The organism is Streptomyces sp. NPDC001002 (assembly GCF_053599215.1).
Map to the genome: position 1 here is coordinate 1 of NZ_JBSFLV010000061.1, position 54,501 is coordinate 54,501.

At 71.8% G+C, this 54,501-nt stretch carries 51 protein-coding genes; 26 read left to right on the plus strand and 25 right to left on the minus strand.

Annotated elements, in window-relative coordinates; translation table 11 throughout:
• The coding region (locus ACWDR3_RS26065; RefSeq protein ID WP_450354996.1) for a dioxygenase family protein at positions 1–1,244 on the plus strand (1,244 nt) is incomplete at its 5' end.
• A 49-nt stretch (positions 1,245–1,293) separates the two neighbouring features.
• The gene (locus ACWDR3_RS26070) at positions 1,294–3,057 is read left to right on the plus strand and encodes an FAD-dependent oxidoreductase (protein WP_450354997.1); all 1,764 of its coding nucleotides are present in this window, start codon (positions 1,294–1,296) and stop codon (positions 3,055–3,057) included.
• A 126-nt stretch (positions 3,058–3,183) separates the two neighbouring features.
• On the opposite strand, the gene katG is transcribed toward ACWDR3_RS26070, so the two are convergent.
• Positions 3,184–5,394, minus strand: coding sequence for a catalase/peroxidase HPI (katG, locus tag ACWDR3_RS26075; protein WP_450354998.1), 2,211 nt, complete (start codon positions 5,392–5,394; stop codon positions 3,184–3,186).
• A gap of 33 nt (positions 5,395–5,427) precedes the next feature.
• Positions 5,428–5,865, minus strand: coding sequence for a Fur family transcriptional regulator (locus ACWDR3_RS26080; protein ID WP_124001165.1), 438 nt, complete (start codon positions 5,863–5,865; stop codon positions 5,428–5,430).
• Between the two features lie 212 nt (positions 5,866–6,077).
• Here ACWDR3_RS26080 and ACWDR3_RS26085 point away from each other — a divergent pair, with 212 nt between their 5' ends.
• Positions 6,078–6,944 (plus strand): LysR family transcriptional regulator, encoded by an 867-nt coding sequence (locus ACWDR3_RS26085; protein WP_450354999.1) that lies wholly within the window; start codon positions 6,078–6,080, stop codon positions 6,942–6,944.
• A 42-nt stretch (positions 6,945–6,986) separates the two neighbouring features.
• Here the strand turns inward: ACWDR3_RS26085 and ACWDR3_RS26090 are convergent, their stop codons facing one another.
• Positions 6,987–7,625 carry an HD domain-containing protein gene (locus ACWDR3_RS26090; RefSeq protein WP_450355000.1) on the minus strand — a complete coding sequence of 213 codons (639 nt, stop codon included), beginning with the start codon at positions 7,623–7,625 and terminating at the stop codon, positions 6,987–6,989.
• 104 nt (positions 7,626–7,729) lie between these two features.
• Here ACWDR3_RS26090 and ACWDR3_RS26095 point away from each other — a divergent pair, with 104 nt between their 5' ends.
• On the plus strand, positions 7,730–8,692 hold the full coding sequence (locus ACWDR3_RS26095; RefSeq protein WP_450355001.1) for a GlxA family transcriptional regulator: 963 nt from the start codon (positions 7,730–7,732) through the stop codon (positions 8,690–8,692).
• A gap of 41 nt (positions 8,693–8,733) precedes the next feature.
• Here the strand turns inward: ACWDR3_RS26095 and ACWDR3_RS26100 are convergent, their stop codons facing one another.
• Together ACWDR3_RS26100 and lnt are read right to left on the minus strand one after the other, a co-directional pair.
• Complete coding sequence (locus ACWDR3_RS26100) at positions 8,734–9,213, minus strand: NUDIX hydrolase (RefSeq protein ID WP_450355002.1); 480 nt, start codon at positions 9,211–9,213, stop codon at positions 8,734–8,736.
• A gap of 68 nt (positions 9,214–9,281) precedes the next feature.
• On the minus strand, positions 9,282–10,892 hold the full coding sequence (lnt, locus tag ACWDR3_RS26105) for an apolipoprotein N-acyltransferase (RefSeq protein WP_450355003.1): 1,611 nt from the start codon (positions 10,890–10,892) through the stop codon (positions 9,282–9,284).
• 229 nt (positions 10,893–11,121) lie between these two features.
• On the opposite strand from lnt, the gene ACWDR3_RS26110 reads away from it, so the two are divergent.
• Entirely contained in the window at positions 11,122–12,192 is a 1,071-nt protein-coding gene (locus tag ACWDR3_RS26110) for an O-antigen ligase family protein (RefSeq protein ID WP_450355004.1), read from the plus strand.
• Between the two features lie 23 nt (positions 12,193–12,215).
• On the opposite strand, the gene ACWDR3_RS26115 is transcribed toward ACWDR3_RS26110, so the two are convergent.
• Together ACWDR3_RS26115 and ACWDR3_RS26120 are read right to left on the minus strand one after the other, a co-directional pair.
• Complete coding sequence (locus ACWDR3_RS26115) at positions 12,216–12,752, minus strand: hypothetical protein (RefSeq protein ID WP_402354507.1); 537 nt, start codon at positions 12,750–12,752, stop codon at positions 12,216–12,218.
• A gap of 128 nt (positions 12,753–12,880) precedes the next feature.
• A complete protein-coding gene (locus ACWDR3_RS26120) occupies positions 12,881–13,666 on the minus strand; it encodes a glutamate racemase (protein ID WP_450355005.1) in 786 nt (261 codons plus the stop codon).
• A gap of 57 nt (positions 13,667–13,723) precedes the next feature.
• Between ACWDR3_RS26120 and ACWDR3_RS26125 the strand changes: the two genes are divergently transcribed.
• Entirely contained in the window at positions 13,724–14,905 is a 1,182-nt protein-coding gene (locus ACWDR3_RS26125; protein WP_450355006.1) for a glycosyltransferase, read from the plus strand.
• Positions 14,906–14,921: 16 nt separating this feature from the next.
• Here the strand turns inward: ACWDR3_RS26125 and ACWDR3_RS26130 are convergent, their stop codons facing one another.
• Positions 14,922–16,232, minus strand: coding sequence for a TerD family protein (locus ACWDR3_RS26130; protein ID WP_450355040.1), 1,311 nt, complete (start codon positions 16,230–16,232; stop codon positions 14,922–14,924).
• Between the two features lie 301 nt (positions 16,233–16,533).
• On the opposite strand from ACWDR3_RS26130, the gene ACWDR3_RS26135 reads away from it, so the two are divergent.
• The 4 genes from ACWDR3_RS26135 to ACWDR3_RS26150 all read left to right on the plus strand — a co-directional run bounded on the left by ACWDR3_RS26135 (position 16,534) and on the right by ACWDR3_RS26150 (position 21,171).
• Positions 16,534–16,962: a DUF6643 family protein gene (locus tag ACWDR3_RS26135; RefSeq protein ID WP_124001155.1), complete on the plus strand. Its 429-nt coding sequence runs from the start codon at positions 16,534–16,536 to the stop codon at positions 16,960–16,962.
• A 42-nt stretch (positions 16,963–17,004) separates the two neighbouring features.
• A complete protein-coding gene (locus ACWDR3_RS26140) occupies positions 17,005–17,832 on the plus strand; it encodes an MOSC domain-containing protein (RefSeq protein WP_450355007.1) in 828 nt (275 codons plus the stop codon).
• Between the two features lie 198 nt (positions 17,833–18,030).
• On the plus strand, positions 18,031–18,636 hold the full coding sequence (locus tag ACWDR3_RS26145; RefSeq protein WP_450355008.1) for an Rv1733c family protein: 606 nt from the start codon (positions 18,031–18,033) through the stop codon (positions 18,634–18,636).
• 108 nt (positions 18,637–18,744) lie between these two features.
• Positions 18,745–21,171 (plus strand): right-handed parallel beta-helix repeat-containing protein, encoded by a 2,427-nt coding sequence (locus ACWDR3_RS26150; RefSeq protein ID WP_450355009.1) that lies wholly within the window; start codon positions 18,745–18,747, stop codon positions 21,169–21,171.
• Here ACWDR3_RS26150 and ACWDR3_RS26155 read toward each other — a convergent pair.
• Positions 21,141–23,519, minus strand: coding sequence for a hypothetical protein (locus ACWDR3_RS26155; protein ID WP_450355010.1), 2,379 nt, complete (start codon positions 23,517–23,519; stop codon positions 21,141–21,143). The genes ACWDR3_RS26150 and ACWDR3_RS26155 overlap by 31 nt on opposite strands.
• Before the next feature lie 289 nt (positions 23,520–23,808).
• Between ACWDR3_RS26155 and ACWDR3_RS26160 the strand changes: the two genes are divergently transcribed.
• Both ACWDR3_RS26160 and ACWDR3_RS26165 read left to right on the plus strand, forming a co-directional pair.
• Positions 23,809–24,627, plus strand: coding sequence for a DeoR/GlpR family DNA-binding transcription regulator (locus ACWDR3_RS26160; RefSeq protein WP_450355011.1), 819 nt, complete (start codon positions 23,809–23,811; stop codon positions 24,625–24,627).
• A gap of 131 nt (positions 24,628–24,758) precedes the next feature.
• The gene (locus ACWDR3_RS26165; protein ID WP_450355012.1) at positions 24,759–25,229 is read left to right on the plus strand and encodes an SRPBCC family protein; all 471 of its coding nucleotides are present in this window, start codon (positions 24,759–24,761) and stop codon (positions 25,227–25,229) included.
• On the opposite strand, the gene ACWDR3_RS26170 is transcribed toward ACWDR3_RS26165, so the two are convergent.
• On the minus strand, positions 25,203–26,357 hold the full coding sequence (locus tag ACWDR3_RS26170) for a PLP-dependent cysteine synthase family protein (RefSeq protein WP_450355013.1): 1,155 nt from the start codon (positions 26,355–26,357) through the stop codon (positions 25,203–25,205). The genes ACWDR3_RS26165 and ACWDR3_RS26170 overlap by 27 nt on opposite strands.
• A gap of 357 nt (positions 26,358–26,714) precedes the next feature.
• Between ACWDR3_RS26170 and ACWDR3_RS26175 the strand changes: the two genes are divergently transcribed.
• On the plus strand, positions 26,715–27,038 hold the full coding sequence (locus tag ACWDR3_RS26175) for a hypothetical protein (RefSeq protein WP_124001147.1): 324 nt from the start codon (positions 26,715–26,717) through the stop codon (positions 27,036–27,038).
• Positions 27,039–27,264: 226 nt separating this feature from the next.
• Positions 27,265–27,795 (plus strand): ATP-binding protein, encoded by a 531-nt coding sequence (locus tag ACWDR3_RS26180; protein WP_450355014.1) that lies wholly within the window; start codon positions 27,265–27,267, stop codon positions 27,793–27,795.
• Between the two features lie 152 nt (positions 27,796–27,947).
• On the opposite strand, the gene ACWDR3_RS26185 is transcribed toward ACWDR3_RS26180, so the two are convergent.
• Genes ACWDR3_RS26185 through ACWDR3_RS26195 form a run of 3 tightly spaced genes read right to left on the minus strand, consistent with a single transcriptional unit; the run spans position 27,948 to position 31,551 of the window.
• Positions 27,948–30,509 (minus strand): ABC transporter permease, encoded by a 2,562-nt coding sequence (locus ACWDR3_RS26185; protein WP_450355015.1) that lies wholly within the window; start codon positions 30,507–30,509, stop codon positions 27,948–27,950.
• Positions 30,506–31,258, minus strand: coding sequence for an ABC transporter ATP-binding protein (locus ACWDR3_RS26190; RefSeq protein ID WP_450355016.1), 753 nt, complete (start codon positions 31,256–31,258; stop codon positions 30,506–30,508). The genes ACWDR3_RS26185 and ACWDR3_RS26190 overlap by 4 nt, the downstream gene beginning before the upstream one ends.
• On the minus strand, positions 31,255–31,551 hold the full coding sequence (locus ACWDR3_RS26195; protein WP_450355017.1) for an SHOCT domain-containing protein: 297 nt from the start codon (positions 31,549–31,551) through the stop codon (positions 31,255–31,257). Before ACWDR3_RS26195 ends, ACWDR3_RS26190 begins: the two co-directional genes overlap by 4 nt.
• 218 nt (positions 31,552–31,769) lie before the next feature.
• Here ACWDR3_RS26195 and ACWDR3_RS26200 point away from each other — a divergent pair, with 218 nt between their 5' ends.
• From ACWDR3_RS26200 to ACWDR3_RS26210, 3 genes are read left to right on the plus strand one after another with little or no spacing between them, the layout of a single operon-like run.
• On the plus strand, positions 31,770–32,363 hold the full coding sequence (locus ACWDR3_RS26200; protein ID WP_450355018.1) for a TetR/AcrR family transcriptional regulator: 594 nt from the start codon (positions 31,770–31,772) through the stop codon (positions 32,361–32,363).
• Positions 32,339–32,923, plus strand: a complete 585-nt coding sequence (locus ACWDR3_RS26205; RefSeq protein WP_450355019.1) for a DUF4865 family protein — start codon at positions 32,339–32,341, stop codon at positions 32,921–32,923. Before ACWDR3_RS26200 ends, ACWDR3_RS26205 begins: the two co-directional genes overlap by 25 nt.
• 20 nt (positions 32,924–32,943) lie before the next feature.
• Entirely contained in the window at positions 32,944–33,852 is a 909-nt protein-coding gene (locus ACWDR3_RS26210; RefSeq protein ID WP_450355041.1) for a phosphotriesterase family protein, read from the plus strand.
• Between the two features lie 32 nt (positions 33,853–33,884).
• Here the strand turns inward: ACWDR3_RS26210 and ACWDR3_RS26215 are convergent, their stop codons facing one another.
• The 3 genes from ACWDR3_RS26215 to ACWDR3_RS26225 form a co-directional block, all read right to left on the minus strand.
• A complete protein-coding gene (locus ACWDR3_RS26215; protein WP_450355020.1) occupies positions 33,885–34,355 on the minus strand; it encodes a pyridoxamine 5'-phosphate oxidase family protein in 471 nt (156 codons plus the stop codon).
• A 1-nt stretch (position 34,356) separates the two neighbouring features.
• On the minus strand, positions 34,357–34,854 hold the full coding sequence (locus ACWDR3_RS26220; protein ID WP_450355021.1) for a hypothetical protein: 498 nt from the start codon (positions 34,852–34,854) through the stop codon (positions 34,357–34,359).
• A 69-nt stretch (positions 34,855–34,923) separates the two neighbouring features.
• Positions 34,924–36,393 (minus strand): ketol-acid reductoisomerase, encoded by a 1,470-nt coding sequence (locus tag ACWDR3_RS26225; protein WP_450355022.1) that lies wholly within the window; start codon positions 36,391–36,393, stop codon positions 34,924–34,926.
• A gap of 88 nt (positions 36,394–36,481) precedes the next feature.
• Here ACWDR3_RS26225 and ilvY point away from each other — a divergent pair, with 88 nt between their 5' ends.
• Complete coding sequence (gene ilvY, locus ACWDR3_RS26230) at positions 36,482–37,345, plus strand: HTH-type transcriptional activator IlvY (protein ID WP_450355023.1); 864 nt, start codon at positions 36,482–36,484, stop codon at positions 37,343–37,345.
• 91 nt (positions 37,346–37,436) lie between these two features.
• Here the strand turns inward: ilvY and ACWDR3_RS26235 are convergent, their stop codons facing one another.
• From ACWDR3_RS26235 to ACWDR3_RS26245, 3 genes are read right to left on the minus strand one after another with little or no spacing between them, the layout of a single operon-like run.
• Positions 37,437–37,892: an RpiB/LacA/LacB family sugar-phosphate isomerase gene (locus tag ACWDR3_RS26235; RefSeq protein WP_450355024.1), complete on the minus strand. Its 456-nt coding sequence runs from the start codon at positions 37,890–37,892 to the stop codon at positions 37,437–37,439.
• 24 nt (positions 37,893–37,916) lie between these two features.
• Entirely contained in the window at positions 37,917–39,155 is a 1,239-nt protein-coding gene (locus ACWDR3_RS26240; protein WP_450355025.1) for an ROK family protein, read from the minus strand.
• Between the two features lie 46 nt (positions 39,156–39,201).
• Positions 39,202–39,852 carry an alpha-ketoglutarate-dependent dioxygenase AlkB family protein gene (locus tag ACWDR3_RS26245; RefSeq protein WP_450355026.1) on the minus strand — a complete coding sequence of 217 codons (651 nt, stop codon included), beginning with the start codon at positions 39,850–39,852 and terminating at the stop codon, positions 39,202–39,204.
• Positions 39,853–39,919: 67 nt separating this feature from the next.
• On the opposite strand from ACWDR3_RS26245, the gene ACWDR3_RS26250 reads away from it, so the two are divergent.
• A complete protein-coding gene (locus ACWDR3_RS26250) occupies positions 39,920–41,053 on the plus strand; it encodes a methyltransferase (protein ID WP_450355027.1) in 1,134 nt (377 codons plus the stop codon).
• An 83-nt stretch (positions 41,054–41,136) separates the two neighbouring features.
• Here ACWDR3_RS26250 and ACWDR3_RS26255 read toward each other — a convergent pair whose 3' ends face one another.
• Positions 41,137–42,048 carry a LysR family transcriptional regulator gene (locus ACWDR3_RS26255; RefSeq protein WP_450355028.1) on the minus strand — a complete coding sequence of 304 codons (912 nt, stop codon included), beginning with the start codon at positions 42,046–42,048 and terminating at the stop codon, positions 41,137–41,139.
• 209 nt (positions 42,049–42,257) lie between these two features.
• Here ACWDR3_RS26255 and ACWDR3_RS26260 point away from each other — a divergent pair, with 209 nt between their 5' ends.
• Both ACWDR3_RS26260 and ACWDR3_RS26265 read left to right on the plus strand, forming a co-directional pair.
• Entirely contained in the window at positions 42,258–42,890 is a 633-nt protein-coding gene (locus ACWDR3_RS26260; RefSeq protein ID WP_450355029.1) for an NADPH-dependent F420 reductase, read from the plus strand.
• Between the two features lie 52 nt (positions 42,891–42,942).
• Complete coding sequence (locus tag ACWDR3_RS26265) at positions 42,943–43,878, plus strand: SDR family oxidoreductase (RefSeq protein ID WP_450355030.1); 936 nt, start codon at positions 42,943–42,945, stop codon at positions 43,876–43,878.
• A gap of 67 nt (positions 43,879–43,945) precedes the next feature.
• Here the strand turns inward: ACWDR3_RS26265 and ACWDR3_RS26270 are convergent, their stop codons facing one another.
• The 5 genes from ACWDR3_RS26270 to ACWDR3_RS26290 all read right to left on the minus strand — a co-directional run bounded on the left by ACWDR3_RS26270 (position 43,946) and on the right by ACWDR3_RS26290 (position 50,149).
• On the minus strand, positions 43,946–44,860 hold the full coding sequence (locus tag ACWDR3_RS26270) for an SGNH/GDSL hydrolase family protein (protein ID WP_450355031.1): 915 nt from the start codon (positions 44,858–44,860) through the stop codon (positions 43,946–43,948).
• 237 nt (positions 44,861–45,097) lie between these two features.
• Complete coding sequence (locus ACWDR3_RS26275) at positions 45,098–45,334, minus strand: chaplin (protein ID WP_124001133.1); 237 nt, start codon at positions 45,332–45,334, stop codon at positions 45,098–45,100.
• On the minus strand, positions 45,331–46,956 hold the full coding sequence (locus tag ACWDR3_RS26280) for an AMP-binding protein (protein WP_450355032.1): 1,626 nt from the start codon (positions 46,954–46,956) through the stop codon (positions 45,331–45,333). The genes ACWDR3_RS26275 and ACWDR3_RS26280 overlap by 4 nt, the downstream gene beginning before the upstream one ends.
• Positions 46,953–49,265, minus strand: coding sequence for a CoA transferase (locus tag ACWDR3_RS26285; RefSeq protein ID WP_450355033.1), 2,313 nt, complete (start codon positions 49,263–49,265; stop codon positions 46,953–46,955). Before ACWDR3_RS26285 ends, ACWDR3_RS26280 begins: the two co-directional genes overlap by 4 nt.
• 17 nt (positions 49,266–49,282) lie before the next feature.
• Positions 49,283–50,149 (minus strand): alpha/beta fold hydrolase, encoded by an 867-nt coding sequence (locus ACWDR3_RS26290; RefSeq protein ID WP_450355034.1) that lies wholly within the window; start codon positions 50,147–50,149, stop codon positions 49,283–49,285.
• Between the two features lie 138 nt (positions 50,150–50,287).
• On the opposite strand from ACWDR3_RS26290, the gene ACWDR3_RS26295 reads away from it, so the two are divergent.
• From ACWDR3_RS26295 to ACWDR3_RS26315, 5 genes are all read left to right on the plus strand, one after another.
• Entirely contained in the window at positions 50,288–50,773 is a 486-nt protein-coding gene (locus ACWDR3_RS26295; RefSeq protein WP_450355035.1) for an FAS1-like dehydratase domain-containing protein, read from the plus strand.
• Positions 50,770–51,204 (plus strand): acyl dehydratase, encoded by a 435-nt coding sequence (locus tag ACWDR3_RS26300; protein WP_450355036.1) that lies wholly within the window; start codon positions 50,770–50,772, stop codon positions 51,202–51,204. Before ACWDR3_RS26295 ends, ACWDR3_RS26300 begins: the two co-directional genes overlap by 4 nt.
• A 223-nt stretch (positions 51,205–51,427) precedes the next feature.
• Positions 51,428–53,125, plus strand: a complete 1,698-nt coding sequence (locus tag ACWDR3_RS26305) for a GH25 family lysozyme (protein WP_450355037.1) — start codon at positions 51,428–51,430, stop codon at positions 53,123–53,125.
• A 32-nt stretch (positions 53,126–53,157) separates the two neighbouring features.
• Entirely contained in the window at positions 53,158–53,574 is a 417-nt protein-coding gene (locus ACWDR3_RS26310) for a hypothetical protein (protein ID WP_450355038.1), read from the plus strand.
• 42 nt (positions 53,575–53,616) lie between these two features.
• Positions 53,617–54,366, plus strand: a complete 750-nt coding sequence (locus tag ACWDR3_RS26315) for a D-Ala-D-Ala carboxypeptidase family metallohydrolase (RefSeq protein WP_450355039.1) — start codon at positions 53,617–53,619, stop codon at positions 54,364–54,366.
• Positions 54,367–54,501: the final 135 nt, after the last annotated feature.

Below are 54,501 nucleotides of genomic sequence, written 5' to 3' on the forward strand. Positions count from 1 at the left end.
GCATGGGCCTGCACCACAAGCTGTGCCACACGCTCGGCGGCTCCTTCGGCCTGCCGCACGCCGACACGCACACCGTGGTGCTGCCGCACGCGATGGCGTACAACGCGCCCGCCGCCGAGGACGCGATGCGCCGGATCGCCCGCGCGCTGTCCGGCCCGGGCGCGGGTCCCGCCCCGGACGCGCCCATCGCCGTGTACGACCTCGTCACCTCGCTCGACGGCCCCCGCGCCCTGCGCGACCTGGGCATGGCGGCCGAGGACCTCCCGCGCACGGTCGAACTCGCCACCGCCACCCCGTACCCCAACCCGCGCCCGGTGACCGCGGACGGGATCGCCACCCTCCTCCAGGACGCCTGGTCCGGTCACCGCCCGCCGCCCGGCGACCCGCTCGCCGCCCAACTGCACACCCTGCTCGGCGAGGTCACCACCAGCTTCGACCGCGCACCCGACGCACGCACCCGGCAGCTGCTCACCGACCTGGTCCGCCACCTGCACGGCTTCGCCGCCGACAACGACCTGACCCAGGCGGAGTGGAACCTGGCGATCGAATTCCTCACCCGCACCGGCCACTTGAGCGGCCCCACCCGTCAGGAGTTCATCCTGCTCTCGGACACCTTGGGCGTGTCCAGCGCGGTGGACGTGCTCACCAACTCCCGTACCACCGAGGCCACTCCGTCCGCGGTGCTCGGCCCGTTCTACGTCGAGGGCCCGCCGCCGCGGGCGCACGGGGACGACATCGCCGCGGGACTGGACGGAGACCCGCTGTACGTGGACGTGCGGGTCACCGACATCGAGGGCGCGCCGATCGCGGACGCGGTCGTGGACGTCTGGCAGGCCAACGCCGACGGCTTCTACGACGTCCAACTACCGGACCAGGACGGGCCGGTGCTGCGCGCCCGCTTCCACACCGACACCGACGGCCGGCTCGTCTTCTGGTCGCTCGTGCCGGTTCCGTACCCCATCCCGGACGACGGCCCGGTGGGTCAACTCCTGGACGCCACCGCCCGGCATCCCTTCCGCGCACCGCACGTCCACTTCATGATCGGCGCTCCCGGCCGCAAGACCCTGATCACCCAACTCTTCGTCGCGGGCGGTCAGTACATCGACGACGACACGGTCTTCGGCGTGAAGGACGCGCTCGTCGTGGACTACCCCGAGCAGAAGGGCCCGACCCCCGACGGCCGTGCCGTGGACGGCCCTTGGCACCGCCTCACCTACACCTTCCGCCTGGCCCCGGGTGCCTGACCCGGCTTCGACCCCGCAGGATTCGACCTCGCAGGAGACGACGAACACCATGAGCCGCGCAACCACTTACGACACCGACGTCCTGGTCGTCGGCAGCGGCCCGGCCGGCGGGACGGCCGCGCTGCTGCTCGCCAGTTACGGCATACGGGTCACGATGATCAACAAGTACGGGTGGGTGGCCAACACCCCCCGCGCCCACATCACCAACCAGCGCACCCTGGAGGTGCTGCGCGACCTGGGCGTCGAGGAGGAGGCGCTCGCCGCCGGAACTCCTCAACACCTCATGGGCGACACGGTCTTCTGCACGTCGATCGCGGGCGAGGAGATCGCCCGGATCCGCACCTGGGGCACCGGCGACGACCGGCTCAGCGAGTACACGGCCGCCAGCCCGTCCCCCATGATCGACCTGCCCCAGACGTACATGGAACCGCTCCTGGTCTCGAACGCGGCGGCGCGCGGCGCCAAGGCCCGCTTCGACACCGAGTTCCTGCGCCTGGAACAGGACGAGGACGGTGTCACCGCGTATCTGCGCGACCGCGTGCGCGGCGACGAGTTCACCCTGCGAGCCCGCTATCTGATCGGCGCGGACGGCGGCCGGAGCCTCGTCGCCGAGCAGATCGGGCTGCCGATCGCCGGCCAGGAGGGCAAGGCCGGCAGCATGAACATCGTCTTCCGGGCCGACCTGTCCGCCCACGTGGCCCACCGCCCCAGCGTCCTGTACTGGGTGATGCAGCCCGGCGCCGAGACCGGCGGCATCGGCATGGGCCTGGTGCGCATGGTCCGCCCGTGGGACGAGTGGCTGCTGGTGTGGGGGTACGACATCGAGCGGCCACCGCCGGAGGTGGACGAGGCCGAGGCCCGCCGGATCGTGCGCGATCTCGTGGGCGCCCCCGACCTGGACGTGGAGATCACGTCGACGTCCCTGTGGACGGTCAACCACAGCTACGCCACCGCCTATTCGGCCGGCCGGGTCTTCTGCGCGGGCGACGCCGTGCACCGGCATCCGCCGTCCAACGGCCTCGGCTCCAACACCTCGATCCAGGACTCCTTCAACCTGGCCTGGAAGCTCGCGATGGTGATCCGCGGCGAGGCAGGACCCGCTCTGCTGGACACCTACAGCTCGGAACGGGCCCCGATCGGCAAGCAGATCGTCGACCGCGCCAATCTGAGCCGCGATCAATTCGGGCCGATCTTCGAGGCGTTGGGCATCGGCGGCGGCAGCGACGCGGACGGCATCGAGCGCGCGCTGGAGGCCTGCCGCACTCAGGACGCGGCGGGCGCCAAGCGCCGACGCGAGCTGGAGCGGGCGGTGGAGCTCAAGAACTACGAGTTCAACGCGCACGGCGTCGAGCTCAACCAGCGCTACGCCTCCACCGCCGTCCTCGACGACGGAGGACCGGAGGAACTGTGGCCGGACGACCGGGAGTTGTACCACCGGCCCACCACCCGCCCCGGTGCGAAGATCCCGCACAGCTGGCTGATCGACGCCTCCGGCCACCGCGTCTCCACCCTCGACCTGGTCGGCAAGGGCGCCTTCTCCCTGGTCACCGGAGTCTCCGGCGGCATCTGGCAGGACGCCGTGCGCAAGGTGGTGGCCGAACTGGGCGTGCCGCTGCGCCTGGTCCGCATCGGCGCCGAGGGCGCCCGGGACGCGTACGGCGACTGGTACCGGCTCAGCGAGATCGAGGAGGACGGCTGTCTGCTGGTACGCCCCGACGGGTACATCGCGTGGCGGCGTACGTCCCCGCCGGCGGACGCGGCCGACGCGGGTGCGGAGTTGACGCGGGCGCTGAAGTCGGTCCTGGACCGCTGACGGCGTAGGACCCTCTCCGCAGGAGACCCTCCCCCGGAACCGCCGCAACGCGAACGTCCGGGCCGGCCCCCGTGGGCCGGCCCGGACATCAGGCTGTCATGACCGCCGGAGCGGTCGGACGGGGTCTCAGACGAGGTCGAACCGGTCCAGGTCGGAGACCTTGGCCCAGGCGGCGACGAAGTCCTTCACGAACTTCTCCTTCGCGTCATCGCTCGCGTACACCTCGGCGAGCGCGCGGAGTTCGGAGTTCGAGCCGAAGACCAGGTCGGCACGGGTGCCGGTCCACTTGACGGCACCGGAGGCGTCGCGGCCCTCGAAGGTCTGCTGGTCCGAGGACGTCGACGACCACGTGGTGTCCATGTCGAGCAGGTTGACGAAGAAGTCGTTCGTCAGCGTGCCGACCTTGTCGGTGAGGACACCGTGCGTGGACTGGCCCTGGTTGGCGCCCAGGACACGCAGGCCGCCGACGAGGACGGTCAGCTCGGGGGCGGTCAGCGTGAGCAGGTTCGCCCGGTCGAGCAGCAGGTACTCGGCGGGGAGGCGGTTGCCCTTGCCGAGGTAGTTGCGGAAGCCGTCGGAGGTCGGCTCCAGCGCGGCGAACGACTCGACGTCGGTGTGCTCCTCCGTCGCGTCCACACGGCCCGGCGTGAAGGGGACCTCCACGTCGACGCCGCCGTCCTTGGCGGCCTTCTCGACCGCGGCGGCACCGCCGAGGACGATCAGGTCGGCCAGGGAGACCTTCTTGGCGCCGGAGTTGAACTCCTGCTGGATGCCTTCGAGGACCCGGAGCACCTGCGCGAGCTGGTCGGGGTCGTTGGCCTCCCAGCCGCGCTGCGGCTCCAGGCGGATGCGGGCACCGTTGGCGCCGCCGCGCTTGTCGCTGCCGCGGTGGGTGGAGGCGGACGCCCAGGCGACGGACACGAGCTGCGAGACGGTCAGGTCCGAGGCGAGGATCTTCGCCTTGAGGGCCGTCACGTCGGCCGCGTCGATGGCCTCGCCCTCGGCCTGCGGCAGCGGGTCCTGCCACAGCAGGGTCTCGGACGGGACCTCCGGGCCGAGGTACAGGGACTTCGGGCCCAGGTCGCGGTGGGTCAGCTTGTACCAGGCGCGGGCGAAGGCGTCCGCGAACTCCGCCGGGTTCTCGTGGAAGCGCTTCGAGATCTCACCGTAGATCGGGTCGAAGCGCAGCGAGAGGTCGGTGGTGAGCATCGTCGGAAGCTTCTTGGCGTCGCTGTGGGCGTCCGGGATGATCGCCTGCGCGTCCTTGGCCACCCACTGGTTGGCGCCGGCGGGGCTCTGGGTCAGCTCCCACTCGTAGCCGAAGAGGATGTCGAAGAAGTCGTTGCTCCACTGGGTGGGCTTGGTGGTCCAGGTGACCTCAAGGCCGGACGTGATCGCGTCGCCGCCCTTGCCGGTGCCGTAGGTGGACTTCCAGCCCAGGCCCTGCTGCTCGATGGAGGCGGCCTCGGGGTCGTCGCCGACGCTCTCCGCCGGGCCGGCACCGTGGGTCTTGCCGAAGGTGTGGCCACCGGCGATGAGGGCGACGGTCTCCTCGTCGTTCATCGCCATGCGGCGGAAGGTCTCACGGATGTCGCGGGCCGCGGCCAGCGGGTCCGGGTTGCCGTTCGGGCCCTCGGGGTTGACGTAGATGAGGCCCATCTGGACGGCGCCGAGCGGATTCTCCAGCTCGCGGTCGCCGGTGTAGCGCTGGTCGTCGAGCCAGGTGGTCTCGGGACCCCAGTACACGTCCTCGTCGGCCTCCCAGACGTCGGCGCGGCCGCCGCCGAAGCCGAAGGTCTCGAAGCCCATGGTCTCCAGCGCCACGTTGCCCGTGAGGATCAGCAGGTCGGCCCAGGAGATGGACTGGCCGTACTTCTTCTTCACCGGCCACAGCAGACGGCGGGCCTTGTCGAGGTTGCCGTTGTCCGGCCAGCTGTTCAGCGGCGCGAAGCGCTGCTGACCGCGGCCGCCACCGCCACGGCCGTCGCTGATGCGGTAGGTGCCGGCGCTGTGCCAGGCCATACGGATCATCAGCGGGCCATAGTTGCCGAAGTCCGCCGGCCACCAGTCCTGGGAGGTGGTCAGTACCTCGGCGATGTCCTGTTTGACGGCCGCGAGGTCGAGACCCTGGAACGCCTCGGCGTAGTCGAAGTCCGCACCGAGCGGGTTCGCGACCACCGGGTCCTTGGCGAGGATCTTCAGGTTGAGCCGCTCCGGCCACCACTGACGGTTTCCGCCGCCCTGGGTCGGGTGCGGGGCGCGCCCGTGCGCGACGGGGCAGCCCCCGGCGTCCTCCGACTTCGCGTCCGTGACGATTGCGTCGTGGTTCTCAGACATGGGAATCCTTCCGAACTGGGTGAATCACGTTGCTCAGGAGCTGGGGGCGTTGCTACAGGCGGGGCACAGGCCCCAGTAGATGACCTCGGCCTCGTCGATCGAGAAGCCGTGGTCGTCGGAGGCGGTCAGGCAGGGGGCGTCGCCGACGGCGCAGTCGACATCGGCGACGGCGCCGCAGGACCGGCACAGCACGTGGTGGTGGTTGTCTCCCACGCGCCCCTCGAACCGGGCGGGGCTGCCGGCCGGTTCGATACGGCGTATGAGTCCCGCCGAGGTGAGCGCGTGAAGTGCGTCGTACACGGCTTGTACGGAAATGTGGCCCACGCGCTCGCGCACCCCGGACGCGATCGCCTCGACCCCGAGGTGATCACCGCCCCGGACGGTCTCGAGCAGCGCGACGCGAGCGGCCGTCACCCGCAGGCCGGCACCGCGCAGCTCATCTGCGGTGGTCGGAGGCTGGGATGCGGTCATGGCGCCAACCTACCGGCACAAACACTAATGATTCAAGAAAACGAATCGCGCAAGTTAAGTGTCGTCGGGACGACGGTCAGGACTGTGCCACGCGGACCCCGGCGTTGCACGCACGAAGGTGGGCGTGGCGGGTCAGGTTTCGGCACAGATGGTTCAGGCTGGTGGTCATCTGCGGATGAGATGGCCGGACCGGGACAACCGAGGAGGACGCCATGGACCTTCGTCAGATGGAGGTGGTCGTCGCGGTCGCCGAGGAGGGCGGGTTCAGCGCGGCGGCCCGGCGGTTGCATGTCGTGCAGTCCGCGGTGTCCAGCACGGTCCGCGCCCTGGAGCGTGAGCTGGGCGCGACGCTGTTCCAGCGCTCCACCCACCGGGTGTCGCTGACCCCCGCGGGGCACGCCTTCCTGCCGGCCGCCCGCGCCACCCTGCGCGCCGCCGAGGAGGCCAGGACCGCGGTCGACCTCGCGCAGGGAGAGCTGCGCGGCGAGCTCACGATCGGCGTCATGCAGGGCCTGTACGGCGGCGCCGAGGCGCTGGCCGGTTTCCATCGGGAACACCCGGGCGTGGTGGTACGGCTGCGTCAGTCGCCGGCCGAGGACATCCCGCAGGCCCTGCGCGACGGCACCGTCGACCTGGCCGTGGCCGCGCTGGACGCTCCGCTGCAGCGCGGCCTCACGACCCGATTGCTCCTGCGGGAGGAGATGGTCCTGGTGACCGCCCCGGCGGCGGACGGCCTGCCCTCCGAGGGCCCGGTGACGCTCGCCGAGGCGGCTCGGCTGCCGCTGGTGGACTTCTCCCCCGGCTGGGCGGTCCGGCACGCGGTCGATCGGGCCTTCCGCACGGCGTCCCTGGAGCGCACGGTCACCTTCGAGGTGAACGACCTGCTGGCGGCCACCGACCTGGTCCGGCACCGCCTCGGGGTGTGCATCATGCCGCCGTCCCTGGCGGCCCGGTTCCCCGACCTCGCGGTACGCCCCTTCACCGGGCACGCACCCGCGTGGTCGGTACGCGTGGTCCACCCGCGCGGGGAACTGCCCCCGGCCGTGACCGCGCTCCTGCGCCACATCACGCAGCGGTGACCCGGCCGCGCCGACGACCGGGTCGACCATGTGACTCCCCCGCTACTCGGGCCAGTCCGAGCTCTTGATGACCTCGACGAAGTCGCCGCGCACGAACCCGGGCGAGAAGTGGGCCAGCACGTCCGCCTTGACGTTGCCGAAGGTCGTGTCGGGGCGGTCCTCGATGCCCTCGGTGAAGGCGGCGAGGATGCGGTTCTTGAAGTCCGGGCGGGGGTGGGCCGCGACGACGGCCGCGCGCTGCTCGTCGGACACGGCGTGGTAGCCGATGCCCAGGACGTCCAGTTCCACCCCGCGGGTGACCAGGGCCACCTCGGGCGCCATGTGCAGCGGGATCTCGGGGGTGGTGTGCAGGGCGATGGCCGTCCAGACCCGGTCGGCCGGGTCGCCGTCGATGCCGTGCGCGCGCAGGAAGCGGCGGGCCTCGTCGGCGCCGTCGATCTCGAACCGCTGGTCGGTACGGCGGAACCGCTCGGTCAGTCCCAGGTCGTGGAACATCGCGCCCACGTAGAGCAGTTCGGGGTCGAAGGTCAGCCCTTGTTCCCGGCCGCGCAGCGATCCGAAGAGGAACACCCGCCGCGAGTGGTCGAACAGCAGGGGTGAGGCGGCGTCCCGCACCAGTTCGGTCGCCTCCCGTGCCAGTGCGCTGTCCGGGATCCGTACATCCGCGATCGTTTCGCTCATGATGCTGCCTTCCTCGTTCTGTCGGTCGGTGACCTCCTTCAGGCTCGCGCGGTGACCTATCCTGGCGCCGTGTCCTCACTGCCGTACAACCCACAGATTCAGACATGACGCATCGGGTCGCCTTCCTCGTGTTCGACGGCGTGACCCTGCTGGACGTCAGCGGTCCGCTGGAGGTGCTGCTCAAGGCCGGACGGGCCGATCCCCGCTACGAGCCCGTACTGGTCTCACCGCGCGGGGGTGATGTCACGACGGCCTCGGGAGTGGTGCTGGCGCGGACGCTGGCGGCCGAGGATGCGGGACCGGTGGACACGCTCGTGGTCGCCGGAGCCGACCGGCTCGCGGTGCCGCCCGTCGAGGAGGAGCTGCTGGCCGCGGCCGCTGTCCTCGCCGAGCGGGCGTCGCGCGTGGCCTCGGTGTGCACCGGTGCCTTCGTTCTGGCCGAGCTGGGTCTGCTGGACGGGCGCAGGGCGACCACCCATTGGCGGCAGGCCGAGGCGCTGGCCCGGCGCCACCCCCGGGTGCGGGTCGAGCCGGACGCCCTCCATGTCCGGGACGGCCGCTACCTCACCTCCGCGGGCATCAGCGCGGGCATCGATCTGGCCCTCGCGCTGGTCGAGGACGACCACGGGGCGGACGCGGCCCGGGAGGCGGCGCGTGAGCTGGTCGTCTTCATGCAACGCCCGGGCGGGCAGTCGCAGTTCTCCACGGCGCTGATGACCCCGCCGGCCCGCAGCGACCTGCTGCGCACGCTGACCACGGCGGTGCTGGCCGACCCGGGCGCCAACCACAGCCTCCCGGCCATGGCCGCGGCCGCCGCCGTCAGCACCCGGCACCTGACCCGGCTGTTCCAGACCGAGCTGGACACCACGCCCGCCCGCTGGGTCGAGCGCGTCCGCCTCGACCGCGCCCGCCAACTCCTCCTCGACGGGCACAGCGTGACCTCGGCGGCCCAGCGCAGCGGACTCGGCAGCGACGAGACCCTCCGCCGCGCCTTCGCCCGCCACCTGGGCACCACCCCGACCGAGTACCGCAGGCGGTTCGCCACCACCCGCCCGCAGCCGACGTAGCCCGTAGCCGTCTCAGGGCGCCTGAGGGTGCCGCCCTCACGTCACTCGGAACTCGCGGGCTCGAACCAGGTGGGCTCGTCGGACAGCGCCTGCTTGATCCGGAAGTGGTGGTAGTCGGTCAGCTCGGGCAGGTCGTCCAGCGCGAACCAGCCGACCGCCAGGGACTCGTCGTCGTTCACCCGGGCCTCGCCGCCGAGTGCGCGGCAGCGGAAACAGAGGTCCATGAACTGGCAGTGGTCACCGTTGGGATAGGTCACCTGCCGCCCGGACCGCACGGCGATCATCCGCTCGACGACGACCCGGACGCCTGTCTCCTCCTCCACCTCCCGCGCGATGGCGACCGCGGGCTGCTCGCCCGGGTCGGGGATGCCGGAGATCAGCGCCCACCTGTGGTTGTCGGCGCGCTGCCCGAGCAGGACCCGGCCTTCGTCGTCGAAGACGACGGCGCTGACGCCGGGGAGCCACAGCAACTGGTGACCGGCCGAGGCACGGATCTCACGGATGAAGTCAGGAGTAGCCATGTCCCCGACCCTAACCGGGAGTTCGTGCCCTGCCCGCGCCCATCAGGGAGCGTGTGTCCGGCGTACGGCTACGCGTCACCGGCGCGTCGCCCGCGCACACCAGAGGCGATCGCCCAGCCCACTCCGCCCGCGGCGATCAGCACCAGCGCGATCTCGGGAAGGATGCCGAGCCGGGTGGCCGGGGTCTCGGAAGACCGCAGGGGCACCTTCTGTACGAGGTGGTCGGCGACGAACATGCCGGTCTTCTGCGTGATCTTCCCGTCCGGCATGATGATCGCGCTGACACCGCTGGTGACCGGCACGGTGACGGTCCGGCTGTGCTCGACCGCCCGCACCCGGGACATCGCGAGCTGCTGGTAGGTCATCTCGCTGCGGTCGAAGGTCGCGTTGTTGCTCGGTACGGAGATGATCTGGGCGCCGTCGGTGACCTCGGAGCGCACGGCCCAGTCGAAGGCGGCCTCGTAGCAGGTGACCAGGCCGACCTTGGTGCCGGCCATGTCGAACACGCCCGGCTTGGTGCCCCGGCTGAAGTCCTGGCGGACCATCGAGGTCCAGTTGCTGTTGATGGCCCCGATCAGGGAGCGCATCGGCAGGTACTCGCCGAAGGGCTGGATCTGCCGCTTGTCGTAGGTGTCCGTGGGACCCTTCACCGGGTCCCACAGGATCTGCTCGTTCCAGAGCTTGCCGTCGCGCTCGACGACCCCGCCGACCGAGATGGGGACGCCGATCGCCTTCGCCGCCTTGTCGATGACCGCGCGCGCGTCGGAGTTGGCGAACGGGTCGACGTCTGAGGAGTTCTCCGGCCACAGCACGAAGTCCGGCTTGGCGATCTTGCCGGCCTTGACCTCGGCGGCCAGGCGTTCCGTCTCGCGCGCGTGGTAGTCGAGCACGGCTCGCCGCTGGGCGTTGAACTCCAGTCCGGCGCGGGGCACATTGCCCTGGATGACCGCGACGGTCGCGTAGCCGTCCTCGGCCTTGTCGCTGACCAGCGTCCGGGCCGCCAGCGCGCCGACGACCGGGACGGCCACGCTCAGCAGGGCCACGGCCGCGGCAGACCGCCGTACGGTGCGGGTGCGGCGGCCGTCGATGCCGAGCCGGACCGCCTCGTAGAGGCCGAAGCCGCACAGGACGACCGCGAAGCCGAGCACCGGGGTGCCGCCGACCGCGGCGAGCGGCAGGAAGACACCGTCGGCCTGGCCGAACGCGATCTTGCCCCAGGGGAAGCCGTGGAAGGGCACACGCGCGCGTGCCGCCTCGCCCGCGATCCACAGGGCGGCCGCCCACAGCGGCCAGCCGGGCAGCTTCGACACGGCGGCGACGCCCACGCCGACCAGGGCGACGAAGACCGCCTCGGCGGCGACCAGCGCCAGCCACGGTCCGGGACCGACCTCCACACCGGTCCACACCAGCAGCGGCAGCAGGAAGCCGAGACCGAAGAGGTAGCCGAGACCGAACGCGGCCTTCAAGCCGCGCCCCCGCAGCACCCAGGCGAACCCCGCGAAGGCCGGCAGGGCCAGCCACCACAGGGTGCGTGGCGGGAAGCTGACGTAGAGCAGCACTCCGGAGAGCGCGGCGACGAGGGCCGGGACGAGGCGTAGGAGCCGTGCCACGCCGGACGCGGGCGAGGCCTCGGGCCCCGCCGTGTCCGACTCGTCCACGGAGGTTGCGGTGACGGTCACTCCGAGAGTGTACGGCGGGTGACCTTGGCGCCGACAGCGCGGTCCGGATGGCGGCACCGGGCGCCACCAGGCGTGACCGTCGCCTCGTTCGTGCACATCTCTGCCCAACTCATCCACAAAACGTCCATCAGCGGTTACGGTGTGCCGGAGCCTCCGTCAACCGCCGGATGACGGGCCGAGCGAGGTCCGGGGGCGCCGACCGGGTGGGGGCTGGGTGGGTTCCACTGGGATGACGTCTGTGGCCGGTCCTGGGGAGGACGGCGAGAGACGAAACGTTTCGGACGCGGCGGGCGTGGTGGTGCTCGGGGCCTGCGCCTCGTGGGCCCTGATCACGGCGGGTGCCCATGACGGTCGCCCCGAGGGCGTGCTGCTGGCGATCCTCGCCGTGGCCGCCGGCTATGCCGTGGGGCGGATCTGCGGAGCGCTCGTGCCCGTCGCCGCACCCTGCGCGGGAGCGCTGGCCGGGGTGGTGCTGCTGGTGGCCGTCCCCCATCTCGCACCGGGACCGCAGATCTACGCCCCGCTCGGGCACGCCGGTGCCACCGCGGGCCTGCTGACCCTGTGCACCGGCGCCGCGTGCTGCGCCGCCTGGGCGACCGAGGTGCCGGCCCTGCGGTTCGCCCTCGGCGCGCTCGGCGCCGGGATCACGGTGACCGCGGCCGTCGTCGGCTCGACCACCGGGCTCATCACCTGCGTCGGCGTCCTGCTCTGCTCGCTGGCCGCAGGGCGGATGCGCAGCCGGGGGCTCGGCATCGCGGGACTGGCCCTGACCGCCGCGCTGGTGACCGGTCTGGTCTGGGCGCTCGCCGGGAACGCGGTGCCCGAAGGCCTGGACGAGTCGCTCGCGGCCCAATTGACCGGGCATCGGATCGAGTTGTGGCACGACGCGTTGGAGCTGGCCCGCCACAACGCGGGCCTTGGCGTCGGCCCGGGCCGTTTCGGCGAGCTGAGCACGACGGCGACCCGGACGCTGCTCTCGGACGGCAAGCCGCACTCCGCGCCGCTGCAACAGGCCGCGGAGGAGGGCGTGGTGGGCGTCGCCCTGCTGGGGGCGGCCTTCTGCTGGGTGCTGTACGCGCTGTGGCGCTCGCCGCGCCCCACGCCGGTCGTGCTCACGGCGGGCGCGGCCCTGACCGGCCTCGCGGCGATCGCCTCCATCGGCAACGCCCTGAGCTTCACCGCCGTGTCGGTCGGCGCGGGTCTGCTGGCCGGCCTCGCCACCGCGAGACCTCTCGCCGACGACTCACCACCCCGCGAGACACATGTCCGAAGACACCGCGACCGGCTGACGCCTGACTGACCTTCGCCGTCAGCCCTCCGCGCTCAGCGCGTCGAACCGGGCCGCAGACTGTCCTTGATCGCCCGTACGGCCGCCTCCGCGTTGTCCACGGTGATCGTGAACGTATGACCGTCCCACAGGCTCAGGACCACGCCCTCGCCCCGGCGTACGACGACGGCGGTGCCCTTCTCGGGCCGCCAGCGATAACCCCAGCCGCCCCACTGACGCGGGGTGACGTGCGCGTCGAACTCGGCGCCGGCCACGTGCGAGAGCGGGATGCGGCGGCGCGGCACACCGATGTGGCCGCAGCGCACTTCGAGGGACTCCTTGTCGAGCTTCAGGTCGACGTGCACAAAGGCGAGGGTGCCGAAGATGACCAGCAGTCCGGCCGCGATGCAGCCGACGACGGCCATGGCGAGCGGGGCGACGCCGGACTTCCAGGCGGAGTCGACGGCGAGCTCGATGCCGAGCGCCAGGCAGGCCGCGCCGCCGAGTGCCAGCAGCCACTGGACCCGGTTGGTGGCGCGTCCGGTCCAGAGGTCGGGGTGCTGGGTCTTCTCGGGGTGGGGGTGGTCCCTCATGCCTACGAGATTACTCAGGTTTCGCCGCGCGGGTACCGGGTCGCGGAGAGTTGCTCCGCCGACCGGGCGGTTGCCGGACCCGAGCCGTCCGTTTCCTGCCAGTAGCCGGTGGCCCGGTGGCCGGTAGGTCAGCGTGCCGGGCTGACCGTCCGGAGCAGTCGGCCTTCCGCGTAGGCGAGGGCGGGTGCGGGCAGCGCGCCCTCGCGTCCGCTCAGCAGCACCGTCAGCGTGCCGGTGGCGGGAGCCTCGGGGGCGGGCTGCTCGCCGATGCGCCGCAGCGCCTGAGCGGCCACGGCACCCGCCGAGCCGTGCAGGACGAGCGGCGGGCGGTCGGGGCGCTGGACGGCGGCGCGGATGCGCTCGCCGACGAGTTCGTAATGGGTGCAGCCCAGGACGACGGTCGTTACCTCGGCCGGAGTGAGGGCGGCCGCAGCGGCCACGGCGGCGTCGATCGCCTCCTCGTCCGCGTGCTCCACGGCCTCGGCGAGCCCGTGGCAGGGGACCTCGGTGACCGGGACTCCGTCGGCGAAGTCCGCGATGAGGTTGCGCTGGTAGGGGCTGCCGGTGGTGGCGGGGGTGGCCCAGATCGCGAGGGGTCCGCCGCCGGCCGCGGCCGGCTTGATCGCCGGGACGGTGCCGATGACCGGGATCTCGGGTTCGAGGCGGGCGCGGAGGGCGGGCAGGGCGTGCACGGTCGCGGTGTTGCAGCCGACGATCAGGGCGGCGGGCCGGTGCGCGGCGGCGGCCTCGGCGACGGCCACGGCGCGCTCGGTGAGGTCCTCGGGGGTCCTGGGTCCCCAGGGCATGCCGTCGGGGTCCAGGGAGAGCACGAGATCGGCGTCGGGTCGCAGCCGCCGTACCGCGGCGGTGGCCGCCAGCAGACCGATTCCGGAGTCCATCAGCGCGATCTTCACCCGGCCACGATAGACGATGAGCCTTTTCCGGCCGGTGGGGTGGGGCAGACTGCGCGGGTGAGCGCCATCGCGTGGATTGCCGTCGTATCACTCGCCGCCTGGCTCTGGCTGCTGCTCTGTCAGGGCTTCTTCTGGCGCACGGATATCAGGCTGCCGCGCCGCGAGGAGCCGGACGTGTGGCCGTCGGTCTGCGTGGTCGTCCCCGCGCGCGACGAGGCGGCCGTACTGCCCGCGAGTCTGCCATCGCTGCTCGCGCAGAACTATCCCGGGCGGGCGGAGATCTTCCTGATCGACGACGGCAGTTCGGACGGCACGGGTGACCTGGCCCGCGAGCTCGCCCGCACGTACGGCGGGCTGCCGCTGACCGTCGACTCGCCCGGCGAACCCCCGGCGGGCTGGACCGGCAAGCTGTGGGCCGTACGTCACGGCATCGGTCTGGCACGCGCGCGTGGACCCGAGTACCTGCTGCTGACGGACGCGGACATCGCGCACGCGCCCGACAGCCTGCGGGAGTTGGTCGCCGCCGCCCGCACCGGCGGCTTCGACGTCGTCTCCCAGATGGCGCGGCTGCGGGTGGAGAGCGTGTGGGAGCGGCTGGTGGTGCCGGCCTTCGTCTACTTCTTCGCGCAGCTGTATCCGTTCCGCCGCATCGGTGGCGCACGCACGCGTACGGCAGCCGCGGCGGGCGGCTGTGTGCTGCTGCGCGCCGAGACCGCCGAGCGGGCGCGGATCCCCGACGCCATCCGGCACGCGGTCATCGACGACGTCGCGCTCGCGCGGGCGGTCAAAGGCGGGGGCGGCCGGATCTGGCTGGGCCTTGCCGAGCGGGTCGACAGCGTGCGGCCCTACCCGCGCCTGCACGACCTGTGGCGGATGGTCTCGCGCAGCGCGTACGCGCAGCTGCGCCACAACCCGCTGCTGCTGCTCGGTACGGTCCTGGGCCTGGCGCTGGTCTATCTGGTACCGCCGGTGACGTTGATCGCGGGCGCGGCCGTCGGGGACACCGCGGCCGCTCTCGCCGGCGGTCTGGCCTGGCTGGTGATGACGGGCACGTACGTCCCGATGCTCCGCTACTACCGCCAGCCGCTCTGGCTCGCTCCCCTGCTGCCGTTCACCGCGTTCCTCTACCTCCTCATGACGGTCGATTCCGCGGTGCAGCACTACCGGGGGCGCGGTGCGGCCTGGAAGGGCCGCACCTACGCGCGTCCGGACACCGTCCCCGACGAGCACGCCCTCTAGCGAGCCCTGGGGAGTGTCACTTCCGGCCGGGAGTCCAGTTCATGCCCCAGCCATAGGCGTAGTCGATGGTCCGCTGCGGGCTCACTCCACGCTCGGGCACCAGGTAGCGGGCCTCGCGCTGCACGACCAGGTCGTTGCCGGTGTTGGTGATCAGGGCGAGCGCGCACACCGTGGAGGGGACGGTGCACTCGTCGAGCGAGAAGTCGATCGGGGCGCCGTACTGGGGTTGCAGGGTGACCGTGGCGTGCAGGTCGGCGAACGAACGCGCGCCCTCATAGATGGTCACGAAGACGAGGATGCGCCGGAAGTCCTGCTTGTGGTCGAGGTTGATGGTGAGGTTCTCGCCGCTCTCGACGGCTCCGCTGCGGTCGTCCCCGTCGAGGTGCAGGTAGGGAGGACGGTGCAGGGACCCGAAGGCGTTGCCGAGGGCCTGGACGACTCCCTTGCTGCCGTCGGTGAGTTCGTACAGGGCGCACAGGTCCAGGTCGAGGTCCGAGTGGTTGGCGACCGCGCGGCCCCGCTTGCTGCCCCAGCCCGAGAACTGCTTGCGCGTCTGCCAGTTGAGGTTGACCCGCATGGCGCCCGAGGTGCCGCCCTGCTTGGTCAGCGAGACCGAGGGGGCGGACTTGGTGAGCGTCACCTTGGTGAGGCGCACGGGAGCGGCGGGCGGTGCCGCCGGGGGTGCCGCGGGCGGCGGCGGCATCGTCACGGGCGGCGCGACGGGCGGGTACGCGGTCACCGGCGGGGCGACGGGCGCGGGCGCCGGGGGTGTGACGAGCGTCGGGGTCGGTGTCGGTGCGGCCTGCTGCGGTTCGTCGACCGTGATACCGAAGTCCCTGGCGAGCCCTTCGAGTCCGCTGCTGTAGCCCTGGCCGACGGCGCGGAACTTCCAGGCACCCTGGCGGCGGTAGAACTCACCGAGCACGAAAGCGGTTTCGACGCTCGCGCCGGTGCTGTCGAAGCGGGCGGCCACGGTGTTCTGAGCGGCGTCGCGCACCTCGATGTACAGGTCCGGGACCTGTCCGAACGTACCGCCGTCGGCGGACGCGACGAGCACGACGGTCTCGATCGCGGGCTCCACGCGCGCGAGGTCGACGACGAGCGTGTCCGTGATGCTGCCGCCGCCGTCGCGCTTGCCCTCGTGCCGGACCGCGCCGGACGCGTGCGCGGGCTGGTTGTAGAACACGAAGTCGCCGTCCGACCTGACCTTGCCGCCCACCAGGAGGAGGGCCGAGGCGTCGGCGTCCGGTACGCCCGGACCTGAACGCCAGCCCAATTCGACGCGCAGGGCCGTCGTCGGCACCGGCACATTCGATCCTTTCGGCATTGACATGACCGCCCCCATCACGTGTCATCGCGCCAGGTCCATGTCCCGGCAGCCCTGTTCGGCTTCTCTACCCGACCAACCTATTCCCCGGGACAGCGAACTCCCATGAGGGGCACAGGATCACTCGTGGTCAACCCCTGGTAACCGGCTCGGAACTCGACCTTTACAGGATCCGAACGCAGGTCGGCGCCCTATTTTGCCGAGTTCGCTCGCATTGGGGGTCCCGCGTCACTGCCGACACGGAAAACAACCCTCTTATCGGTCTCCCCAACCAGCACATCGTGGGCTTAACTTATGTGCCATGACCTCCCCCCGCTCCACTTATGGCGGCGGTTACTACTCCGCCTTCCCGGACACTCCGATCTACGACAGGCTCGTCGCCGAGCGGGGCACCCCGCAGATCGCTCCGATCCGGGTTCCCGCCGCCTACGACGCACCAGGCAGTCACCTGCCCGCGTTGCCGTCGGCACTCCCCGCCCTCCCGGCGGGTCCCTCCCAGTACGGCTATCCGCAGGCCGCCCAGCCGTCCCCGCTCCAGCAGGCTCCCGCGGCGTACATCCCGCCGCAGTCGACCGCTCCGCGCGGTTACCCCGGTCCCCAGCAGCCGCAGCAACAGCGCCCGATGGCACCGGGTACGGGCTACGAGGCGATGCGCCCCGCGGCGCCCCGCCCCGCCCAGTACCAGGACCCGTACAACAACCAGCAGCAGTACCGCGGCGGCGGCTACTAGCGCGTCCTCCCCGATCGCCGTCGGCCCTGGCACGATGGCGTCATGGGGAGCGCGCGACTGCAGTCGATCCACGTCCATCCGGTCAAGGCGTTCCGGGGCCTCGCGCCCCGGCAGGCCGACGTGGAGCCCTGGGGTCTGGCCGGAGACCGGCGCTGGGTGCTGATCGACGCAGGGGGAAAGGTCGTCACACAACGTCAGCAGCCGCGACTCGCCCTGGCCGCCGCCGAGCTCGTGCCCGGCGGCGGCGTTCGTATGTCCGCGCCCGGCATGGAGCCGCTGACCGTGTCCGTGCCACGGCCGGTGGGCACGGTGCCGGTGGAGATCTTCCGCGACAAGGTCGAGGGCGTCCTCGCCGAGGACGAGGCCGCGCACGCCTGGTGCAGCGCCTACCTCGGCGCCGAGATCCGCCTGGTGCACATGGACGACCCGGCCATGCGCCGGCCCGTCGACCCGGAGTACGCCCGCCCGGGCGAGACCGTGTCCTTCGCCGACGGCTACCCGCTGCTGGCCACCGCGGCCGCCTCCCTCGACGCCCTCAACTCCCTGATCGCGCAGGGTGATCACCCGGCCGAGGGCCCCCTGCCGATGAACCGCTTCCGCCCGAACGTGGTCCTGTCCGGGACCGCCGCCTGGGCCGAGGACGACTGGTCCCGCATCGTCATCGGCGAGGTTCCCTTCCGCGTCACGAAGAACTGCGGGCGCTGTGTCGTGACCACCACCGACCAGCGCACCGCCGACCGGGGCCGGGAGCCGCTGCACACGCTGGGGCGGCACCGCCGCATCGGCGGCAAGCTGGTCTTCGGCCAGAATCTCGTGCCCCTCTCGCGCGGCACGATCCACGTCGGCGACCCGGTGACGATCGTCGAATAGCCGCCCTTCCGCGCCGTCGGCGGAAAGATCCGGACAAGGCCCGGGACGCGGGAACCGGGGCCGGGGCCCGGCGCGTTGAGGATGCGTAAGAAGTTCATGAGAGGTCCCGGTCCCAGGTGATTTCGCTCTCTCTTTGACCGGGTCCCCGCGTGAACGGCGGTCGGCGGAGTTATCACGGAGAGGGAGGGGGTGCGGACGGTGCGGACACTCGGTGGGCTCTGGCGCTGGCGGCGCAATCCGCTGCGCCGCACGACCGATCTGGTCGAGGCCTGGCTGGCTCTGACAGCGCTGCTGCTGATCCTTTTCGTCGCGCCGGTGGTCGGCGCCCTCGCCGGCGGTGTCGCCCAGGACGCCCTGCAGCAGGCCGTGCGGGACCAGCGCAAGGCCCGGCACCTGGTCACGGCCACCGTGGTCCGCAAGCTGGACAGCTCGCCGATGGACACCGACCCCGAGACCTCCTCCTCCCGCATGGTGCGCAGCCGTGTCATCGCCGACTGGACCGGCCCGGACGGCACCGCCCAGCACGGCCAGGCCCTGGCGAACCTCAAAGCCCCGCACCGCGGCGACCACTTCGGGATATGGACGGACGCGCACGGCCGGCCGACGGCCCGCCCGCTGGACTCCGCGACGGCGACGACCCACGCGGTCCTGGCCGGGTTCGGCGCCGCCCTGTTCACCGCGGGTCTGGTCGAGGCCGCCCGGCGGCTGGTCGTGTGGCGCATGGTCCGCCGCCGGTACGCCCGTTGGGACCAGGCCTGGGACCGGGCGGGTCCGGACTGGGGCCGGACCGGTACCGGCAGTTGACGGCATTCCGGCACTGGTCAACCCACCGGCCGCACGCACGCTACGGTGGACCGGCCGAACGTTGTCGGCATCAACCCGCGTACCACGAGGTGGGGGCACAGCAACGCCATGGCACAGGGCACGGTCCAGGTGACGCACACCGGTACATCGAGGTGGCGCCGCCGCACGGGTGAGTACGCGTCGCTCGCCGCCGCCCTGGAGGCCGCGGCCGACGGGGACGTGCTCACCGTCGCCCCCGGCACCTACCGGGAGAACCTCGTCGTCCAGCGGGCGGTGACCCTGCGCGGCCCCGAGGGCTCCCCTGGCTCCGTACGGATCGCGCCCCTGGACGGGGTGCCGCTCACCGTGCGCGCCTCGGCCGTGGTGCAGGACCTGCACGTGGAGGGCCAGGACGCGGCCTCCCCCGCCCTGCTCGTCGAGGAGGGCACGCCCGAGCTGACGGACGTACGGATCGTCACGCGCTCCGCGGCCGGTATCGAGGTGCGCGGCGGCGCCCGGCCGACGGTGCGGCGCTGCACGGTCGACAACCCGGCCGGCGTCGGTATCGCCGTACTCGACGGCGGGGGCGGGGTGTTCGAGGAGTGCGAGGTCGTCTCCGCCGGTCAGTCGGGCGTCTCGGTGCGCGGCGGCGGGCACCCGCGCCTGGAGCGCTGCCGGATCCATCACGCCTCGGGCTCGGGCCTGGCGGCGACCGGGGAGAACTCCGCGCTGGAAGCGGTGGGTTGTGAGATCTACGAGGTCCGGGGCAGCGGCGTCCAGGTCACCGGCCGCGCCACCGCGCACCTCACGGACTGCGATGTGCACCGCACCACCGGAGACGGCGTCACGCTCGACACGGACGCGGTGCTGACCCTGGCCGACTGCCGCATCCACGACATCCCGGAGAACGCGGTCGACCTGCGCTCCCGTTCGGTGCTCACGCTGACCCGCACAACGGTCCGTCAGTTCGGGCGTAACGGCCTGTCGGTGTGGGACCCGGGCACGCGCGTGGACGCCAACCAGTGCGAGATCTTCGACAGCACCGGCGACTACCCGGCCGTCTGGGTCAGCGACGGCGCCACCGCCGTACTGGACTCCTGCCGAGTGCACGACGTGCCGGACGCGCTGTTCGTCCTGGACCGCGGCTCGCGCGCGGACGTCGTCGACAGCGACATCTCGCAAGTGCGCAACACGGCCGTGTCGGTGAGCGACGGCGCCACCGCGCAGCTCGACGACTGCCGGATCCGGGACGCGGCGACGGGCGCCTGGTTCCGTGACCACGGCAGCGGCGGCACGCTCAACAACTGCACGGTGGACGGCACGCAGACCGGCGTGATCGTCACCAAGGGCGCCGACCCCACCATCGAGCGGTGCACGGTCGACGCGCCGGCCGAGGCGGGTTTCTACGTGTCGGCGGGCGGGCGCGGCAGCTTCCTCAACTGCCGGGTGACGGGCAGCGGCGGCTATGGCTTCCATGTCATAGACGGCTGCCGCGCGACCCTGCGCAAGTGCCGCACGGAGCGCTGCGCGCGCGGTGGGTACGAGTTCGCGGACGCGGGCCCGGACGCCGGCGCCGGCACGGGTCCCGTCGTGGAGGACTGCACCAGCGACGAGAGCGCGAGCCTGCGGGAGACGGCAGTCGAGGGCGCGGGCCAGTCCGCGGGTCTGCTGGGCGCGATCCCCGGGCAGCGCGCGGGCGAGCAGGAGCCCCTGGTCACCGCCGCCGCGGAGCCGGAGCAGCCGGCGCGGACCTCGCAGTCCGTGATGGGTGAACTGGACGCGCTGGTGGGCCTGGAGAGCGTCAAGCGCGAGGTGCGGGCGCTCACCGACATGATCGAGGTCGGCCGACGCCGCCAGCAGGCGGGCCTCAAGGCGGCCTCCGTCAAGCGCCACCTGGTCTTCACCGGTTCCCCCGGCACCGGCAAGACGACGGTCGCACGCCTCTACGGCGAGATCCTCGCCTCCCTCGGTGTGCTGGAGAAGGGGCATCTGGTCGAGGTGTCCCGCGTCGACCTCGTGGGCGAGCACATCGGCTCGACGGCGATCCGCACCCAGGAGGCCTTCGACCGGGCGCGCGGCGGTGTGCTGTTCATCGACGAGGCCTACGCACTCTCCCCGGAGGACTCGGGCCGGGACTTCGGCCGGGAGGCCATCGACACGCTCGTGAAGCTGATGGAGGACCACCGGGACGCCGTCGTGGTGATCGTCGCGGGCTACACCGCGGAGATGGAGCGGTTCCTGTCGGTCAACCCCGGTGTCGCGTCGCGGTTCTCACGGACCATCACCTTCGGCGACTACGGGCCCGAGGAGCTGCTGCGGATCGTGGAGCAGCAGACCGAGGAGCACGAGTACCGGCTGGCACCGGGCGCTCCGGAGGCGCTGTTGAAGTACTTCACGGCGATCCCGAAGGGCCCGGCGTTCGGCAACGGCCGGACCGCCCGCCAGACCTTCGAGGGCATGGTCGAGCGGCACGCGAGCCGGGTCGCCCAGCTCGCCGAGCCGAGCAAGGACGACCTGACCCTCCTCTACGCCGAGGACCTGCCCGAGTCCGCCTGAGCCGGCGCCCCGGCCTCGGGACGCGGGGCCGGCAGATCGGGCAGCAGCCGCGCCAGCAGCCGCTCCCGCTCCTCGGCGAAGGCCGGATCCGCCTGGTAGTCGGAGTGGCCGAGCACCGGCGCGGGCAGCGGGTGCAGCCCGGTGCGGCCGTAGGCGAGCGGGTCCTTCAGGGGGCCGCAGTCCACCTCCGGACCGCAGTCGCCGGGCAGGCCGACCGGGCCGCCGATCGGGTCGGTGAGCCGGTAGAGGTTGCGCCAGCAGTCGACGTCCTGGTGCAGGGAGCTGAGCGCGGCCGGCCCGAAGTGGGCCGGGAACCAGCGGCCGTACAGGCGCTCCAGCGGTGAGCCGTATGTCAGCAGGGCGACCCGTTTGCGAACGACGGGCTTGAGCTGCCAGGCGGCCGCGGCGGCGAGGACGCTGCCCTGCGAGTGCCCGGACAGGACGAGCCGGCCGCCGGTGGCGCGGGTCCAGGTCGCCATGCGCCAGGTCAGGTCGGGGACCGCGCGCTCGGCGTAGCAGGGCGGGGCAAAGGGGTGGGCGGCGCGCGGCCAGAAGGTACCGACGTCCCAGAGGATGCCGATGGTGCGCCGCGCGGAGGCGTCCTTGTAGGCGCGCCGGCCCCAGGTGACGAAGAGTATGAAGCCGAGTCCGATCAGCCAGGAGCCGAGCGCCTGGGCGGTCTGGGCGGCGCCGTGCACGAAGGCGTGCGCGGGCAGTGCGGCCTGGGCCGGTGCCTTGTCGGTGGTGAACGCCCCGAACAGAGCGCCCGCGCCGAGGAGCAGGGTCGTGGTGGAGACGACGGCGACGAGGAGGGGACCCCGGTCGGTGAGCGTGGCCATCGCGCGCGTGGTGGCGATCTTGTGGGTGCGCGCGGTGTCCTTGGGCTCGCCCGCGTAGTCGAGTTCGACAGTGCCCATCTCGGCGCGGCGCAGCAGCCAGGCCCGCCAGCCGAGTCCGCCGCAGAGCACCAGCAGGACGAGGATCAGTACGGGGATCGCGGACGCCTGCCAGGTCAGCAGGACCGGCGGCCCCGCGAGGGAGGTGCCGGTGCCGTCCAGCCAGTCGGAGACCCGCTGGGAGACCCCGCCGGACATCACGCCGCCGAGGGCGCAGGCGAGCATGGCGACGGCGGGTCCGCCCAGCCCGCGCATAGCGGCGCGCGGGTCCGGGCGCGTGCGGTGCAGCACGCGCGCGACGACGGCGAGCGCGATCACCAGGCCGCCTTGGACCAGCGTGACGGTGCCGAAGGCGGTGTCCCCGGGCAGACGCCCCGCGGAGACCCATCCGGGGCGCTCCCAGCCGGCGTAGACGGCGGCGAGCACGAGCAGGGCGAGCGCGCCGAGCGGCAGGCGTCGTACGAGGTGTTCGTCGAGGCGCCGGTCGATGAAGTTCTCGCTGCGGCCGCGGCGGCAGACCACCCACACCACCCCGAAGGCGGTGGCCAGGATGGCCGCGACGAGGAAGCGGCCCAGGGTGTCGAGGAGCGTGGAGCCGCCGGGCTCGCGGTCGAAGCGGGCCGCGGTCGTGGCCAGCGCGGCGGCGACCGTCAGCAGCCCGGCCGCGGTGTGCGCGGCGCGGAGCCGGGCCACCAGGCGGCGGCCGTACCAGAAGCCGGGCCGGCCCAGGGCCGTGCCGTCGGTGTCCTCCTCGGGCTCGGCCTTGCGGGAGATCGGCTGCTGGGACTCGTAGGCGCTCCAGGTGCGCCGGGAGAGGTACCAGAGCAGGCAGGTGAGCGCGGCGGGCACGACGGCCGCGAGGGCGAGCCGGCGGCCGGGGTCGCTCCACCAGCCGTGGTGCGAGGCCTCGGGCGACAGGAAGCCCAGCCAGGAGTGCTGCTCGGCGCACGCGTGCGTGCCCGCGCACTGCCAGGCGGCGAGGTCGAGCGCGACCTCGCATGCGGCGGCGACCAGCAGCACCGTCAGGGTCAGTCCGACCAGCCGCACCAGCAGCCCGTACAGGCGCACCGCCCGCCGGTGGCCCCGTGCGGCGGGGCGCATCCAGTGCGCGAGGTTGACCACCATGAACGGCAGCAGCAGGAGCCACAGGGCGCGGGCGCTGTTGCCGGAGGTGAGGTTGCACCAGACGTACGCCTCGCGCACCGGTTCGCCGCGCTGTTCGTCGGGTCGGTTCTCCGCGTCGACGTCGTCGGCGCGCCGGAAGACGGCCGCCGTGTCGTCGCCGCTGATCCGCACCGTGCGCGGATCGTCGAGCATCTTCTCGGGCGTGGTGCCGCCCACGCCGTGGACCAGGAGTTCCAGGGCCGTTCCGGCCTGTTCCGGCTGTGCGCCGGGGCGCTCGGGCCCACCGGTCGCAGGACGTTCCTGTACGCGTTCCTTCGCACGTTGCACTGTTCGCACTTCCCCCGTGACGCGCCATCCGCTGTTGTCGTGCGGGCAATAAGGATGGCCGTTTTCGGCACCCCCTACACCTCCTGTCACTGAATCTCCCCGATCCGTGTGACAAGCGCGGAACGCGTGCGCCGCAAGTGACATGTGCGCGGCGGGCGACCGGTGGCGCCGGTGACCGCGACCCGTGCGAGGATGGGACGCCCACGCACCGGGGCCGGGGAGAACGTCGTGGTCGGAGCGGGTGCGCGGGGCGTGTCGGACGGCTTGAGGCGAAAGGACCGGAGCGTACGTGAGTGAGAATCAGAACCTCCTCGCGGAGCAGCGGCGCGCCCTGATCCTGGACGAGGTTCGGCGTCGGGGCGGGGTTCGGGTCAACGAGCTGACGCGGAAGCTCGGTGTGTCGGACATGACGGTCCGCCGCGATCTCGACGCGCTCGCCCGCCAGGGTGTGCTGGAGAAGGTGCACGGCGGCGCGGTGCCCGTCGTGGAGGCGAGTACGCACGAACCCGGTTTCGAGGCCAAGTCCGGCCTGGAGCTGTCGGCCAAGGAGGACATCGCGCGCACGGCGGCCCAGTTGGTGGCGCCGGGCACGGCGATAGCGCTGTCGGGCGGTACGACGACGTACGCCCTGGCCCATCAGCTGCTGGACGTGCCGGACCTGACCGTGGTCACCAACTCGGTGCGGGTCGCCGATGTCTTCCACGCGGCGCAGCGCACCTCGGGCCCCCGGCAGGGCGCGGCCACGGTGGTGCTGACCGGTGGAGTGCGCACGCCCTCCGACTCGTTGGTGGGTCCGGTGGCCGATCAGGCGATCGCGGCGCTCCACTTCGACGTGCTGTTCCTCGGTGTGCACGGGATATCGGTCGAGGCCGGTCTGTCGACGCCGAACCTCGCGGAGGCGGAGACCAACCGGCGGCTCGTGCAGTCGGCGCGGCGGGTCGTGGTGGTCGCCGACCACACCAAGTGGGGTGTGGTGGGGCTGAGTTCGTTCGCGGCGCTGGAGCAGGTCGACACGCTGGTGACGGACGCCGGGCTGCCGGGTTCCGCGCGCGCGGAGATCTCCGAGCACCTGCGGCAGCTGATGGTGGCGGGCGAGCCGGAGGACTGATCCCGCCGGGGCCCACGGACGCCGGCGGGATCCGCCCGGTGGGCCCCGGGCGGTGCAGACATCTGACGAACCGCCAGCTATCGTGACGCTGCCCGGTCAACCACCCTCCGCCGCCAAGGGGGTTCTCGTCCATGGCTCGCCAACTGCGCCCCGAGGGGCTCGACTTCGTCGAGACCGCGCCCGTACGTCTCGTCTTCGCCCGGGAGCTCTCCGCCCCTCCCGAGGTGGTGCACCGCGCCCTCGCCGAGGACGTGCCGGGGTGGGCGGAGTGGTTCCCGGGCGTGAAGCGGGCCCGGCTGCTCGGCGACGGCACCCGGCGCGAGGTGTGGCTCAACGGTGGCGGGCACTTCGAGGAGACGATCATCGCGTCGAAGGAGCCGGAGGTGTACGCCTACCGCGTCGACGCGGGCAACATGCCGGGGCTGCGGGCCCTGGTCGAGGAGTGGCGGCTGCTGCCGTCCGGCACCGGTACGCGCGCGCAGTGGACCTTCGCCGCGGACGGGTCCGCTCCGCTCCGGCGGATCCTCAAGGGGTCGCGGTCGGGCCTCGGACGCGCTTTCCGGGGCGCGGTCACCTCATTGGACCGACGACTCTCCGCCTAGGCCCTCGGCGGGCCAGACGCCCGTCTTCAGGAGCGAGTCGATCGCGGTCGCGTACGGCTCGATGTCCATGCCCTGCTCGGCCAGCCACGCGTCCGAGTAGTACTTGTCCAGGTAGCGGTCGCCCGGGTCGCACAGCAGCGTCACCACGCTCCCCTGCCGGCCCTCGGCCACCATCTCGGCGACGATCTTCAGCGCGCTCCACAGTCCGGTGCCGGTCGAGCCGCCCGCCTTGCGGCCGATGGCCCGCTCCAGGGCACGCACGGCGGCGACGCTGGCCGCGTCCGGGACCTTCATCATCCGGTCGATCGCGCCCGGCACGAAGCTCGGCTCCATCCGGGGGCGGCCGATGCCCTCGATGCGGGAGCCGCAGTCGCAGGTGACGTCCGGATCGCCGGTGGTCCAGCCCTCGAAGAAACAGGAGTTCTCCGGGTCGGCCACACAGATGCGGGTGTCGCGCTGGGTGTAGTGGACGTACCGCGCGATGGTCGCGGAGGTGCCGCCCGTGCCGGCCGTGGCCACGATCCACGCGGGGTCCGGGAACCGCTCCAACTCCAGCTGGCGGAACATGGATTCGGCGATGTTGTTGTTGCCGCGCCAGTCCGTGGCCCGCTCCGCGTAGGTGAACTGGTCCATGTAGTGGCCGCCGGTCTCGGCCGCGAGGCGGGCCGACTCCTCGTACATTTTGCGCGAGTCGTCCACGAAGTGGCACCGCCCGCCGTGGAATTCGATGAGACGGCACTTCTCGGCGCTCGTCGTGCGGGGCATGACGGCGATGAAGGGGACACCGATCAGTCCGGCGAAGTACGCCTCGGAGACGGCTGTCGAGCCGCTGGACGCCTCGATCACCGGGCGGCCCGGCCGGATCCAGCCGTTGCACAGTCCGTAGAGGAAGAGCGAGCGGGCGAGGCGGTGCTTGAGGCTGCCGGTGGGGTGGGTCGACTCGTCCTTCAGGTACAGGTCGATGCCCCACTGTTCGGGCAGCGGGAAGCGGAGCAGGTGGGTGTCGGCCGAGCGGTTGGCATCCGCCTGGACCTTGCGGACGGCCTCTTTCAGCCAGGCGCGGTAGGCGGCGTCGCTGTGGTCGACGTCGAGGGTCACGCCGGTCCGGGTCTGCTGTGGGGTGGTCACGGCGGGGGCTCCTTCTGCTTCGCGCCGACGGCGCCTCGCGCGGCCGACACACCGATCATATGCACCTTCCGCACGCTTCTCACCTGCATAAACACTCCTTTGGGCAGCCCAAAGGCAGCCCTGGGGCGGGGCGGCACCCACCACGGCACTCATCACGGGGCGCATTCGCGCGAGTGCTCCGGGTGCCGGGCTCGCGGTGCCCGTGCGTACTGGTGCTCGACGCCGGGCACGGGCAGACTTCACCGCAGGGGGCGCACACTGGATCACGAGACGAGCTGGATCACCGGACCGGCCGGATCAAGACCCGTGCGGGGTCACGGTCCGGCGCACCGGACGCACACGAGGGGGCGGAGCGGCATGGCGGAGCCCGAGTTCACGGCCAAGGGCGTGGGGATAGGGAAGCGGCTGCGTTCGCTCACCCGGGCCGGACAGGTCCGGATCAGCGACGGCCGGCTGGAGTTGCTCACCAGCTACGGCAGCGAGATCGACAGCGCGCCGGTGCAGGCGGTACGCGCCTCCAAGCCGTGGTTCGCGCCGGACGACCGGGCGCTCGCGGACCTCAACGGCAAGCGGTACCTGCTGACCCTCGGCGATCACGACCCCGCGCCCGGCGAACCGGGGCCGCCCGCGGCCCGCCGGTTCATCGAGGCCGTGCGCAAGGCCGCGCGGCGCGGCGGCTGACCGGTTCGACGGACAGCCGACCGACCTCCGTAGGGCGGGTGGCCCATCGCGAGTTGCGGTACCGCACCCCCTGCGTCACGCTGGTCTCACGTCACTCTGGGTTTACCGGCGATAACGCTGCGAACCAGCCCGCCGGACACGACAGCAGGCGGCCGTTTTTGCCGGGGCCCCTGCTGGATCCGAACTCCGTGTTCTTCCGGACCTTCTCAGTCGGGGAGTCGCAGCCGTGATCAGTCACCCAAGCAGGCACTGCACGGTGGAGCTCCATGCCCTGCCGTCGCGGATCGGCCAGGTCCGCAGAATCGTATCGGCGCAGTTGCGCTACTGGCATCTGGATCCCTTGATAGACCACGCCGCGCTCGGCGTGACGGAGCTGTTGACCAACGTCCACCGGCACGCGCAGCCCGACAAGCTGTGCACGGTGGAGATCGAGCTGCTGCTCGACCGGCTCACGGTCTCCGTGCACGACCACGACCCCCGACTCCCCGAGGTACGGGACGTGGACCCCTCCTCCACCAGCGGGCGCGGGCTCGCCATGGTGGCCGCGGTGAGCGAGAGCTGGGGGGTGCGGGCGGACGGCGAGTCGGGCAAGGTCGTCTGGTTCACCCTGCCCGCGGCGCAGCCGCCGCCCGCCACACCTGCGCGTATGCCGAGGCGGCTGACCGAGAAGCCGTCCCAGCGCTTCGCGGACGTCGAACACGGGGTCGATGTCCGTCGGGCGGCACACGCTGCCGCTCGGTCCGCTGTCGCGGGGTGAGCGGAGGAGCCGGTCGCTCCTCCGCTCATCCTGTGGGCACGCTCGGGCTCGCCCGCCCCCCGGCAGGCTCTCCCGGGCTCTCCCACTCACCCGGCAGGTCCTCCCGGGCTGTCCCGCTCACCCGGCAAGCCCTCCCTGGCTCCCCCGCTCCCTCACTCCGTGGCGATCGCCCGTAGTACGTCCAGGCGGGCCGCCCGTCGCGCCGGGCGCCAGCCTGCCAGGGCGCCGGCCGCCAGGCCCACCAGGGCCACGATCAGCAGTTGCACGGGCGGGATCGCGAAGGCGAAGCTGCTGTCGCTCGCGCCGTCCGAGGCCTTGACCAGGACCCAGCCGAGGAAGCCGCCGAGTGCGAGGCCGCCGACCGTGCCGAAGGCCGCCACGAGGACCGACTCCCAGCGGACCATGGCCCGCAGTTGGGACCGGGTCTGCCCGACGGCGCGCAACAGGCCCAGTTCGCGGGTGCGTTCGTGGATCGCCAGGGTCAGTGTGTTGGCGATGCCCAGGAGCGCGATGAGGACCGCGAGGGCCAGCAGCGCGTAGACCAGGGTGAGCATCATGTCGATGCCGCCGGCCGAGGACTGCGCGTACTCGCCGCGGGTCTGCACCTCCGGGTTGCCGTAGGCGTCCGCGACCTTCTGCACGGCCGCCTTGCCCGCCGCCGTGCTCACGCCGTCCTTGAAGGAGACCGCGACCAGGGTGTCGGAGTCCTGGGTGCGGTGCGGGGCCCAGGCGGCACGGGTGATGACGTAGTCGCCCGCGAGCTCCGACCGGCCGTAGACCGCGCGGACCGTGAAGGTCTCCTTCTTGCCGTCGGTGAAAGCGAGTTGGGCCTTGTCACCGGTGGTGAGGTGCTGCTTCTCGGCCTCGCTCCTGGTGATGGCGATGCCGTCGGTGCCGAGGTCGCTCATCGAGCCGTCGACCCGGCCGAGGTCGAAGGTGCGTTGCAGGGCGGTCGGGTCGGCGACCGTCAACGCCCTTCCCTTGCCGTCGACTTCGGCGACCCCGCGGCCCAGACCCACGGCCGTGTCGACCTCGGGCAGTTGCTGGACGGCTCCGGCGAGCCGGGGGCTGAGTCCGCTGCCGCCGGCGCCGAACGAGGGTGTGCTCACGGCCACGTCGCCGGCGAAGGAACGGGACACGGTCTGGTCCATGGTGGCCTTGAGCGAGGCCCCGAAGACGGTGAACAGCGCGACCACAGCCACGCCGATCATCAGGGCGCTCGCGGTCGCGGCCGTCCGCTTGGGGCTGCGCAGCGCGTTGCGCCGGGCGAGTCCGCCGGTGACCCCGCGCAGCTTTTCCAGGGGGCCGCCCAGGATGCGCACGGCCGTCGAGGAGGCGACCGGGCCGAGGACCACGAAGGCGACCAGGGCCAGTACGGCGCCAAGTCCCGCCAGCCAGAGGGACGGTGAGATCAGTACGCCGGTGAGGGTCGCGGCGACGGCGAGGGCACCCAGGACCGCTCCGGTGACCGCCCGCGTGCGGGAGGCGCCGGAGGAGTCGACGGCGGTCTCGCGCAGGGCCGCCAGCGGGGCGGTGCGTCCGGCGCGGGCGGCGGGCAGGAGCGCGGAGCCCAGGCAGACCACGATGCCCACGGCGAGCGGCAGCGCCATGGACAGCGCGCTGATCACCAAGTCGCCCTTGGGGAACGGGAATCCGATCGCCGGGAACAGCGCCTGCAGCCCGGCCGCGATACCGATGCCACCCGCCAGACCGGCGAGGGAGGCGGTCACGGCCACGACGGTCGCCTCGACCAGGGTGGAGGCGGTGACCTGGCGGCGCGAAGCACCCAGAGCGCGCAACAGGGCGTTCTCGCGGGTGCGTTGGGCGACGACGATCGCGAAGGTGTTGTGGATGGAGAAGGTCGCGACGAGCAGGGCGATGCCGGAGAAGACCAGCAGGAAGGTGGTGAAGATGCTAAGGAACTGGCTGGAGATCATGTCGGTGTTCTCCTGCGCCGACTCCTGACCGGTGATGGCCTCAACGCCCTTCGGCAGTACGGGAGTCAGCCGGTCCACGAGTTCCTTCTCGCTCACTCCGGGACCGGCCCGCACCTGGATGCTCGACGCCTCGCCGGGCCTGGCCGTGAGGTACTTCTCGGCGTCGGCGCGGGTCATGCCGGTGAACGTCACCTGGGCCATGCCGTCCTCGCCGCCGAAGGTCGCGAGGCCGACGATCCTCACCTGGACCGGGTCCGGGGTGCGCAGCGTGGTCGTGTCGCCGATCTTCAGGTCGCCCTTGTCGGCGGCACCTCGGTTGACGACGACCTCGCCGGACTTCAACGGGGCACGCCCTTCGGCGAGTTGGTACGGGTTGAGCTTCGGGTCGGCGATCCAGTTGCCGGCGAGGGTGGGCGGGCCCTGGCCGCCGATGGGCTTGCCGTTCCTGCCGACCAGCTGGCCGGCGCCCTGGATCTCGGGCTCGGCGGAGGCGACACCCGGAACCTTCGCGAGGGTGTCGGCGAGGTCCGTGGCGACCGGCTGGCGTACGCCCTGGCTCTCGCCCGGTGTGGTGATGGCGTCGGCGCTGCGGACGACGGCGTCCGTGCCGCTGGTCGCGTTGCCGAACATGGTGTCGAAGCTGGCGCGCAGGGTGTCGCCCATGACGAGGGTGCCGGCCAGGAAGGCGACACCGAGGCACACGGCGAGGAAGGTGCCCGCGAAGCGCCGCTTGTGGGCGCGCAGGGAGGACACGCTCAGGCGGACTGAGGCGTTCATGACGGCACCTCGAAGGCTTTCATGCGGTCCAGGACCTTGTCCGCGGTCGGGGCTTCCATCCGGTCCACCAGGCGCCCGTCGGCGAGGAAGACGACCTCGTCGGCGTGGGCGGCGGCGACCGGGTCGTGGGTGACCATCACGACCGCGCGGGAGGTCTGGCGTGCGGTGCGGCCGAGCAGGCCGAGGACCTCGCCGCCCGCGCGGGAGTCGAGGTTGCCGGTCGGCTCGTCGGCGAAGACGACATCGGGCTGTCCGGCGAACGCCCGTGCCACGGCGACGCGTTGCTGCTGGCCGCCGGAGAGTTCGGAGGGCCGGTGATGGAGACGGTCGCGCAGGCCGACGACGTCGATCAGCGCGTCGAGCCACTCCGTGTCGCCCTTGCCGGCGCCCGCGAGGTCGAGGGGCAGCCTGATGTTCTCCTCGACGGTGAGCGTCGGCACCAGGTTGAAGGCCTGGAACACGAAGCCGACGCGGTCGCGGCGCAGGAGGGTGAGGCGGCGGTCGTCCAGCGTGCCCAGGTCGGTGTCGCCGATGTACGCGGCACCCGAGGTGAGCGTGTCGAGGCCGGCCGCGCAGTGCATGAGCGTGGACTTGCCGGAGCCCGAGGGCCCCATGATCGCGGTGAAGCGGCCGACCGGGAAGTCGACGCTCACCCCGTCCAGGGCCCTCACCTCGGTGTCGCCGCGGCCGTACACCTTCACGGCCTCGACGACCCGGGCGGCCGTCCGCGTGGCGGTCGCGGTGGTCATGCCGCACCGCCCTTGCCCGTCGTGCGGCCGAACTGCTCGTCCAGGACGGACAGCCGGCGCCAGTACTCGTCCTCGTCGATCTCACCGGACGCGAAGCGCCGGCCGAGCACGGCGAGCGGCGAGTCGCCCGAGGGGCGCGGGTCCTCGAACGCGCGCCACGGTCCGCGCCGGCCACGCCAGACGGTACGGCGCAGCAGGGTGACGACGCCGACCACGACGGCCGCCCAGATCAGCGGGAAGAACAGGATCCACGGGCCGGGCCCGCCGCCGTTCCAGTTCGCGAGGGTCTCCATGTCGATTCATCTCCTTTAAGAGGTTCCGGTGCCCCGACGGGGCTTCCGGTGATGTATCGAGACTGGCCGCGCGGAGGGGTCCCGGTCGTCGTACGGCCAGCGGCAGTGGGCGTACCTCCCGGGGAGTACGCGGGCCGATCGCGGCTGCTCCCGGCGGGCCGCGGAGGTCTGCCGGAAAGGTCTCGACTTCTGTAACTACTGGTATGTACAGTCGGCCCATGAGCACCTCGGAGCGACTGATCGAGTCCACCCGTGAGCTGCTGTGGGAGCGCGGTTACGTGGGCACCAGCCCCAAGGCGATCCTGGAGCGCGCGGGCGCCGGGCAGGGCAGCATGTACCACCACTTCGCGGGGAAACAGGACCTCGCCCTGGCCGCGATCCGGCGGACGGCCGAGGAGTTGCTGGCTACCGCCGAGGGAGTACTCGACGGCCCGGGGACGCCGTACGAACGGATCGAGGCGTATCTGCGCCGCGAGCGTGATGTGTTGCGCGGCTGTCCTGTCGGGCGTCTCACGATGGATCCGGACGTCATCGCCAGCGACGAGCTGCGCGCCCCGGTGGACGAGACGCTCGACCGGATCCGGGAGCGGCTCGCCGGGATCGTCGAAGAGGGCAAGGAGCAGGGGCAGTTCGCGCCCGCGCTGGACGGCGAGGCGATCGCCGCGACCGTCCTCGCGACCGTGCAGGGCGGTTACGTCCTCGCCCGCGCCTCCGGCGATCCCGCCGCCTTCGACACCGCCGTCCGAGGCCTGCTCTCCCTGCTGGCACCGCGACAGGAAGGCATCCGATGCACGCCATGCAGTACGAGTTGACCCTGCCCGCCGACTACGACATGGCCGTGATCCGCGGCCGGGTCGCCCGCGTCGGCCACCTGCTCGACGCCTGGGACGGCCTCGGCATCAAGACGTACCTCGTCCGCGAGCGCGGGGGGCACGGCTCGCCGGTCAACCAGTACGCGCCGTTCTACCTGTGGAACACCATGGAGGGCATGAACACCTTCCTCTGGGGAGGCGCCTTCCAGGGGCTCAGCAACGACTTCGGGCGACCGTCGATCCGGCAGTGGACCGGTCTGGCGTACGAGGAGGGCGGCGCCGCCGACTCACCCGCGCGGTTCGCGGTACGACGGCGTCAACCGGTGCCAGAGAGCGTGCAGTTGGTGGAGGTCATGGCGGAGGCGGTACGGGAGACGGAGCGGCTGGCCGGGGCGGACGGGGCGGTGCTCGCGGCGGCGGCCGTCGACACGGGCCGCTGGGAGCTGGTGCACTTCTCGCTCTGGGAGCACGACACGCCCAAGGCCGACGGGGATGTGTTCGAGGTGCTGCACCTGTCGGCGCCGGGACGGGGACGGTTGCCGCGCGGGCGGCAGTGGTGAGCACGGGCCGTACGGCAGCGGTGGGCACCGTCCGTACGGTGCTGGGTGATGTCGACCCGCGGAGCCTGGGCGTGTGCGACGCGCACGACCATCTGTTCCTCAGCAGCCCGCAGTTACCTGGGCAGGAGTTGAACGACGGGACCGCCGCACGGGCCGAGTTGGAGGCCTTCCGCGCGGCCGGCGGGTCGGCTGTCGTCCAGTGGACGCCGTACGGCATGGGGCGGCGGGTCGCCGATCTGCCTCAACTGTCCCGTGCCGCCGGGGTGCACGTCGTCTGTGCGACGGGGCTGCATCAGGCCGCGCACTACGCACCGGAGGTGCTGGATGCGGTGCGTGGGAAGCTGGCCGACCTCTTCGTCTCCGAACTCACCGAGGGAATCGGCACGTTGGGGGTGCGGGCGGGGCTGATCAAGGTGGCCGGCGGGTTCCACGGGCTCGACGCGCATGCCCGTTGGACCATGACCGCCGCGGCCGAGGCGCAGCTCGCGACCGGCGCGCCCATCGCCGTGCACCTGGAACTGGGCACGGGCGCGCTCGACGTACTCGACCTGCTCTGCGGGGAGTTGGGCGTGCCGGCTCATCGGGTGATCCTCGGCCATCTCAACCGGTCCCCCGACCTCGTGATCCACCGTCAGGCCGCCGAGTCGGGCTGCTGGTTGGCCTTCGACGGGCCGTCCCGCACCAACCACGCCACCGACTGGCGCATGCCGGACGCCGTACGGGCCCTCGCGGAGGCCGGGTTCGGCCATCGGTTGCTGCTCGGTGGGGACACGGTTGTCGCGGGGGCGCGGTCGGTCGACGGTGGGCCGGGGATGCCGTATCTGCTGCGGCGGGTACGGCCGCGGCTCGCGCTGGACCTGGGTGAGGAGTTGACGGACCGCATCCTCACCGAGAATCCTGCCTCCGCCTTCGCCGTCGAGTGGCGTTGAGCGCGTGCAACTCGCGGCTCCCCCGGTCGAGTTCAGATGAGGTCGACCGGGATGCGATGGTCGGGGGAGCCGTCCTTGGCCAGGATCCAGAGGGCGTCGGCGACCGCGTGGTAGAGAACGAGGCCGGAGTCGTCCTGGACGTCGGCGGCTGTCCAGACCAGTCCCCCGTGGACGACCGAGCGACGCGAGAAGACGTCGATCGCGCGCTCGATCTCCGGCTCGGCAACTCGGGTGGCGACGGCGGACATGTAGACGCCCTGGCCGGTGCCGATCGGGACCGAGGAGTCGAACACCACGATGCCCACCTCGGGGCGTACCGCGATGTTGCGGGAGTGGGTGGCCTGCGTCGAGGAGACCCAGACGAACTCCCGGCAGTCCGCGTGGGCGAAGTAGACGGGCGTGCTCCAGGGCCGTCCGTCCTGGTCGGCGGTGGCGAGGACCATGTACCGGTTGGCTTCGACGATGCCGCGCGCGATCTCCGCGGGCGTTGCGGTGGCGGCCATGTCAGCTACTCCTGCGGTAGGTGAGCGCGAAGTCGTGCTCGTAGTCGGCCGAGGCGTCCTTCGTGATCTCCCAGGCGCCGCTGATGGTGTTGCCGTCGGCACTGAACCGCCCGGTGAACCGCTGCCGGAACGACAGCGGCGTGAAGTCCGCTGTCTCCCGCACGAGTTGCCACAGCCCGTCGACGAAGGTCATCGCGTAGACGCGTACGACCCCGCGGCTGTCGAAGTAGTGCTGTGTGTAGCCGCCGGTGTCCGCGTCGACCGCGATGACGGACATGGTGTCCGGTGCCTCCGGGAGCGGCACTTCGGTGCGCTGGACGAGGAATCGTCCGTCCAGGGTCCACTCGAACACGCTGCGGCCCGGGGGCACCGTCCGGCCGGGGAAGTCGGCGCGCAACTCCCACTCGCCGACCAGGATGTCCAACCGTGCCAGAGCCTCCTGGCGTGCCGGTTCGCTCACCGTGCACACCTCCCTCTCCTCGATCACGTCGATCGTCACTGCTATGACCGGGGCAGCGAGCGAAACTCATCGGCACCGGTGGAGAGGGAGGTGTCCGGGACCGAATGCCTACGCCACGGAGATGTCCACCGACGGCCGCAGCTTTGCCGCCGCCGACAGGGCCTCGTGGGCCGGGTGGGTGTCGAAGGCCGTCAACAGGGCCTTGTCGGCCGGGAGTTCGGCCGCCGGGTAGGCGATCTGCTCGAAGGCCGCCTGGAAGCGGGGGCTCCAGCGGCGGGTGCCGAGGCGGGCCGTGCGGGAGCAGTTGTCGACCATGTAGGCCACGTTCCGTGCGTGCATGTAGGGCAGCAGGGAGTCGACGGCCTCGATGACGGACTCGTTGACGATCTCCGACCAGGGGTGGCCGCGTTCGGCGAACTCGTCGATCTGGGCCGTCATCGTGGCGACGAACACGCCCGCGGTGAACGGGTCGACGGGCACGTCGTGTTCGGCACGGCGGGCGTGCACCTCGTCGCTCACCGACCACATCGGGGAGCCGCCGATCACACTCATCGGACGGCTGCCGAGCCGCCGCTCGGCGAGGATGACGCTGCGCAGTTCGGTGCCGTCGGCGACCTCGTCGTAGATCTCCGCGACGATCTCGCGCGCCGGACCGTAGGTGGCCGTGTACGCGCGGTCGAAGACGTCACGGCCGGCCGCGTCGAGGTTCTCGCGCACGGCTCGGAGTCCCTCGTGCGAGATGGTGCGCGCGATCGGCCCGGTGATGTTCTCGCAGGAGCGTTCGTACGCGGTGACCGGGTCGTCCCCGGCCAGCCGCCAGCGCGTGTAGAGGCTCTCGACGATGCCGTGGACGGCGCCGGCCAGGATGGCGCGTTCGCCGACGATGTCGGAGCGGTACTCGCTGTCCAGGGTGGTACGGAAGGTGTACGGCGAGCCGAGCGCGACCGACCAGCCGAGCGCGAGGTCCGTGGCGCGTCCGTCGGGGTCGGCGTGCACCGCGAAGCTGCTGTTGATGCCGGCGCCGTTGATCTCCTCGCCCTGCCGGTACAGCCTGCGCACCGAGTCCCCCATGCCCTTGGGGCAGACGCCGATCACGCCGTGTCCGGGCGGGAACTCCCCACCCGTCTCCCGGAGATGGCCGACCAGGAAGCCGTGCGAGAGACCGATCACGGCCTCGGGCTTGAGGACCGCGAAGATCTCCTCGTGGTGCGCGGCGAGTGCCGCGTCGGCGATCAGCAGGATGACGAGGTCGCTGTCGGCGGCCACGGCGAGCCAGTCGCCGAGCGTGCCGTCCTCCTCGGAGAAGCCGTTGGCCCGCGCGTCGGCGGACGAGGCGGAGCCCGGGCGCAGTCCGACGGCCACCTGGATGTCCGTGCCGGCCAGCGAGTCCCTGAGGTTGAGGGCCTGGGCGCGGCCCTGCGGACCCCAGCCGAGGACGCCGACGCGGCGGACCCCGGCGAAGGCCTGCGGGAGCAGCGGGAAGAGGTGCCGTCCGCCCCGCAGGACGGTCTCGGTGCCGCCGGGCACATCCATCGTTTCGAGGGGGAAGACGTGGGAGGTGTACGTGGTCGAGGTCATGGTCGAGTTGTAGGCTCCGGGCAGGCATTGCGGCAAGCGCAACTTGTGCAGCGCGCTGTTGCGTGAAGTGAAACGGCGAGGTCAGCGAATGCGGGACGATCATCGGGAGTTGCGGCTCTTCCTGCATCTGGCGCAGTCCCTGAACTTCGGGCGCACGAGCCTCGACTGCCATGTCAGCCCGGCCACGCTCACGCGCACGGTGCAGCGGCTGGAAGCGGACCTCGGGCATCGGCTGTTCGAGCGTGGACCGCGCGGGGTGTCGCTGACCGCCGAGGGTCACCGGTATCGCGAATACGCCGTCCAGGCACTGGAGTTGTGGCGCACCTACCGCGAGGAGCATCCCGCGCCGGCCGAACTCACCGGCCGGCTCGCGGTGTTCGCGACGGTGACCGCCTGCCAGGCGCTGCTGCCCGACCTGTTGGCGCCCTTCCGGGCCGCCCACCCGCAGGTCCGGCTCGATCTGCGCACCGGCGACGCCGCGGCCGCGCTGGCCCGGCTGGACGAGGGCGAGGTGGACGCGGCCGTCGCGGGGATTCCGGCGCGGCTGCCGGAGGCGCTGGTGAGCCGCACGGTGGCGGTGACCGAGCTGGTCCTCGTCACGGCCCGGGACCGGCCGGACCCCGGTCTCGACGGGCCCTTCGTCCTCCCCCACCGCGGCCTGGTGCGCGACGCGGCCGACCGGTGGTTCCGGGCCCGCGGCAGAACGCCCGAGGTGGCGTGCGAGCCGGACGGCCACGAGGGGCTGCTGACCCTGGTCGCGCTGGGCTGCGGCACGGGCGTGGTCCCCAGGCTCGTACTCGATCACAGTGCGGTGCGCGACCGGCTCACAGTACTGCCCGCCGATCCGGCGCCGGAGCCGTTCCCGATCGGGCTGTGCGTCCGGCGGGCGGATCTGCGGCGGCCTACGGTGGCGGCGCTGTGGATGCCGGTGCCGGTGTCGTTGCGCCGGTGACTGTGCGCCGTCTGCCCCGCGCCGGTGACGTTGCGCCGGTGACGGTCGGCGCCTCAGCGTCGGTGACCGCCGGCGCCCCCGCACCCGTAAGTCAGGACGTGCCCCTGCCCAGGTCGAGCCGCTCGACGCGCTCCACGTTCTGCCGGTCCTCGGCGTCCTCGCTGGCCTCTCCCGCGAACCACGCGTCGAGGATCTCCCCGAGCAGCGGCTCGGACGTCAGACGCAGGCTTAGGGCGAGCACGTTGGCATCGTTCCAGCGCCGGGCCCCGTCCGCCGTGTAGGCGTCCGTGCACAGGGCCGCCCGTACGCCCGGCACCTTGTTGGCGGCGATGGACGCGCCGGTGCCGGTCCAGCAGCAGACGACGGCCTGGTCGGCGGTTCCGGCGGCGACCTCCTGGGCGGCGGCCGAGGAACACGCGGCCCACTGCGGGTCGTCGCCCGGGGACAGCGCCCCGTGGGCCACCACCTCGTGCCCGCGCTTGCGCAGCTCCGCGACGAGGGCGCGGGCCACGGGTTCGTCCATGTCCGAGGAAACGGAGATCCGCATGCCCGCGAGCCTACGCGACGGGCCCTACGCCAGCGCTCCCAGCGGGTCGTCCAGGACCGGCTGCCAGGCCAACTCTGCCGCTCCGACAAGGCTGTTGTGGTCGAGGGTGCAGGGCAGGATCGGGACGCCGCCGCTCTGGCCCCACAGGCTGCGGTCGGCGACGACCGCGCGCAGCCGCTCGGGGTCGGCGTCCAGGAGGGTGCGGTGCAGACCGCCGAGGATGATGCGGTCGGGGTTGAGGATGTTCACCAGTCCTGCGAGGCCGAGGCCGAGGCGGTCGATGAGAGTCTCGGTGGCCGTGCGGATCGACGGGTCGTCGTAGTGGTTGCGGATCAGGTCCATGGCCTGGTGGAGGAGCGACACCACGGGGCCGGGCTCGCGGTGCGCGGCGGTGAGGAAGGCCAGCGGGTCGGCCTCGACGTCGAGGCAGCCGCGGCTGCCGCAATGGCAGGGGCGGCCCTCGGGGTTGACGGTGAGGTGGCCGACCTCCAGGGCCAGGCCCGAACTGCCCGTGTGCAGACGGCCGTCCAGTACCAGCGCGCCGCCCACGCCCCGGTGTCCGGTGGCCACGCAGAGCAGGTCCCGGGCGCCGCGGCCCGCTCCGTGCCGGTGTTCGGCGAGGGCGGCGAGGTTCACGTCGTTGCCCGCGAAGGCCGGTCCGGTGATGCCGGCGGCGTGCACGCACTCCGCGAAGATCCGGCGTACGGGCGCGCCCGCGGGCCAGGCCAGGTGCAGCGGGTTGAGGGCGAGGCCCTCCGGTTCGGCGACCGCGGACGGTACGGCGAGACCGGCGCCGACGCACCGCAGTCCCGTCTCGCGCAGCAGCCCGGCGCCGGCTTCCACGACCGAGCCGAGGACCTTGGCGGGGTCGGCGTCGACGGTCTCGCGGCCCGCGGCGGTGGCGACGATCCGGCCGCCGAGGCCGACCAGCGCGGCCCGGAACCCGTCGGCGTGCACCTGTGCGGCCAGCGCGACGGGCCCGTCGTCCGCGACGGAGAGCCGGTGCGAGGGGCGGCCCTGCGAACCGGCCGCCGCGCCGGGCCGGGCGTCCACCCGGATCAGCCCGAGCGCCTCCAACTCGGCGGCGACCGCGCCGGCCGTCGCGCGCGTCACGCCGAGCTCGGCGGTGAGCACCGCCCTGGTCGGCGCCCGCCCGGTGTGTACGAGCTCCAGCGCGGGTCCGAGCGCACCGCGCCCTCGGTCCAACCGCGCTCTCGGGGTGGTCCCTTCCCCCGCCGGCCGGGGGTCAGCCTTGCCGCTCATGAAGGCGAGTCTCCCATGATCCGCAGGTACGACGACTACCGGACGACTACAGACCGCCGACCCGGAGCGTGATGTTCAGACGCCCTGTCAGCCCCAGTTCCGCCGGCGCGGTGCCCGGGTGCACCCTGGGCACCCCGTGGTACGCGAGACGGGAAGGGCCGCCGAAGACGAACAGGTCGCCACTGCGCAGTTCGACATCCGTGTACGGCTTGGTACGGGTCTCGGGGTTGCCGAAGCGGAAGACGCAGGTGTCGCCGAGGCTCAGGGACACCACTGGGGCGTCCGACTTCTCGTCGGCATCGCGGTGCATGCCCATGCGGGCGTCGCCGTCGTAGAAGTTGATCAGGGCGATGTCGTAGGCCGCCGGAGCCTGCTGCGGTCCGAGTGCGTCGACAACGGCCCGGCGGCCCAGCTCGCCCAGCCAGGCCGGGAAGGGCTTCACCGGGGCGCCGTCACCGTCGACGGCCGTGGAGGCGTAGGCGTACGGGTACCAGTGCAGGCCGAGGCAGACCTGGCGGGCGGTCATCGTGCCCCCGCCGGGGGTGCGAACCGTGCGCAGACCGGCCGGCGGGCGGGCCCAGGTGCGGCACTCCGCCACGAGTTCGCGCTGCCGACGAGGGTCCAGCCAGTCGGGTACGTGGACCGCGCCGGGCGCGATCTCGGTGCGTTCGCGGGGGAAGAGTTCGGCCTCGTCCATGGCTCCCATCCTGCCCGAACGGGCCTGAGCTGCGGCTCCGCTAGCCTTGAGCACAATGAACGACCGTATGACGACGCCATGGGGCGAGCGCGAGCTGGCCCGTTTTCCCGAGGATCCGCGCGACCGGCTCCGTGCCTGGGACGCCTCCGACGAGTATCTGCTCAGGCATCTCGCGGAGGAGGGCATCCCCTTGTCCGGCACCGTCGTGGTCGTGGGCGACCGCTGGGGCGCCCTGGTCACCGCCCTCGCGGAGTACGAACCCGTGCAGGTCACCGACTCCTTCCTCACCCGTGAGGCGACCCGCGCCAATCTCGACCGGGCCGGCGTCGGGATCGGTGCCGTGCAGCTCCTCACCACCCAGGATCCGCCGCCTGACCGGGTCGACGTGCTGCTGGTGCGGGTGCCGAAGAGCCTGGCGCTCCTGGAGGACCAGCTGCACCGGCTGGCGCCCGGAGTGCACGCGGGCACGGTGGTCGTCGGCACGGGCATGGTGAAGGAGATCCACACCTCGACGCTGCGCCTGTTCGAGCGGATCCTCGGGCCGACCCGCACCTCCCTCGCTGACAAGAAGGCCCGCCTGATCTTCTGCACGCCGGACCCCTCGCTGCGGCGCGGGACGAACCCCTGGCCGTACAGCTACGCCCTCCCGGACGGTGTGGGCGCGGTGTCCGGGCACACCGTCGTCAACCACGCGGGCGTCTTCTGCGCCGACCGGCTCGACATCGGCACGCGCTTCTTCCTGAGCCACCTGCCCAGCGGAACCGGCGCCCGCCGCGTGGTGGACCTGGGCTGCGGGAACGGTGTCGTCGGTACGGCGGTGGCGCTCACCGATCCGGACGCCGAAGTGCTGTTCGTCGACGAGTCGTTCCAGGCCGTCGCCTCCGCGGAAGCGACGTACAAGGCGAACGGGGTGCCCGGGCACGCCGAGTTCCGGGTCGGCGACGGGCTCACGGGGGTGGCCGACGGGAGCGTGGACCTCGTACTCAACAACCCGCCGTTCCACTCGCACCAGACGACGACGGACGCGACGGCGTGGCGGATGTTCACCGGGGCGCAGCGGGTGCTCGGGGCGGGTGGCGAGCTGTGGGTGATCGGCAACCGGCACCTCGGGTACCACGCGAAGCTGCGGCGGCTGTTCGGCAACTGTGAACTTGTCGCCGGTGACGCGAAATTCGTGGTGCTGAGGGCGGTCAAGGAGTAGCCCGCGGCGGGTAAGCACCTCCGGAATTGACCGAGAATGCCTTTGCCGACTTCAGCGAGATAATGTGCCGCCAGTCGGACTGCTCAACCTTGTTTTGAAAAGGCATCGCCGCCAAGCTGCCACATTTCATAGTTCCCGCATTCCGCCGTGATCTCGGCCGCCGCCTGAGCCGCGGCGAAGAAGTCGTCGACCACCGGCGAGGTGTGCGATGCGGCCGCCGCGAGGCACACCTGGTCGGGTGCCAGTTCCGGAATGGGCACATAGCTGATGTCCGGATGTGAGTAGAACACCGTCGCCGAACGGGCCAGGAACGAGATGCCCCGGCCGGCCGCGACATGCTCCAGCGTCTCGTCCACCCCGCGCACCGGGTACCCGGCGTCGGGGTGCGGGCGCCTGGTGGGCTGGGTGCTCGGGTCGGCATGCCAGACCAGCGGTTCGCCGGCCAGGTCGGCCTCGGTGACCTTCTCCTTGCCGGCCAGCCGGTGGCCGGCGGGCAGCACCACCACCCGCGGCTCGGTGTACAGCGGGGTGACGCGCAGACCGGCCTCGTCGATAGGGAGCCGCACATAGCCGACGTCGATGCTGCCGTCGAGCAGCATCGAAGCCTGCTCGTCGCCCTCGATCCGCCGCACGTCCACGACCACGTCCGGGTGCCGGGCCTCGAACGCCCGCGTCGCCGGGCTGACCGGGATGCCGGCCCGGAAACCGACCATCAGCCGCCGGCTGCCGCGGGCGGCCACGGCCACCCGGCGGCGGACCGCGTGCGTGGAGGCGAGCAGCGGACCGGCGTCGGCCAGCAGCTGTCGGCCCGCGTCGGTCAGTGCCACGCCATGGCGATCCCTGGTGAACAGCGAGTAGCCGAGATCCTGCTCAAGGGCGCGGATCTGCCGGCTGAGCACCGGCTGCGCGATATGCAGCTCTTCGGCGGCACGGCCGAAGTGCAACCGGTCGGCCACGGCGACGAAGTAGCGCAGTTTGCGCAGGTCCAGATCCATGGCGCCTCCCGGTCCGGTGATGCTTTCAGGGTATCACCGCGAATAAAAGAGGTCTTGGACACTCAACTCAGGTCAATGGCAACCTGAATAAGTACCCGATGCGGCCGGAACGAATTCCGCAGAAAGAATTCGACGGCATCGACGAAATAGCCATTATCAACGACGGGTGGACATGACGTCCTATCCCGCTGCAGAAAGCAGGCTCACCAATGAGCAGCATCAGCATTATCGGGCTGGGGAACATGGCCGGCGCCCTGGCCGACCGGGCGCTCGCCGGAGGTAACGCCGTCGAGATCATCGGCCGCGACCCGGCCAAGGCCAAGGAATTCGCCGCCGCGCTCGACGGCGCCACGATCGGGACGACCGGCGCCGCCCCGGCCGGGGACATCGTTGTCCTCGCTGTGCCGTACGCCGGCGCGGCGGCGGTGGTGAGCGAGTACGGGGACGCACTGCGGGGCAAGGTCATCATCGACATCACCAACCCCGTCTCCCCCGACCTCCAGGGCTTTGTCACCCCCGACGGCAGTTCCGGCGCGCAGGAGATCGCCAAGGCCGCCCCCGCCGACGCGCAGGTCGTCAAGGCGTTCAACACCCTGTTCTCCCATGTCCTGGCGGCCGGTCCGGCCGAGGGCCGCCCATTGGACGTGTTCATCGCCGGCGACGACGCGCAGGCGAAGACACGTGCGTCGGCGTTCATCGTGAGCCTGGGGCTGCGCCCGCTGGACACCGGGCAGTTGGCGATGGCGCGGGCTCTGGAGAACGTCGCCCTGCTGCAGCTGGGCCTCGTCGCCCACTCCGTCGGGCACACCGACTTCTCGCTCGGCGTCAGCATTCTCGGCTGAGCGCAGCCGCACCAGCACTTCTCGCGCCAGACCAATCTCAAGGAGCAGCAGCGTGCGCGTCTTCATCACTGGCGGGACCGGCCATACCGGTTCGTACATCATCCCCGAGCTCATCGCCGCGGGACATGAAGTCACCGGCCTGGCCCGGTCGGACACGGCCGCGGCGGCGGTGTCCGCGCTCGGCGCGAAGGTGCGTCGCGGCGACCTCGATGATCTCGACGGGCTCAAGGAGGCGGCCGCGGACTCCGACGGCGTCATCCATGTCGCGCACAGGCAGGATCTGCTCCCCTCCGGCGGGATCGACGCCGTGGCCGCCGCGGAGCTTCCGATCATGCTCGCGTACGGCGAAGCACTGGCAGGGACCGGAAAGCCGCTGGTCGCGGCTGGGAGCATCGGCTCGCCCGGGAATCTGGGCCGGCCGGCCACCGAGGAGGACCCGGCCCTTCCCGGCGGCGATGAGCACAAGGGCACCCTGCGGGTTCGCAACGTCGTGGAAACCGCCGTGGTCGGCCTCGCCGAGCGGGGCGTGCGGTCTTCGGTCGTGCGGATCGCCAACATCGCGCACAGCACCACCGATCGTGCCGGCTTCCTTGTGCAGCTGATCGCGCTCGCGAAGGAGAAGGGTTTCGTCGGCTACCCCGGGGACGGCGCGAACCTGTGGAACGCCGTGCACGTCCGCGATGTCGCCTCGGTGTTCCGCCTGGCGCTGGAGAAGGGGCCGGCCGGCAGCTACTGGCACGCGGTCGGGGACGGTGCCATCCCGCTCCGCGAGATCGCCGAGGCCCTTGGCAGCCGTCTGGACCTGCCGGTCGTGAGCGTTCCCGCGGACGTACTGATGGTGCCGGGCTACTTCGGGTTCCTGGCGAACATAGTCACGCAGAGCTACCCGGCGTCCAACCTCATCACCCGCCGGACCCTCGGCTGGGAACCCGCTCAGCCCGGCCTGCTCGCCGATCTGGACAACGGCCACTACTTCTCGGCCAGTTGACGGCAGGGACCTGGTCGGCCGGTTCGTCCCCGGCCGCCTGGGGCCGGGGACGACATCCCCGTCTACGTCAGTGCCCGTGCCGCCTCTCCAGGCGGTTCAGGACGGCGGTCGCCATGACGGCCTCGCCCTTGGCGTTGGGGTGGGCCGGGGCCGCCGGGGAAGCGGGCTGCAGCGGCTCGATCCAGCGGTCCGCGGGCGCCTTGCACATGTCGTGGCCGATGGTCGGCTTGTAGGTGTCGACGTACTCCGCGCCGTTCACTGCTGCCACCAGGCGGAGCATCAGGTTGAGGCGCTTCCCGGTGTCCCGCAGGTAGGGGAAGTCCTTGGCGGCGAAGGGCGCGGAGGGGTAGCAGCCGCTGCCGTCGTCGGGCAGGAGGTCCGGGTAGCCGACGACGAGCACGCGCGCGTGGGGCGCCTTCGCGTGGATGGCCCGGAGCACCCGGGTGACCTTGGGTGCGGTGTTGAGGATGTTCAGCACCAACTGGTCGGTCCCGGACGAGGTGTAGTACTTCTGGCACGGATTGCCCGCCAGGTCCGTCGAACTCAGCTTGGCGCAGGTGCCGATGATGGTGCTGAACCCGATGTCGTTGCCGCCGATCTGGACCGTCACGAGATCGGTGTCGCGCTGGACGGCGTTGAGTTGAGGGCCGTTCGTCCCCTGCGCCTTCCACATCTCCTCGGTGGTCGCACCGCTGCAGCTCACGTCCTTGAGCACGGTCCCTCGACGGTCCGCCGCCACCAGCGAGGGGTAATTGCGGTCGGAGCGGGCGCAGTTCGCGTCCACCTGGGTCGGGATGTTCGGGCCCGCGGTGTACGAGTCGCCGAGCGCCACATACCGCGTGTGGCGGTCGTGGCCCGAACCGTGCGCCGCCGCGGGTGCCGCGGAGGCGACGACGAGCGCGCAGCCACTGACCGCCGCCGCGGCCGCCACAACCCTGCGGCGGCCGGGTGCCGTTGCGGCCGGATTCAGCTCACGCGTCATGAAGATCCCCCTGATCCGAGTCGAGACAACGGGACGGGCCCGGTGAAGTCCTCGCTCATTCAACTGCCTTTGTATACCGGTCGGTAAGTCCCGGGGGCCAGAGGTCGGCAGCGATGAATTCGAACGCAGGCGCGGTGAGCCGTCCGTACGCGATGCCGTGACACGCGCAACGAGCCGCGGGCGCGAGGCCCACGGCTCGTTGTCAGGCGTGCGTGCCGACGGTGTCCGTACGGCTGGTCAGTCCGTGTCCTCGCAGTGATTGCCCACCGCCGGGTTGAGCAGACCGACGATGTTGACGGAGTTGCCGCAGACGTTGAGGTCCAGGTCCACGGGTACCTGCACGACGTTTCCGGAGAGCACGCCCGGGCTGTCGGTGGCGACACCGGAAGGGTCCGGGTCCGCGCTCGCCGTACCGGCACACAACATCAACGCCGCACCCGCCAGACCGACCGCTGCCGTCAGACGCTTCCTCATGAAGAACTCCTGTCACTCGGAGAGGCATGTCCTTCCACGCTGCCGGTGTTTCCGGGGACCCCGACACTCTTCGGCGGCCGAACGGGTGGCGGCCCCGGCTCGGCGGCCTCGCGGTCCCAGGTGGTGGCGGTGACCCCGCGCTCGCGCAGAACCGCCTTGCGGACCTTGCCGGTCGCGGTGAGCGGCAGCTCCGTAACGGCGTCGACGTACCGGGGCACCGCGAAGGCGGGCAGCTCGCCGGCACAGTGCCGTACGAGGTCCAGGGGGTCCAGCAGGTGGCCGGGCCCGGGGACGACCGCGACCATCACCTCGTCCTCGGCCAGCTCCGAGGGCACCGGGAAGGCCGCCGCGTCGGCGACCGCCGGGTGCGCGCGGACGGCCGACTCCACCTCCTGCGAGGAGATGTTCTCGCCGCGTCGGCGGATGACGTCCTTGATCCGGTCCACGAAGCGGAACCATCCGTCGGGTTCGCGTACCACCCGGTCCCCGGTCCGCCGCCATGCGGTGGGACCAGGCTCGGGCTCCCCCAAGTAGCCGGTGCAGAAGGCGAATTCGCGTGCGCTGCGGACCACCAGCTCACCCGCCACCCCGTCCGGAACGGGAGCCAGCAGCTCGTCGACCACGCGTGCGGAGAAGCCGTCGCGCACCGTGCCCATGTAGCCGGGGCGCTGGTTCTCGGGCGTCGCCCCGATGACGAGGTTCGTCTCCGTGGACCCGAACCCGTCGACGAGCGTCACCCCGAACCGCTCGCGGAACGGCTCCCACGCCGAGGCGGGGATGGCCGGGGAGAGCCCGCACCGGGCCCGGTGCGCACGGTCGCCGGGGCCCTGGGGCCGGGCCAGCAGCATGGGCACCATCGCGCCCAGCAGATAGACGACGGTGGCCCCGGCCCCGGCCACCCGTTCCCAGTACCTCGATGCCGAGAACCGCCCGTCGATCACGCAGCTCGCACCCACGGCCATCGCCTGCGTCAGGGTGGTCAGGGCGTTGGTGTGGAACAGCGGGAGACAGGTGTACAGCACGTCGTCGGCGGTGAGGCGGAGGGAGTCCGACACATTCCGGCCCCACCAGACGGCCTGGGCGTGCGGGCAGCGCACACCGCGTGGCGTCCCCGTGGTGCCCGAGGTGAACAGCACGAAGGCGGTGTCGTCCGGGCGCACTTGGGCGGGAGGCACGGCCGCGGTCGTGCCCGGCGCCGGGACGCCGTCCCCGCCCAGGGTCCACAACTCCCCCTGGAATCCGGCCGCTACGACACGATCCGCCAAGTCCTCGTCCACCAGCAGGAATCGAGCCTCGGCCGCAGTCAGCACCTGCCTGAGTCCATCGCCCCGCAGGCCGGTGTTGAGGGGGATCAGCACCGCTCCGAGCCAGGCGCAGCCGAGGATGAGGTCGACGACCTCGATCCGGTTGCCGGCCATGACGGCGACCCGGTCGCCCCGTCGACAGCCGCGCTCCGCGAGCGCCCCCGCCATGCCGGCCGCGGCCGTACGGGTCTGCGCGTACGTCCGCGTCACCTCGCCCACCCGCAGGAAGGGCCGCTCGCCGAACTCCCCGGCCGCCGCGTCGAGCAGACCGGGGATGGTGTCAGCAAGGGCGGTGGCGCCGAGGCCGGTGTCGTTCATCGCAGCACTCCGGCCTCCCGAAGTCCCCGGATGCGCTCCGCCGAGAAGCCCGCCACCTCGCTCAGTACGGCGTCGGTGTCGGCGCCGAGTACGGGCGCGGCCTCGCGGATCCCGCCGGGCGTGCGGGTGAGGCGGATCGGGACGCCCTCGTGGAGGAAGGCGCCCGCGACCGGGTGCTCCTTGCGCACGTAGAAGCCGCGGGCCCGCAACTGCGGGTCGTGCTCGACGAGTTCACGTCCGTCCTGGACGACACCGGCCGGGACGCCACGTGCCTGGAGCGACTCGGCGGCGCTCTCGACGGACAGCGTGCGGGTCCACTCCCCCAGCGCGGTGTCGACCAGGTCCGCCGCTTCTCTCCGCGCCTCCGCCGTACGGGTCCGTTCGTCGGTGGCGAGGTCCGGGCGGCCGATCACCTCGCACAGCGCCGCCCATTCGGTGTCGTCGCGGACGCTGACGGCCAGCCAGCGGTCGGCGCCGAGGCAGCGGTGGACGCCCTGCGGGCTCCAGCTCGGGTGGGTGTTGCCGCTCGGTGTCACCGCCGGTCCGCCGAGGAGGCTGGTGCCCATGTGGGCGGCGATCGCCTCCAGTTGGGAGAGGTCGATGTGCTGTCCGCGTCCGGTGACCTCCCGGTGCTCCAGTGCGGCGACCGTGGCGAGGGCCGCCTGCAGACCCGCGACGATGTCGCCGTGGCCGTAGATCACCCCGACCACGTCGTCCGGTCCCCAGCCGGTCAGTCCGGTCAGGCCCCCGCTCGCCGAGACCGTGTCGGCGTACGACACCCAGCCGTTGCGCGGTCCGGTGTGGCCCATGCCCGACATGCTGACGTAGACGAGGTCCGGGTTGATGCGGGTCAACTCCTCGTATCCCAGGCCGAGTTTCTTCATGACCGTGGAGCTGAAGTTCTCCACGAGGACGTCGGAGTGGGCGATGAGTTCGCGGAGCACCGCGATGCCGTCGTCGGTCCGGGTGTCGAGGGCGATGCTGCGCTTGTTGCGGTTGACCTCGTTGAAGTAGCCGTTGGTGTTCGGGTCCGTGTGGGGGCCGCGGGAGAGGTGCATGAAGGGGGCGAAGCGGGTGGGGTCGGGGCGGCCCGCGGACTCGACCTTGATGACGTCGGCGCCGTGGTCGGCGAGGATCTTGGTGCAGTACGGGCCGGCCAGGACCCAGGTGAGGTCCAGGACGCGGATGCCCTGGAGGGCGGGGCCTGCGGAGGTCTGCCGCACAGGGGGTTCGGTGCGTGGTCCGGCGTGCATCAGCTCTTGGTCCGCGCCCACGCCCCGGACCTCCAACTCCCGTACCCGGTGGCCTTCCGGGAACGCGAACGGGAAGCCCAGGTCGGTCCGCTCCCCTTCCGGCGTCCGGACCCTGGTGAAGAAACCGCGGGCGGCGAGCTGCGGGTTGTCGGGGAGTTCGTGGGGCAGGTCGACGGCGGCCCAGGGCAGCTTCCTGGCCTGGGCCCGGTCCGCGAACTCGGCCTTCGGCCAGGTGCCCACGAAGTCCTGGACGACCTTGAACACGTGCTCCTGGTGTTTCTTGCGTTCGACCGGGTCCTGCCAGCGCGGTTCGGTGAGATCGGCCGCCGCGTCCTCCTCGCGCAGCCACTCCAGCAGCGCGTCCCACATGCGCGGGCTGCCGCCGAGGCCACCGCCCAGGTAGCCGTCGGCCGCCCGGAACAGGCCGTGCGGGACGAGGGGATGGACCCGGCCCGGGCGTGGCGGCACCCGGTCCTCGTGCAGATAGGCGAGGGTTCCGGCCTCCAGGGCGGCTGCCACGCAGGCCTGGGCGGAGACGTCGACGAGCTGTCCCGGGCCGGTGCGGCGGGCGCGCAGGCCGAGCAGGACGGCGATCGCCGCGTTGACGCCCGCGAGCTGCTCGGCCTGCTGCTCCGGCAGTCGCAGCGGCGGGCCGTCGGGGTCGCCGACCTGGGCGAGCATCCCGCCCAGCGCGGCCACCACGAAGTCGGTCCCCTGCCAGTCGGTGCGTGGGCCGACAAGGCCGAAGGGGGTGACACGGACATGTACGAGGTGGTCGAGCCCCTCGGCCAGTGCCTCGGCGCCGCCCGGACTCCCGTCGAGCAGCACATCGGCGCCGGCCAGCAGACCGCGCAGTTCCTCGGGCGCTGCGGGGACGACCGAGCGTTTGCCCGCGTGCCAGTGGACGAAGGCGTCGCCTCCGAGTTCGCGTCTGGTCTCGTCGCCTTCCGGTGGTTCGACGAGCACGACCTCGTGGCCGAGTCCGACCAGCAGCCGGCCGGCGAACCGGGTGAAGGAGCTGGGCAGTTCGACGACCCGCACGGCGGACTCGCTCATGTCTCCTCCCCGGAGAGTCAGTTGTGCCGCTGGTCCAGGAAGCCGGTGACGACGCTGTGGTAGTCGTAGGGCCGTTCCTCCTGCGGGTGGTGGGAGACTTCGCTCATCACGTGCAGGTTGCCCTTGGGGATCATGCGGGCCAGCATCAGCGGGTAGTCGGGGGTGAGGAACGCGTCCTGCATGCCCCACAGGAAGAGCGTCGGCGCGGCGATCCGCCCGAGTTCGGCGGTGAGGTCCTGCCAGTCGCCGCGCGGGTTGTCGGAGGCGCCGGCGAGAGCGGTCTCCTCGGGGTCGAGGCTCTGCTCGTAGCGCAGGGTCACGGTGCCGTCGGGGATGGCGTCCGGGTCGAACCACTCCAGGCGGGCGATGAGTTCACGCATCTTCTGCCAGGAGGGGCCGGTGCCGCCGTAGTACACGTCCCGGGCGTTGCGGCCACGCCGGCCGCCCTCCGGAAGCGGGGCGAGGGGGCCGTAGAAGACGGGCATGCTGCCGGTGATCACCAACGACCGTACGCGCTCGGGGTACTTCGCGGCGAGGTTGAGGGCGATGGTGCCGCCCCAGGAGTTGCAGACGAAGTCGGCGCGGTCGATGCCGAGCTCGTCGAGCAGGGCGACGGTCTTGGCCGCGTGGTAGTCCCACATGGGGCCCTCGATGACGGGCTTGGCGGACTTGCCGTACTGGAGGATGTCGACGAGCAGGCAGCGGCGGTCCGCCGCGAACAGGGGGGCCACCTGCCCGAAGTCCGACCAGCCGGTGCACCCGGGGCCGCCGCCGTGCAGGAAGACGGTGGCGCTGCCCTCCCCCAGGTCGACGTAGTGGTACTTGACGCCGTCCGCTTCCGCGTAGGTGCCCTCCGGGGGCGCCTGGATGTCCATGAGGTCCATGTCCCGATGGTGGGACCGCGTCGATCTCCGCCCAAGCGGAACGGTCCGCTGAGCGGGCCGGTTCCGTGGCGGCCGAGGCCGGGCCGTCCTTAGCCTCCGGGCACCGGACCAGGATCGCGGGCCGCAGGGAGGCACCTCATGATCGGGAACACCGTGTTGGAGCTGGTCGAGGAGCGGGCCCGGGCGTCGATCGGGGCCGGCGAACAGCGGTCGCTGGGGGTCGTACGGGCCGAGGACGCGGCGGAGTTCGCGCGGGCGGCCGGGGAGCGCGCACCGCGTCTCGTCGATCCCGCGCGCGACGACTTCACCGTCCACCCGATGTACGTGGTGAGTCTGCTGCGCGGGGCGCCCGGGGCCGACGCCTCGGAGTTCCGGCCGGACGGCATGTACCGCGACGAGGTGCCCGGCACCGACGGGCTCGACGTCCGGCTGATGGCGGGCGGCCAGGACGTGCGGTGGGTCGGGGCGGTGCGCGCGGGCGACCGGATCGAGCTGCGGCGCACGCTCACGGATGTGGAGCGCAAGGGCGGTGGCGAGGGGTTCCTGCTCCTCACGGTGGAGAAGACGTACGGCTCGGCGCGGGGCACGCTGGTCGAGGTCACGGAGAGGTTCATCGTCCGATGACGGGCCAACGGGAGCTTCAAGTCGTCGTGGGGCAGGCCGTGTTGCCCGTCGAGCTGACACCCGACGCGATCAGTTTGCTGCGGTTCGGGTCTGTCACCCGTAACGCCCATCGCATCCATTACGACGCCGAGTTCGCGCGGTCCGAGGGGCTGGCCGGGGCGGTCGTCATGGCTCAGCTGCACGGGTGTCTGTTCCACCGTGCGGCGGCGGAGTTCGCGGGTGCGGGTGGGCAGGTGCGCGAGGTGGGGTGGCGGAACCGGGCGCCTGCCTACGTCGGGGACCGGTTGGTGGTGACGGGCACGGTGGAGTCGGTGGACCCGGTCAGTGGTGCGGTCACTCTCGATCTGGTCGAGCGGTGCGGGGCGGGTGGTGAGGGTGGTGCGGGCGATGTGGTGTGTTGCCGGGGGCGGGCGGTCGTGGTCCTGCGGTGAGGTTCCGGGGACGACCACACACGTCCCCCGCGCCTCTCCAACGAACTCCCCCACCGTCCCCCGTATCCCGCGTTCGTCCCAGCGCTGATCCTTTCCCCCAGGTCAGAGGCGTGTGATCGTCCCGGCGTCCCAATCGGGAGCCGGGGGATCCGGGCCTCGGGACGGCCGGGCCAGCATGAGCCTGCCGGGCTACTCCGGCGACTCATCAGAGGGGGAACACCAGATGGGACAAAGGACGCTACTGCGGGGTCTGACCCTCGCCGTGGCAGCGCTCCTGCCCCTGTACGGGCCCACGGTGGTGCAGGCTGCGCAGTCCGCAGCCACCGCCGCGGTCGCGGTCTGCGGGCATACGAGCGCACAGCCCACACTGCAGCAGGGATCGACGGGGGACGCGGCGGTCGAGGCGCAGTGTCAGCTCAATCTGGCGACGAAGCCGAGCAAGTACACGCCGATCGCGGCGGACGGGTCCTTCGGTCCCGCGTCGGTGGCGCGCGTCAAGGATTTCCAGCGCTGTGCGGGGCTGGGCGTGGACGGTGTGGTCGGCCCGCTGACCTGGGCGGCGCTGAACACCTGGGCCGCCCAGCCGCACTCCTGCGCGACCCAGGGCACGTCGACCACGGCGCAGACGTCCGTGTGCGGCCACACCGACACGCGGCCCACGCTGCAGCAGGGCGCCAAGGGCACTGAGGTCATGGAGCTCCAGTGCCGGCTGAACCTGGCCATGGAGCCCTTCCACTACGCGCCGCTGACGATCGACGGCGACTTCGGGGGCGGGACCAAGTCCCGGGTCATCGAGCTCCAGCACTGCGCGAACCTCAGTGCCGACGGCGTCGTGGGCCCCAACACCTGGGCGAAGGTGGTGGATTGGTCCGGCCGTAACGCCTACTGCACGCCGCCGCGCCCGGCCGGCTATCCGATCGACGGGCTGGACACGGCCAAGTACCAGCACCCGGGCGGCGCGGCGATCGACTGGAAGGCCGTGAAGGCCTCTGGGGTCGAGTTCGCGACGGTCAAGGCCACCCGCGGCCTGAACGTCACCGACGAGTACCTCGCCACCGACCTCCCCGCGGCCAGGGCCGCCGGGCTGGCCGTGGCGCCGTACCACTTCTACACGGGCACGGCGGCCGACACGGGTGCGGCGCAGGCCGACCGGTTCATCGCCGCGGTGCGGGCGACCGGTTACACCGGGCAGCGGGCGGGCGATCTGCCGCCGATCTTCGACCTGGAGCGCATGGACGACGGCAGTGGCCGCTGTCCCACCTTCGGCACGGTGAGCGACGCGAAGGCCTGGCTCGACAAGGTGGAGGCGGCCTTCGGGCGTACGCCGATCATCTACACCCAGAAGTCCTTCCTGGACGACTGCATGGGTTCGACGACCGCCTTCGCCCGGTATCCGCTGCAACTCGCGGACTACCGCCAGTCGATCACCTCGCCGCCGGTGCCGAACGGCTCGTCGACGTGGGCGATGTGGCAGTACACCGACGCCGCGCTCTTCCCGGGCATCCACGCTCCGGCGACCGGGGACGTGTTCAACGGCACCCAGGCCGACCTGGACCGGCTGGCCAACCGCACCTCCGGTCTCACCGCCTCGGCGTCGGGCATCTCGGCCGCCAACTCGGCCACCGCCGCCACGAGTTGCTACGGCGGAGCGGTCACGGTGCGCTACGGGGACGTCCTCGACTTCGGCCCGTACGTCACCACCAGCCGCTGCATCGACATCAACATGCGCGTCACCGGCGGAACGGCCGACTACCTCAACGTCTGCGTGAAGTTCGCCAAGACCGGTACCTGCAACCGCTGGACCAAGGTCGGGCGGAGCTGGACGACCATCGCCACCGACGTCCTGGACGGCACCAAGTTCACGGTGCCCAACGGCGTGCCCCTGGAGGGCGACGACGCGGTCGCGCAGATCGCTTTCTGACCACCCCGCCCCCTTACCGAACGGACACCACCATGCTCCGGAGCAAGGCGCTCGCCTCGACTCTGTTCACCACGGCCGCACTGCTGGCGGCGGCCGCCGTCCCCGCCACCGCACAGACCTCGGCCGCCGCGGTCAGCTGCTACGGCGGCGCGAAGACCCTGACGTACCACTACCAGGCGGCCGCCAAGGAATACGGCGTGTACACCACGTCCTCGCGGTGCAACGACATCAACATGCGGCTCATCACCGACGTGCCGGGGGTGTTCCTGGACGCCTGTGTGGTGTTCACCGACCACACCACCAAGTGCAACAACGGCGACGCGTACACCACGCACGGTACCGAGTGGGGGACCGTCGCCACCGACGTCAAGGACGGCACCCACTTCATCCTGCGCGTGCACGCCTACGACACCGACGCGCAGAACGTGACGTTCCAGATCGCCTACTGACCGACCCCGTCTCCCCCACCACCGTTCTCCGAAAGGACGATGATGACTTCCTCCTTCCGTCCCATGAACCGCCGCACCATGCTGCGTGGCACGCTCGCCGCCGGTGCCGGCGTCGCGTTCGGCCAGCTGCTGTTCTCGGGCGTCGCCCAGGCCTATTCGTGGACGCGCACCCTCAACGAAGGTGCCACCGGCGCCGACGTGACCGAGCTGCAGATCAGGATCGCGGGCTGGGCGGCGGACAGCGCGAGCCACAGCCGGGTGAGCATCGACGGGGACTTCGGCCCCGGTACGGCCGCGGCCGTGAAGCGGTTCCAGACGGCGTACGGACTCACCGCCGACGCCAGCGCCGGGCCCAACACCCAGGCGAAGCTCAACGCGCTGGAGCAGTCGGACGGTTCGACGCTGCACTTCAACTGGACCGAGTTCGAGAACCAGACGGGCGGCGGATTCAGCGGCGGCAAGCTGAGCACGGCGCAGGTGAAGGAGAACGTCCGCCGCTGCATGTACAAGCTGGAGGCGCTGCGCAAGAAGCTGGGCGACAAGCCGATCACGGTCAACTCCGGCTTCCGCAGCATCGCGCACAACGCCGAGATCGGCGGGGCCAGCGACAGCATGCACCTGTACGGCACCGCGGCCGACCTGGACGTGCCCGGTGTGGCCACCAAGACCGTCTACCAGAAGGCGGAGACCTGCGGGTTCTCCGGTCTGGAGCGGTACACCGTCGACCACCAGCACGTCGACAGCAGGGCCGACCTCGGCCGCGACTGGTGGTGGGAGAGCGGCACGGTCTGACGCCGCTCACGGGGGAACGGGGCTCCGGGTACCGCCGAGGCGGTAAGGCGGCGGCCTCCTGCGGCGACAAGCTGACCCGCACCTGCCTCTACGAGGCGGCCCGCAAGGAGAGTTCGTGGACCGGCGGCGGACTCC

Coding starts and splice junctions, on each gene's coding strand:
- ACWDR3_RS26070 (WP_450354997.1), top strand. CDS start 1,294: ATGAGCCGCGCAACCACTTACGACACCGACGTCCTGGTCGTCGGCAGC.
- katG (WP_450354998.1), bottom strand. CDS start 5,394: ATGTCTGAGAACCACGACGCAATCGTCACGGACGCGAAGTCGGAGGAC.
- ACWDR3_RS26080 (WP_124001165.1), bottom strand. CDS start 5,865: ATGACCGCATCCCAGCCTCCGACCACCGCAGATGAGCTGCGCGGTGCC.
- ACWDR3_RS26085 (WP_450354999.1), top strand. CDS start 6,078: ATGGACCTTCGTCAGATGGAGGTGGTCGTCGCGGTCGCCGAGGAGGGC.
- ACWDR3_RS26090 (WP_450355000.1), bottom strand. CDS start 7,625: ATGAGCGAAACGATCGCGGATGTACGGATCCCGGACAGCGCACTGGCA.
- ACWDR3_RS26095 (WP_450355001.1), top strand. CDS start 7,730: ATGACGCATCGGGTCGCCTTCCTCGTGTTCGACGGCGTGACCCTGCTG.
- ACWDR3_RS26100 (WP_450355002.1), bottom strand. CDS start 9,213: ATGGCTACTCCTGACTTCATCCGTGAGATCCGTGCCTCGGCCGGTCAC.
- ACWDR3_RS26110 (WP_450355004.1), top strand. CDS start 11,122: ATGACGTCTGTGGCCGGTCCTGGGGAGGACGGCGAGAGACGAAACGTT.
- ACWDR3_RS26115 (WP_402354507.1), bottom strand. CDS start 12,752: ATGAGGGACCACCCCCACCCCGAGAAGACCCAGCACCCCGACCTCTGG.
- ACWDR3_RS26130 (WP_450355040.1), bottom strand. CDS start 16,232: ATGCCGAAAGGATCGAATGTGCCGGTGCCGACGACGGCCCTGCGCGTC.
- ACWDR3_RS26135 (WP_124001155.1), top strand. CDS start 16,534: ATGACCTCCCCCCGCTCCACTTATGGCGGCGGTTACTACTCCGCCTTC.
- ACWDR3_RS26140 (WP_450355007.1), top strand. CDS start 17,005: ATGGGGAGCGCGCGACTGCAGTCGATCCACGTCCATCCGGTCAAGGCG.
- ACWDR3_RS26150 (WP_450355009.1), top strand. CDS start 18,745: ATGGCACAGGGCACGGTCCAGGTGACGCACACCGGTACATCGAGGTGG.
- ACWDR3_RS26165 (WP_450355012.1), top strand. CDS start 24,759: ATGGCTCGCCAACTGCGCCCCGAGGGGCTCGACTTCGTCGAGACCGCG.
- ACWDR3_RS26175 (WP_124001147.1), top strand. CDS start 26,715: ATGGCGGAGCCCGAGTTCACGGCCAAGGGCGTGGGGATAGGGAAGCGG.
- ACWDR3_RS26185 (WP_450355015.1), bottom strand. CDS start 30,509: ATGAACGCCTCAGTCCGCCTGAGCGTGTCCTCCCTGCGCGCCCACAAG.
- ACWDR3_RS26190 (WP_450355016.1), bottom strand. CDS start 31,258: ATGACCACCGCGACCGCCACGCGGACGGCCGCCCGGGTCGTCGAGGCC.
- ACWDR3_RS26195 (WP_450355017.1), bottom strand. CDS start 31,551: ATGGAGACCCTCGCGAACTGGAACGGCGGCGGGCCCGGCCCGTGGATC.
- ACWDR3_RS26200 (WP_450355018.1), top strand. CDS start 31,770: ATGAGCACCTCGGAGCGACTGATCGAGTCCACCCGTGAGCTGCTGTGG.
- ACWDR3_RS26205 (WP_450355019.1), top strand. CDS start 32,339: ATGCACGCCATGCAGTACGAGTTGACCCTGCCCGCCGACTACGACATG.
- ACWDR3_RS26215 (WP_450355020.1), bottom strand. CDS start 34,355: ATGGCCGCCACCGCAACGCCCGCGGAGATCGCGCGCGGCATCGTCGAA.
- ACWDR3_RS26225 (WP_450355022.1), bottom strand. CDS start 36,393: ATGACCTCGACCACGTACACCTCCCACGTCTTCCCCCTCGAAACGATG.
- ilvY (WP_450355023.1), top strand. CDS start 36,482: ATGCGGGACGATCATCGGGAGTTGCGGCTCTTCCTGCATCTGGCGCAG.
- ACWDR3_RS26235 (WP_450355024.1), bottom strand. CDS start 37,892: ATGCGGATCTCCGTTTCCTCGGACATGGACGAACCCGTGGCCCGCGCC.
- ACWDR3_RS26240 (WP_450355025.1), bottom strand. CDS start 39,155: ATGAGCGGCAAGGCTGACCCCCGGCCGGCGGGGGAAGGGACCACCCCG.
- ACWDR3_RS26245 (WP_450355026.1), bottom strand. CDS start 39,852: ATGGACGAGGCCGAACTCTTCCCCCGCGAACGCACCGAGATCGCGCCC.
- ACWDR3_RS26250 (WP_450355027.1), top strand. CDS start 39,920: ATGACGACGCCATGGGGCGAGCGCGAGCTGGCCCGTTTTCCCGAGGAT.
- ACWDR3_RS26255 (WP_450355028.1), bottom strand. CDS start 42,048: ATGGATCTGGACCTGCGCAAACTGCGCTACTTCGTCGCCGTGGCCGAC.
- ACWDR3_RS26260 (WP_450355029.1), top strand. CDS start 42,258: ATGAGCAGCATCAGCATTATCGGGCTGGGGAACATGGCCGGCGCCCTG.
- ACWDR3_RS26270 (WP_450355031.1), bottom strand. CDS start 44,860: ATGACGCGTGAGCTGAATCCGGCCGCAACGGCACCCGGCCGCCGCAGG.
- ACWDR3_RS26275 (WP_124001133.1), bottom strand. CDS start 45,334: ATGAGGAAGCGTCTGACGGCAGCGGTCGGTCTGGCGGGTGCGGCGTTG.
- ACWDR3_RS26280 (WP_450355032.1), bottom strand. CDS start 46,956: ATGAACGACACCGGCCTCGGCGCCACCGCCCTTGCTGACACCATCCCC.
- ACWDR3_RS26285 (WP_450355033.1), bottom strand. CDS start 49,265: ATGAGCGAGTCCGCCGTGCGGGTCGTCGAACTGCCCAGCTCCTTCACC.
- ACWDR3_RS26290 (WP_450355034.1), bottom strand. CDS start 50,149: ATGGACCTCATGGACATCCAGGCGCCCCCGGAGGGCACCTACGCGGAA.
- ACWDR3_RS26295 (WP_450355035.1), top strand. CDS start 50,288: ATGATCGGGAACACCGTGTTGGAGCTGGTCGAGGAGCGGGCCCGGGCG.
- ACWDR3_RS26300 (WP_450355036.1), top strand. CDS start 50,770: ATGACGGGCCAACGGGAGCTTCAAGTCGTCGTGGGGCAGGCCGTGTTG.
- ACWDR3_RS26305 (WP_450355037.1), top strand. CDS start 51,428: ATGGGACAAAGGACGCTACTGCGGGGTCTGACCCTCGCCGTGGCAGCG.
- ACWDR3_RS26310 (WP_450355038.1), top strand. CDS start 53,158: ATGCTCCGGAGCAAGGCGCTCGCCTCGACTCTGTTCACCACGGCCGCA.
- ACWDR3_RS26315 (WP_450355039.1), top strand. CDS start 53,617: ATGACTTCCTCCTTCCGTCCCATGAACCGCCGCACCATGCTGCGTGGC.